At 49.3% G+C, this 57,671-nt stretch carries 58 protein-coding genes and 1 pseudogene (1 of these 59 running past the window's edge); 31 read left to right on the top strand and 28 right to left on the bottom strand.

Annotated elements, in window-relative coordinates:
- The 3 genes from TOI97_RS10120 to prfB form a co-directional block, all read right to left on the bottom strand.
- On the bottom strand, nt 1–28 hold the start of the coding sequence (locus TOI97_RS10120) for a hypothetical protein (RefSeq protein ID WP_321554003.1). The gene continues 278 nt to the left of window position 1, outside the view; 28 of the gene's 306 nt are visible here — the first part of the coding sequence; the start codon lies at nt 26–28; its stop codon lies off the left edge, out of view.
- Between the two features lie 84 nt (nt 29–112).
- Nucleotides 113–1,615 carry a lysine--tRNA ligase gene (gene lysS, locus TOI97_RS10115; protein WP_321554002.1) on the bottom strand — a complete coding sequence of 501 codons (1,503 nt, stop codon included), beginning with the start codon at nt 1,613–1,615 and terminating at the stop codon, nt 113–115.
- 105 nt (nt 1,616–1,720) lie between these two features.
- Nucleotides 1,721–2,816 (bottom strand): peptide chain release factor 2 gene (gene prfB / locus TOI97_RS10110; protein ID WP_321554001.1). Its coding sequence is split into 2 segments (ribosomal slippage): nt 1,721–2,743 and nt 2,745–2,816, totalling 1,095 coding nucleotides; the frame shifts between segments, so codons are not numbered across the junction.
- A gap of 294 nt (nt 2,817–3,110) precedes the next feature.
- On the opposite strand from prfB, the gene TOI97_RS10105 reads away from it, so the two are divergent.
- On the top strand, nt 3,111–3,623 hold the full coding sequence (locus TOI97_RS10105; RefSeq protein ID WP_321554000.1) for a hypothetical protein: 513 nt from the start codon (nt 3,111–3,113) through the stop codon (nt 3,621–3,623).
- A complete protein-coding gene (locus tag TOI97_RS10100) occupies nt 3,563–3,976 on the top strand; it encodes an RNA-guided endonuclease InsQ/TnpB family protein (RefSeq protein ID WP_321554014.1) in 414 nt (137 codons plus the stop codon). Before TOI97_RS10105 ends, TOI97_RS10100 begins: the two co-directional genes overlap by 61 nt.
- A 14-nt stretch (nt 3,977–3,990) precedes the next feature.
- On the opposite strand, the gene recJ is transcribed toward TOI97_RS10100, so the two are convergent.
- Together recJ and TOI97_RS10090 are read right to left on the bottom strand one after the other, a co-directional pair.
- Nucleotides 3,991–5,706, bottom strand: coding sequence for a single-stranded-DNA-specific exonuclease RecJ (gene recJ, locus TOI97_RS10095; RefSeq protein WP_321553999.1), 1,716 nt, complete (start codon nt 5,704–5,706; stop codon nt 3,991–3,993).
- Between the two features lie 45 nt (nt 5,707–5,751).
- Nucleotides 5,752–6,306 (bottom strand): YaeQ family protein, encoded by a 555-nt coding sequence (locus TOI97_RS10090; RefSeq protein ID WP_321553998.1) that lies wholly within the window; start codon nt 6,304–6,306, stop codon nt 5,752–5,754.
- A gap of 171 nt (nt 6,307–6,477) precedes the next feature.
- On the opposite strand from TOI97_RS10090, the gene TOI97_RS10085 reads away from it, so the two are divergent.
- Entirely contained in the window at nt 6,478–7,005 is a 528-nt protein-coding gene (locus TOI97_RS10085; RefSeq protein WP_321553997.1) for a tetratricopeptide repeat protein, read from the top strand.
- A gap of 7 nt (nt 7,006–7,012) precedes the next feature.
- Here TOI97_RS10085 and TOI97_RS10080 read toward each other — a convergent pair whose 3' ends face one another.
- Genes TOI97_RS10080 through TOI97_RS10070 form a run of 3 tightly spaced genes read right to left on the bottom strand, consistent with a single transcriptional unit; the run spans nt 7,013 to nt 9,504 of the window.
- On the bottom strand, nt 7,013–7,807 hold the full coding sequence (locus TOI97_RS10080) for a co-chaperone DjlA (protein ID WP_321553996.1): 795 nt from the start codon (nt 7,805–7,807) through the stop codon (nt 7,013–7,015).
- Nucleotides 7,804–8,469, bottom strand: coding sequence for an N-acetylmuramate alpha-1-phosphate uridylyltransferase MurU (murU, locus tag TOI97_RS10075; RefSeq protein ID WP_321553995.1), 666 nt, complete (start codon nt 8,467–8,469; stop codon nt 7,804–7,806). Before murU ends, TOI97_RS10080 begins: the two co-directional genes overlap by 4 nt.
- A 3-nt stretch (nt 8,470–8,472) precedes the next feature.
- Nucleotides 8,473–9,504, bottom strand: a complete 1,032-nt coding sequence (locus TOI97_RS10070; protein ID WP_321553994.1) for an aminoglycoside phosphotransferase family protein — start codon at nt 9,502–9,504, stop codon at nt 8,473–8,475.
- 123 nt (nt 9,505–9,627) lie between these two features.
- On the opposite strand from TOI97_RS10070, the gene TOI97_RS10065 reads away from it, so the two are divergent.
- From TOI97_RS10065 to pdxA, 3 genes are read left to right on the top strand one after another with little or no spacing between them, the layout of a single operon-like run.
- Nucleotides 9,628–12,453 (top strand): LPS-assembly protein LptD, encoded by a 2,826-nt coding sequence (locus TOI97_RS10065; protein WP_321553993.1) that lies wholly within the window; start codon nt 9,628–9,630, stop codon nt 12,451–12,453.
- Nucleotides 12,419–13,729, top strand: coding sequence for a peptidylprolyl isomerase (locus TOI97_RS10060; RefSeq protein ID WP_321553992.1), 1,311 nt, complete (start codon nt 12,419–12,421; stop codon nt 13,727–13,729). Before TOI97_RS10065 ends, TOI97_RS10060 begins: the two co-directional genes overlap by 35 nt.
- On the top strand, nt 13,726–14,715 hold the full coding sequence (gene pdxA, locus TOI97_RS10055) for a 4-hydroxythreonine-4-phosphate dehydrogenase PdxA (RefSeq protein WP_321553991.1): 990 nt from the start codon (nt 13,726–13,728) through the stop codon (nt 14,713–14,715). Before TOI97_RS10060 ends, pdxA begins: the two co-directional genes overlap by 4 nt.
- A gap of 61 nt (nt 14,716–14,776) precedes the next feature.
- On the opposite strand, the gene can is transcribed toward pdxA, so the two are convergent.
- The 5 genes from can to waaA form a co-directional block, all read right to left on the bottom strand.
- Nucleotides 14,777–15,418: a carbonate dehydratase gene (gene can / locus TOI97_RS10050; RefSeq protein WP_321553990.1), complete on the bottom strand. Its 642-nt coding sequence runs from the start codon at nt 15,416–15,418 to the stop codon at nt 14,777–14,779.
- A gap of 76 nt (nt 15,419–15,494) precedes the next feature.
- Complete coding sequence (gene rimI / locus TOI97_RS10045; protein WP_407651345.1) at nt 15,495–15,959, bottom strand: ribosomal protein S18-alanine N-acetyltransferase; 465 nt, start codon at nt 15,957–15,959, stop codon at nt 15,495–15,497.
- On the bottom strand, nt 15,946–16,824 hold the full coding sequence (locus TOI97_RS10040) for an energy transducer TonB (protein WP_321553988.1): 879 nt from the start codon (nt 16,822–16,824) through the stop codon (nt 15,946–15,948). The genes rimI and TOI97_RS10040 overlap by 14 nt, the downstream gene beginning before the upstream one ends.
- Nucleotides 16,825–16,832: 8 nt before the next feature.
- Nucleotides 16,833–18,383, bottom strand: coding sequence for a 2-isopropylmalate synthase (locus TOI97_RS10035; RefSeq protein WP_321553987.1), 1,551 nt, complete (start codon nt 18,381–18,383; stop codon nt 16,833–16,835).
- Nucleotides 18,384–18,574: 191 nt separating this feature from the next.
- Nucleotides 18,575–19,852 (bottom strand): lipid IV(A) 3-deoxy-D-manno-octulosonic acid transferase, encoded by a 1,278-nt coding sequence (waaA, locus tag TOI97_RS10030; protein WP_321553986.1) that lies wholly within the window; start codon nt 19,850–19,852, stop codon nt 18,575–18,577.
- A 78-nt stretch (nt 19,853–19,930) separates the two neighbouring features.
- Between waaA and TOI97_RS10025 the strand changes: the two genes are divergently transcribed.
- Both TOI97_RS10025 and TOI97_RS10020 read left to right on the top strand, forming a co-directional pair.
- A complete protein-coding gene (locus TOI97_RS10025) occupies nt 19,931–21,115 on the top strand; it encodes an FAD-dependent oxidoreductase (RefSeq protein WP_321553985.1) in 1,185 nt (394 codons plus the stop codon).
- Nucleotides 21,102–21,908, top strand: a complete 807-nt coding sequence (locus tag TOI97_RS10020; RefSeq protein ID WP_321553984.1) for an aldo/keto reductase — start codon at nt 21,102–21,104, stop codon at nt 21,906–21,908. The genes TOI97_RS10025 and TOI97_RS10020 overlap by 14 nt, the downstream gene beginning before the upstream one ends.
- Before the next feature lie 45 nt (nt 21,909–21,953).
- Here TOI97_RS10020 and hldE read toward each other — a convergent pair whose 3' ends face one another.
- From hldE to radC (TOI97_RS09990), 6 genes are all read right to left on the bottom strand, one after another.
- Nucleotides 21,954–23,375, bottom strand: a complete 1,422-nt coding sequence (gene hldE, locus TOI97_RS10015; RefSeq protein WP_321553983.1) for a bifunctional D-glycero-beta-D-manno-heptose-7-phosphate kinase/D-glycero-beta-D-manno-heptose 1-phosphate adenylyltransferase HldE — start codon at nt 23,373–23,375, stop codon at nt 21,954–21,956.
- Between the two features lie 330 nt (nt 23,376–23,705).
- A complete protein-coding gene (locus TOI97_RS10010) occupies nt 23,706–24,422 on the bottom strand; it encodes an LrgB family protein (RefSeq protein WP_321553982.1) in 717 nt (238 codons plus the stop codon).
- Nucleotides 24,419–24,781, bottom strand: coding sequence for a CidA/LrgA family protein (locus TOI97_RS10005; protein WP_321553981.1), 363 nt, complete (start codon nt 24,779–24,781; stop codon nt 24,419–24,421). Before TOI97_RS10005 ends, TOI97_RS10010 begins: the two co-directional genes overlap by 4 nt.
- A gap of 184 nt (nt 24,782–24,965) precedes the next feature.
- On the bottom strand, nt 24,966–25,121 hold the full coding sequence (rpmG, locus tag TOI97_RS10000) for a 50S ribosomal protein L33 (RefSeq protein WP_321553980.1): 156 nt from the start codon (nt 25,119–25,121) through the stop codon (nt 24,966–24,968).
- A 10-nt stretch (nt 25,122–25,131) separates the two neighbouring features.
- Nucleotides 25,132–25,368, bottom strand: coding sequence for a 50S ribosomal protein L28 (gene rpmB / locus TOI97_RS09995; protein WP_321553979.1), 237 nt, complete (start codon nt 25,366–25,368; stop codon nt 25,132–25,134).
- A 262-nt stretch (nt 25,369–25,630) separates the two neighbouring features.
- Nucleotides 25,631–26,305, bottom strand: coding sequence for a RadC family protein (gene radC, locus TOI97_RS09990; protein WP_321553978.1), 675 nt, complete (start codon nt 26,303–26,305; stop codon nt 25,631–25,633).
- Nucleotides 26,306–26,474: 169 nt separating this feature from the next.
- Between radC (TOI97_RS09990) and coaBC the strand changes: the two genes are divergently transcribed.
- The 4 genes and pseudogenes from coaBC to argB all read left to right on the top strand — a co-directional run bounded on the left by coaBC (nt 26,475) and on the right by argB (nt 30,520).
- Nucleotides 26,475–27,683 carry a bifunctional phosphopantothenoylcysteine decarboxylase/phosphopantothenate--cysteine ligase CoaBC gene (gene coaBC, locus TOI97_RS09985; RefSeq protein ID WP_321553977.1) on the top strand — a complete coding sequence of 403 codons (1,209 nt, stop codon included), beginning with the start codon at nt 26,475–26,477 and terminating at the stop codon, nt 27,681–27,683.
- A 2-nt stretch (nt 27,684–27,685) separates the two neighbouring features.
- Nucleotides 27,686–28,141, top strand: coding sequence for a dUTP diphosphatase (gene dut, locus TOI97_RS09980; RefSeq protein WP_321553976.1), 456 nt, complete (start codon nt 27,686–27,688; stop codon nt 28,139–28,141).
- 65 nt (nt 28,142–28,206) lie between these two features.
- Nucleotides 28,207–29,604 (top strand): annotated as a pseudogene (locus TOI97_RS09975) (phosphomannomutase/phosphoglucomutase); the annotation flags it as partial.
- Nucleotides 29,605–29,623: 19 nt separating this feature from the next.
- The gene (gene argB, locus TOI97_RS09970) at nt 29,624–30,520 is read left to right on the top strand and encodes an acetylglutamate kinase (protein WP_321553974.1); all 897 of its coding nucleotides are present in this window, start codon (nt 29,624–29,626) and stop codon (nt 30,518–30,520) included.
- 63 nt (nt 30,521–30,583) lie between these two features.
- Here argB and TOI97_RS09965 read toward each other — a convergent pair whose 3' ends face one another.
- Together TOI97_RS09965 and pyrE are read right to left on the bottom strand one after the other, a co-directional pair.
- Nucleotides 30,584–31,948: a KamA family radical SAM protein gene (locus tag TOI97_RS09965; protein ID WP_321553973.1), complete on the bottom strand. Its 1,365-nt coding sequence runs from the start codon at nt 31,946–31,948 to the stop codon at nt 30,584–30,586.
- Nucleotides 31,949–32,488: 540 nt separating this feature from the next.
- On the bottom strand, nt 32,489–33,130 hold the full coding sequence (gene pyrE, locus TOI97_RS09960) for an orotate phosphoribosyltransferase (protein ID WP_321553972.1): 642 nt from the start codon (nt 33,128–33,130) through the stop codon (nt 32,489–32,491).
- Between the two features lie 83 nt (nt 33,131–33,213).
- Here pyrE and TOI97_RS09955 point away from each other — a divergent pair, with 83 nt between their 5' ends.
- On the top strand, nt 33,214–33,993 hold the full coding sequence (locus TOI97_RS09955) for an exodeoxyribonuclease III (protein ID WP_321553971.1): 780 nt from the start codon (nt 33,214–33,216) through the stop codon (nt 33,991–33,993).
- A gap of 67 nt (nt 33,994–34,060) precedes the next feature.
- Here TOI97_RS09955 and TOI97_RS09950 read toward each other — a convergent pair whose 3' ends face one another.
- Both TOI97_RS09950 and rph read right to left on the bottom strand, forming a co-directional pair.
- Nucleotides 34,061–34,444, bottom strand: coding sequence for a DUF4870 domain-containing protein (locus tag TOI97_RS09950; RefSeq protein WP_321553970.1), 384 nt, complete (start codon nt 34,442–34,444; stop codon nt 34,061–34,063).
- A gap of 29 nt (nt 34,445–34,473) precedes the next feature.
- Nucleotides 34,474–35,199, bottom strand: coding sequence for a ribonuclease PH (rph, locus tag TOI97_RS09945; RefSeq protein WP_321553969.1), 726 nt, complete (start codon nt 35,197–35,199; stop codon nt 34,474–34,476).
- A gap of 136 nt (nt 35,200–35,335) precedes the next feature.
- Here rph and TOI97_RS09940 point away from each other — a divergent pair, with 136 nt between their 5' ends.
- The 8 genes from TOI97_RS09940 (at nt 35,336) to TOI97_RS09905 (ending at nt 42,668) form a co-directional block, all read left to right on the top strand.
- On the top strand, nt 35,336–36,199 hold the full coding sequence (locus tag TOI97_RS09940) for a YicC/YloC family endoribonuclease (RefSeq protein WP_321553968.1): 864 nt from the start codon (nt 35,336–35,338) through the stop codon (nt 36,197–36,199).
- Between the two features lie 175 nt (nt 36,200–36,374).
- Nucleotides 36,375–37,592: a tyrosine-type recombinase/integrase gene (locus TOI97_RS09935; protein WP_321553967.1), complete on the top strand. Its 1,218-nt coding sequence runs from the start codon at nt 36,375–36,377 to the stop codon at nt 37,590–37,592.
- 635 nt (nt 37,593–38,227) lie between these two features.
- On the top strand, nt 38,228–39,196 hold the full coding sequence (locus TOI97_RS09930; RefSeq protein ID WP_321553966.1) for a DUF932 domain-containing protein: 969 nt from the start codon (nt 38,228–38,230) through the stop codon (nt 39,194–39,196).
- A 45-nt stretch (nt 39,197–39,241) separates the two neighbouring features.
- Entirely contained in the window at nt 39,242–40,252 is a 1,011-nt protein-coding gene (locus TOI97_RS09925) for a YqaJ viral recombinase family nuclease (protein WP_321553965.1), read from the top strand.
- 78 nt (nt 40,253–40,330) lie between these two features.
- On the top strand, nt 40,331–41,230 hold the full coding sequence (locus TOI97_RS09920; protein WP_321553964.1) for a recombination directionality factor: 900 nt from the start codon (nt 40,331–40,333) through the stop codon (nt 41,228–41,230).
- A gap of 73 nt (nt 41,231–41,303) precedes the next feature.
- Nucleotides 41,304–41,804, top strand: coding sequence for a RadC family protein (gene radC / locus TOI97_RS09915; RefSeq protein ID WP_321553963.1), 501 nt, complete (start codon nt 41,304–41,306; stop codon nt 41,802–41,804).
- A gap of 107 nt (nt 41,805–41,911) precedes the next feature.
- Entirely contained in the window at nt 41,912–42,376 is a 465-nt protein-coding gene (locus TOI97_RS09910) for a hypothetical protein (protein ID WP_321553962.1), read from the top strand.
- Nucleotides 42,377–42,491: 115 nt separating this feature from the next.
- On the top strand, nt 42,492–42,668 hold the full coding sequence (locus TOI97_RS09905) for a hypothetical protein (RefSeq protein WP_178087309.1): 177 nt from the start codon (nt 42,492–42,494) through the stop codon (nt 42,666–42,668).
- A gap of 76 nt (nt 42,669–42,744) precedes the next feature.
- Here TOI97_RS09905 and TOI97_RS09900 read toward each other — a convergent pair whose 3' ends face one another.
- Nucleotides 42,745–43,107: a hypothetical protein gene (locus tag TOI97_RS09900; protein WP_321553961.1), complete on the bottom strand. Its 363-nt coding sequence runs from the start codon at nt 43,105–43,107 to the stop codon at nt 42,745–42,747.
- Between the two features lie 96 nt (nt 43,108–43,203).
- On the opposite strand from TOI97_RS09900, the gene TOI97_RS09895 reads away from it, so the two are divergent.
- The 9 genes from TOI97_RS09895 to TOI97_RS09855 all read left to right on the top strand — a co-directional run bounded on the left by TOI97_RS09895 (nt 43,204) and on the right by TOI97_RS09855 (nt 51,847).
- The gene (locus TOI97_RS09895) at nt 43,204–43,857 is read left to right on the top strand and encodes a peroxiredoxin (protein ID WP_321553960.1); all 654 of its coding nucleotides are present in this window, start codon (nt 43,204–43,206) and stop codon (nt 43,855–43,857) included.
- A 446-nt stretch (nt 43,858–44,303) separates the two neighbouring features.
- The gene (locus TOI97_RS09890; RefSeq protein ID WP_321553959.1) at nt 44,304–44,726 is read left to right on the top strand and encodes a TIGR01244 family sulfur transferase; all 423 of its coding nucleotides are present in this window, start codon (nt 44,304–44,306) and stop codon (nt 44,724–44,726) included.
- 26 nt (nt 44,727–44,752) lie between these two features.
- Complete coding sequence (locus TOI97_RS09885) at nt 44,753–46,480, top strand: SulP family inorganic anion transporter (RefSeq protein ID WP_407651344.1); 1,728 nt, start codon at nt 44,753–44,755, stop codon at nt 46,478–46,480.
- A gap of 130 nt (nt 46,481–46,610) precedes the next feature.
- Nucleotides 46,611–48,224, top strand: a complete 1,614-nt coding sequence (locus TOI97_RS09880; RefSeq protein WP_321553958.1) for a tetrathionate reductase family octaheme c-type cytochrome — start codon at nt 46,611–46,613, stop codon at nt 48,222–48,224.
- Nucleotides 48,221–48,862, top strand: a complete 642-nt coding sequence (locus TOI97_RS09875; protein WP_321553957.1) for a cytochrome b/b6 domain-containing protein — start codon at nt 48,221–48,223, stop codon at nt 48,860–48,862. The genes TOI97_RS09880 and TOI97_RS09875 overlap by 4 nt, the downstream gene beginning before the upstream one ends.
- Nucleotides 48,859–49,176, top strand: a complete 318-nt coding sequence (locus TOI97_RS09870) for a NifB/NifX family molybdenum-iron cluster-binding protein (protein WP_321553956.1) — start codon at nt 48,859–48,861, stop codon at nt 49,174–49,176. The genes TOI97_RS09875 and TOI97_RS09870 overlap by 4 nt, the downstream gene beginning before the upstream one ends.
- A gap of 11 nt (nt 49,177–49,187) precedes the next feature.
- On the top strand, nt 49,188–50,399 hold the full coding sequence (locus TOI97_RS09865; RefSeq protein ID WP_321553955.1) for a TsoY family (seleno)protein: 1,212 nt from the start codon (nt 49,188–49,190) through the stop codon (nt 50,397–50,399).
- Nucleotides 50,400–50,514: 115 nt separating this feature from the next.
- Nucleotides 50,515–51,402 carry an MBL fold metallo-hydrolase gene (locus tag TOI97_RS09860; RefSeq protein WP_321553954.1) on the top strand — a complete coding sequence of 296 codons (888 nt, stop codon included), beginning with the start codon at nt 50,515–50,517 and terminating at the stop codon, nt 51,400–51,402.
- Nucleotides 51,403–51,445: 43 nt separating this feature from the next.
- Nucleotides 51,446–51,847, top strand: coding sequence for an FAD-dependent oxidoreductase (locus tag TOI97_RS09855; protein WP_321553953.1), 402 nt, complete (start codon nt 51,446–51,448; stop codon nt 51,845–51,847).
- Nucleotides 51,848–51,935: 88 nt separating this feature from the next.
- Here TOI97_RS09855 and TOI97_RS09850 read toward each other — a convergent pair whose 3' ends face one another.
- Genes TOI97_RS09850 through TOI97_RS09835 form a run of 4 tightly spaced genes read right to left on the bottom strand, consistent with a single transcriptional unit; the run spans nt 51,936 to nt 57,440 of the window.
- A complete protein-coding gene (locus TOI97_RS09850) occupies nt 51,936–52,655 on the bottom strand; it encodes a M48 family metallopeptidase (protein WP_321553952.1) in 720 nt (239 codons plus the stop codon).
- A 3-nt stretch (nt 52,656–52,658) separates the two neighbouring features.
- A complete protein-coding gene (locus TOI97_RS09845) occupies nt 52,659–55,790 on the bottom strand; it encodes a type I restriction endonuclease subunit R (protein WP_321553951.1) in 3,132 nt (1,043 codons plus the stop codon).
- Nucleotides 55,791–55,812: 22 nt separating this feature from the next.
- Nucleotides 55,813–57,090 (bottom strand): restriction endonuclease subunit S, encoded by a 1,278-nt coding sequence (locus tag TOI97_RS09840; protein ID WP_321553950.1) that lies wholly within the window; start codon nt 57,088–57,090, stop codon nt 55,813–55,815.
- Nucleotides 57,090–57,440, bottom strand: a complete 351-nt coding sequence (locus TOI97_RS09835) for a hypothetical protein (RefSeq protein WP_321553949.1) — start codon at nt 57,438–57,440, stop codon at nt 57,090–57,092. Before TOI97_RS09835 ends, TOI97_RS09840 begins: the two co-directional genes overlap by 1 nt.
- 65 nt (nt 57,441–57,505) lie before the next feature.
- Between TOI97_RS09835 and TOI97_RS09830 the strand changes: the two genes are divergently transcribed.
- Nucleotides 57,506–57,671: transposase (locus tag TOI97_RS09830; RefSeq protein WP_321554012.1), on the top strand; the 166-nt coding region annotated here is incomplete at its 3' end.

The raw sequence follows: 57,671 nt of genomic DNA, 5'->3' as shown, positions 1-57,671 counted from the left end.
TCAGTGGTCGATAATCACGTTCGCTCATAAACAGCTCCGTCAGACTCGCGGTAGGAAAATTTAAAAGATGGGCCGCAACCCTAGAGCAGGATCGCGGCCTCAATAGAGAAAGTTAATGCTCTGGACGCATATGCGGGAATAAAATCACATCACGAATGGATGGTGAATCTGTAAGTAACATGACTAAACGATCGATACCAATCCCTTCACCAACAGTGGGCGGCATACCGTATTCCAAGGCACGAACAAAATCAGCATCGTAATGCATAGCTTCATCATCACCCGCGTCTTTATCTGCCACTTGCGCCAAGAAGCGATCTGCTTGATCTTCCGCATCGTTTAATTCTGAATATGCGTTAGCAATTTCACGTCCCCCAATGAACAGTTCAAAACGGTCTGTGACATTTGGATCATCGTTACTGCGGCGTGCTAACGGTGACACTTCAAATGGATAACGAGTGATGAACGTTGGCTGTTCCAACTTATGTTCAACAGTTTCCTCAAAGATCATAGTTTGTAACTTACCTAGACCTTCAAACCCCATCACTTTAGCACCGCTTTTTTTCGCCAACTCACGAGCAGTATCTAGATCTTCTAAATCTGCGGCAGTGATTTCCGGATTATATTTCAAGATTGAATCAAACAAAGAAATGCGCTGGAACGGCTCACCAAAATGGAACACCTTACCCTGATAAGGTACATCCGTACTGCCCAAGACCTTCTGCGCTAGCTCTCGGAACAACTCTTCGGTTAAATCCATATTGTCTTCATAGTCCGCATAGGCTTGATAGAACTCAAGCATAGTGAACTCAGGGTTATGCCGCGTTGAAACACCTTCGTTACGGAAGTTACGGTTGATTTCAAACACACGCTCAAACCCCCCGACCACCAATCTTTTCAAATACAACTCAGGTGCAATACGTAAGTACATTGGCAAGTCGAGTGCATTATGGTGAGTTTCAAAAGGTTTAGCTGCAGCACCACCTGGAATGGTTTGCAGCATTGGTGTTTCCACTTCCAAGAAGTCACGCTCGGTTAAAAAGCTACGGATATGAGCAATCACTTTTGAGCGAATTTTAAAGGTATCACGCACATCCTCGTTAACAATCAAGTCAACATAACGCTGACGGTAACGCTGCTCAGTATCCGTTAAACCATGGTGTTTATCTGGTAAAGGACGCAATGCTTTAGTCAACAGTTGAACCTGTGTCATATGCACATAAAGATCACCTTTACCGGAACGCGATAAAGTACCCTCAACACCAATGATGTCGCCTAAATCCCAAGTTTTAATCTCGGCAAGCTTTTCTGCAGGCAAGCCTTTGCGGTCAACATAGACCTGCAAGCGCCCCGTCATATCCTGCACCACCATAAAAGCACCACGATTGAGCATGATGCGCCCAGCAATTTTCACCGGGATCGCAGCACTGACTAACTCTTCTTTAGTGTCATCCACATAGGTCTTTTGGATATCAGCGCAGTAATGCTCGCGACGAAAATCATTCGGGAAGGCATTGCCTTTGGCCCGCTCAATCGCCAGTTTTTCTTTACGCAAGGCAATTAAACGGTTTTCTTCCTCTTGCAACTCATGCTGAGTTAGCGGTTGTTCGCTCATGATGGGTATCCACTTAAATGTTATTCAGGTCGCTCGTACAGCGACTGTAAGCACGCTCAAGCATGCTGATTTCAATATTGACTAGGTCGACGACGAACAGGAGCATTACAGCCCCTGTTTTAAACTTGCCTCGAGAAACTGATTGATCTCACCATCGAGTACCGAATCGCAGTCACTTTCTTCCACGTTGGTGCGTAAATCTTTAATACGCGACTGGTCTAAAACATAAGAACGAATCTGATGTCCCCAACCAATATCAGACTTACTGTCTTCTAACTCTTGTGAAGCAGCACTGCGTTTTTGCAACTCCAACTCATACAATTTAGCACGCAACATTTTCATTGCAGTGTCACGGTTAGCATGTTGAGAACGCTCGTTCTGACAGCTCACCACCGTATTAGTAGGCTCATGGGTAATACGTACAGCAGAATCAGTGGTGTTAACGTGCTGACCGCCGGCACCGGATGAGCGATAAGTATCAATACGCAAGTCTGCAGGATTGATATCAATTTCAATATTGTCATCAATCTCTGGCGAGACAAACACAGCAGTAAAGGAGGTATGACGACGGTTGCCCGAATCAAAGGGGCTTTTACGCACTAAACGGTGTACTCCCGTTTCGGTACGCAACCAACCAAAAGCATACTCACCTTCAATATGTAAAGTAGCGCCTTTAATACCTGCTACATCACCAGGCGATAGTTCCATAATGGTTGCTTTAAAACCATTATGATCAGCCCAACGCAAGTACATACGCAGTAAAATATTGGCCCAATCTTGCGCCTCAGTACCACCGGAGCCGGCTTGAATATCAAGGTATGCATTATTGGCGTCCATATCGCCGCTAAACATACGGCGAAACTCTAGGCCACTCAGTTCCTGCTCCAATGCTGCAACTTCACTGCGTACTTCTTCAACAGCATCATGGTCATCTTCTTCGACAGCCATTTCCAGCAGGTCTTTAGCGTCACTGACGCCACTTTCTAAATTATCTAGAGTTTCCACAACCTGAGCTAGTGCCGAACGTTCACGTCCTAGGTTTTGTGCATATTCAGGGTTGCTCCAGATATCTGGATCTTCCAGCTCTCGTTCAACTTCAGTTAGACGTTCACGCTTAGTAGCGTAGTCAAAGATACCCCCGAATGACTTGCGTGCGCTCAGCTAAGTCATTGATGGCTAAATGGATTGGATTGACTTCCATAACAGACGATTCTCGCTTGATTGAACTGTGTAAAAAGGCTAATTGTACCTGAATAAGCACCAACTGTGCGCAGATCAAGCCTCCTGCATTACGCTTTTATCAAAATCGCGTAAGACCTCGTACTTTTAGTGCGGGAATGGATAGCGAGGACCGTGTACGCAGCCCCTTAACCCCTTAACAGGCTGCTAAAGTCTTTGCAGTATAGGTTGTGCTGGTATTATATACAGCATGATAAGGCACACCAAAACATTAAAAGTCCGAGTCCGAGACAGGCATGTGCCCCTGCTAAATCGCATGGCTCGAAGCGTCAATTTCGTCTGGAACTTTGTTCATGAATTAAGTCAACGCTCGATTAAAGAGCGTGGTGTGTTTTTGTCTACTTTTGATATGCATCCCTACACTAGGGGCGCAGATAAAGAGCTTGCGCTGCACAGCCAAACCTTACAGTGCATTGCAGGTGAGTATGTCACGCGCCGTAAGCAGTTTAAGAAGGTGCGGCTGAACTGGCGCAAATCAGGCGGTGTACGCCGCTCACTGGGCTGGATACCCGTCAATACAGGTGCAGCGCAGTGGAAAAACGGGCAGGTCTACCACAACGGCCACTATTTTAAGGTCTGGGACAGCTACGGCTTGAACCAATACAAGTTTCGCTCGGCCAGTTTCAATGAAGATGCCCGTGGCCGCTGGTACTTCAATGTTGTGGTTAATATGGAGGTCGAGCCAGAAATAAAACCCAAGTCAAAACCATTCATGCGAAAATCGCTAACCGTAGAAAAGACGCATTGCACAAGTTCAGCCGTAAGCTAGTCAATCGCTGCGGTGAAATCTATGTGGGCAATGTCAGTAGTTTAAAGCTCGTTAAAACCACGATGGCCAAGTCAGTGTTGGACGCTGGCTGGGGTCAATTAAAAACAATGCTGGACTATAAATGCGCTCACGCAGGCATTGTTTTTAAGGAAATTGACGAGGCATACACCACCCAAACCTGTTCGAGTTGCGGCAGTTTGCCCGAGTCGAGGCCGAAAGGTATCACAGGACTTGGAATAAGAGAATGGACGTGCAGTGGGTGCGGTGTCACCCACGATCGCGATATCAACGCGGCACGTAACATTCTCGCGGCCGGGCATGGCCGTCTAGCAGTAGAAATCCCCGTCCTTTAAGTCGGGGAAGGATGTCAAAGAGGGGTCAAGCTAGAAACAATCAACTGCAAAGTCTCATTGCCACGAAATTCATTCACATCTAGAGTGTAGGCAACTCTCGCCTCTAAAATATTAGGGTTAGGCCACACATCCACATCAATATTAAAAGCAATAGCATCCACTGGCGGCGCACTTCTACTGCTTTGCAATACCATTTTCAAATGCCTCTCCCCCACCAGTCTTTGGCTGAGGATTTTAAAATCACCATGGAACAATGGCTCAGGAAAGCGCTGCCCCCATGGCCCAGCATGACGTAACTGTTGCGCCAACTGCATATCAAACTCATGGTCAGCTAAACAGCCGTCGGAATAAATACAACCGGTCAGGTCATCCGCTGTTAATTGACTGCGCACTTGGGCATCAAAAGCCTCAGCAAAGGCCTCGTAATGCTGTTTATTAATGGTGAGGCCTGCCGCCATCGCATGACCACCAAATTTACTAATCAATTCAGGAAAGCTTGCTGCTATCGCGTCTAAAGTATCGCGGATATGTAAACCTGGAATCGAACGCGCCGAACCTTTTAACTCACCGTTATCTGCATCGGCGAAGGCAATCACTGGACGGTGATAACGTTCCTTCATGCGCGATGCCAAAATACCAATCACACCCTGATGCCATTCAGGCTCAAATAAACACAGACCAAAAGGCAAGCCCTCTACAGGCAAATCTTTAAGCTGCACCAATGCCTCTTGCTGCATACCCTGCTCGATCTGTTTACGATCTTGATTCAACTGCTCCAACTGCTGCGCGCGTTGCAAAGCATCATCAGCATCCTCACAGAGTAAGCACTCAATCCCTAAACTGATATCATCTAAGCGCCCAGCAGCATTAAGACGCGGGCCAACAATAAAACCTAAATCAGTGGATACAATACGGCGATGATCACGACGCGCCACTTCCAAAATGGCGCGTAATCCTGGGCGTGCTCGGCCCGCACGAATCCGAGCTAAGCCTTGATGCACTAAAATGCGATTATTAGCATCTAACGGCACGACATCCGCCACACTACCAAGCGCAACCAAATCTAACAGTTCAGCCAAATTCGGCTCTGCTATATTCTGCTGAGCAAACCACCCACTGCTACGTAAATGAGCCCGCAAGCCTAACAAGACATAAAACATTACACCGACACCGGCTAACGCCTTACTTGGAAATTCACAGCCGGGTTGATTTGGATTCACAATGGCATCGGCACTTGGCAAGGTATGCCCAGGTAGGTGGTGATCTGTCACCAAAACTTTTAAACCCGCAGCTTGTGCTGCTGCTACACCTTCAACACTGGAAATACCATTATCCACAGTCACCAATAAATCTGGCTGACGCTCTAAAGCCACAGCAACGATTTCCGGTGTCAAACCATAACCATAATCAAAGCGATTCGGTACCAGGTAATCCACGTGTGCAGCCCCGAGCATCTGCAACCCCAGCATACCGACACAGCTGGCGGTGGCACCATCAGCATCAAAGTCACCAACAATAAGTATCCGCTGACGCTGTTCCAAAGCCTGAGCCAGCAACTGCACCGCAGCATCCATCCCCTTCAGCAAGTGCACCGGTAATAAATGCGCCAAACCTTTTTCTAATTCAGCAGCACTACGCACCCCCCGCGCCGCATAAATGCGCGTTAACAAAGGCGGTAGATCTCCTAAATCAGGTAAATTTTCAGGTAACGGTCGTTGTTCTATACGCATAGCAAGTACTTAACTCTTGAATATTCTCAATGTTTAACCGGACAATTACACACCGACAGCGCCACGCTCACCCTGCAACCACTCCAGTTCAATACTGTGCTGTCCACGCTCATCCGTAATAAATACATCACCATCACTGATCATCACACTCCAATTGATGGTGCGCGGCAAATCTTCAGCCAAATGATTAAGTGATGCTTGGCTGATGGCTAAAACATGCAAATTCTTTAGAGAGCGCACCGCTCCAAGCTCTTTACTGATCCAGGTGCGTAAACTGCCATACGCCAAAACACTTAAACGCTCGCCACGACGCGAACACCAGGTCATACGCTCAGCGGTCGGCTGCCCTACTTCAATCCAGTGCAAAATGCGGCCATCTAAACTTTTTTCCCATACGGCAGGCTCATCGACATTGGATAAACCACGGCCAAACTCTATATGTTCAGCATGCCACACAGCCCGTGCTAAAAGACGGGCCAGTAAACGTTCAGCCGTTTCAGAAGGATGACGAGCCATACTGAAACGCAGGCTGTCATACACATTACGGTCCATATCGGTCAGACTGAGTTCAACTTTATAAGGCGTGGCTTGCAGAGCCATAAATATATTCTCTATAAGGTAACAAAGTCACTCAGTCTAACCTGTTCTAACAGGCTATGCTGTAGGCTGTTCACAGCGGTGGTCTTTAGCCAAGGATATACCGCATAATATAGACCGCGCCGGCAACTGCCACAGTCACTTTCCTTATATACAAGGAGCTCGATAAATATAATGTTTCGTTTTAGCCGCTTTATGCTGCTCATCAGCTTATGCATATCGTCTATTGCGTCTTATGCTGACGATCATCCATTGCTTATTCCAGTGGCACCACAGTGCACCTTAGAGCGCATCGCTAGCGAACCTAAAATTGCTCTTGAAGAATGTTTGATGCGAGCTCAGCTAGGTTATGCTGATGCTCAATTTGTTTTAGGTGAATATTGGTATCAAGGTCAATATACTCCCCGTGACTATCAGCAAGCACTGAAATGGTTTGAACAAGCCTCCGTTCAAGGACATGCTGACGCGCAACTGCGTTTAGGTACAATCTTTTATCGCGGTGAAGGTGTGCCTTCTAACAGTATACAAGCCTATATTGTCTTTAAAATGTCCGCCATTAATGGCTCCGATGAAGCCCTTGATCAAGCAGACCGTGTTGCTGCACAAATGCAACGCAATGAACTCGAATTGGCCAACCAAGTCTTAGCACAGATTTTCCGCAACTATCTACTTGAACTGAGCAGCGAAACTACATTGCCTTAATACTGCTCTAGATATGATTGCTCACGCTGGACTTTGCCCAATGCTTACGCGCAACCTCATACGCTTGGTGCAGCGCTCGAGTTTTCTCTGTGGCCGCATCTAACTGCGCTAAAGTAGCTCCTGCACCCATTAACTTGTCTGGGTGAAACGCACTGATCTGTCGTCGATAGGCTTTTTTAACTTGCGGCCAAGTATCCGCCCGACTCACCCCAAGCAACTCCAAGGCTGCTTGCAGCTCATCGCGCTGCCTGAGCGGGCGTAAACGCCCACGTAACGCCTGCGCTTCAATTCGGCAAAATCTATCCTCTGGACAAGCTAGCCATTGCGCACACTGATGTAAAATGCGTCTTTGCTTCGCTGTTGGCATTCCCTCGGCTAAGGCCATACGCCAGCCGGCCATTAACAGCTTTTCCGTCTGCTCTGCAGTGCTATAGTGCAACTTTAAGCTGCCACGCAATTCATGTAAGCGGCATGCCTTACCGCGCGCAAAGGCCGCAATAGCAACCTTTTGCGCAGCATCGGTCAACAATAATCGCTGCATTTCAAAACGTGCAGCTTGAATGTGTTCAGCAGTGACCCGTCCCGTGCTTTTCGCTAAGTGCCCAAGCAGCATAAATAACACCTGTTGAGCGCTAATGTGAGGTTGGGCAAAGACTGGTAAACGATCACGCAGGTCCTGCCAACTCTTCAAAGACAATCGGTGATCAATGATACTACCAACTAACAAACCTAATAGCGCACCGGGAATATGTGCTACCAAAAAACCAAACAAACTCGCTAACAGCGTTACAAAAATCCTCATAAACGCGCGAGTAATGCCTCAACCTCAGCTAAGCGTTCAGGAGTGCCCACATCCACCCACCGCCCTGTAAATTTTTCACCCGTGACCGCATGCTGCTGAACTGCCGTACGTAATAAAGGTGCCAAGCGAAACGTACCGCCAGCACAATCTTCAAACAGTTTCGGATGCAACACAGCAATGCCGGTATAGGTTAAAGAAGAATCCTCACAGGGTAGCAACACGCGCTCACCGGCTAAGGCAAAATCCCCCTCAAGGTTATGCTCAGGGTTATCCCTTAAGACTAAGTGAGCTAAGCCCGATAAGGGTTTGCGCAAATCTGCAAAATCATAATCCGTCCAAATATCACCATTAATCACTGCAAAGGGTGCATCACCCAAAAGATTTAACGCTCGAAAAATACCACCACCTGTCTCTAAAGGCTGCGCTTCACGAGAGTACTGAATATGCAAGCCAAATTGCGCCCCATCACCTAAGTGTGCTTCAATTTTTTCACCTAACCAAGCGTGATTAATCACCACTTCACTAAAACCTGCCTGAGCTAAAGCAGACAAGTGATATTCAATCAAAGGCACGCCGGCAATTGGAATTAATGGTTTAGGCGTATGTGCGGTTAAAGGACGCATACGCTCACCTTTACCAGCCGCTAAAATTATGGCTCGCATTCTTTATTCCTCTCCTGAAAAGCTGGCAAGTAGCTGTGCTAAAGGCGCCAGTGCAGATTGACGCTCAATGACCTGTTGTAAATAGTTAAAAAAACGTGGGGTATCAGCCAAGTAACGGGGTTTACCATCGCGATAATTAATACGCGCAAAAATCCCAATGACCTTTAAGTGACGCTGCGCCCCCATCAGGTCACAATCATATAAAAACTCATCTAAGGTGTCAGGCACAGCAAGTCCGTGAGCACGGGCTTTATCCCAGTACTGCTTGAGCCAACGCTGCACACGCTCTTCCGGCCAGCTCATAAATGCATCTTTAAATAAGCTGATCACGTCATAACTGATCGGACCATGCACCGCATCCTGAAAATCTAAAATACCCGGATTCGGTTCGCTGAGCATTAAATTACGCGGCATGTAATCACGGTGTACAAAAACCTGCGATTGTCGCAACGCATTCTCAACCAACACATCACATGCTTGCGCCCATAAGTATTGCTGTTGCTCAGTCATCTCCAACTGCAACTCATGCTTAACATACCACTCAGGAAACAACGCCAACTCTCGGCGTAATAAGGCCTCGTCATATGCCGGCAACTGGGCTGTCTCAGCAGGTATTTTTTGCAAACTGATTAAAGCATCAATGGCTAGACTAAAGAGCTCATCAGCATTTTCCTCACTGAGGATCTCTAACCATGTGTATTGCCCCAAATCCGACAATGCTAAAAAACCACGCTCTAGATCTTGCGCCCAAACTTTAGGCACGTTTAAACCCGCCTGTTCAAGCAGCTTAGCGACCTTTACAAAGGGGCGACAATCTTCATTAGGGGGCGGTGCATCCATCAAGACTAAGCCCTTCTTCTGGTCACTCCAACGAAAGTAACGGCGAAAACTTGCATCACTACTAGAAGGCTGCAGGTGATTTACGGTAGTCTCTACTAGCCCTGCTTGCTGAGCAATTTTTGGTAACTGCTCACTAAACCAGTGCGTTAACTCTTGTAAACGGCTATCGTCTACATTTATATTTTGGATCGGCATAGTAATTCTCCAACGGTGCTGGCCGTTCTGTAGGGCATGCTTTATTATCGCTGATCTTTTCCAGCCCTTCGAGAGGCATGCTGGTTATTTCCACCAAGCGCATGCGGGAAGCACGGACACACTATGGCAGTTAAATATATTTATCGTAAAAATTTCCCCGTACTAGCAACTGGGGCCTTTATTATCTTACAGCCTTTGCTCAGTGGTAGTGCGGCTGCACAGCAATTTGACTGTAAAGCAGGCCCTGCCGGCGGTTGGTCTTGTGTCCCTAAAGAGACTCAAACCCAACGGCCACCACGCCCAGAAACGCCAAGTTCAAAAGTGGCGACTCACAGCTCGGCAGCTGAACAAACTCAGCGCACTGTCAAAGCGCCTATAAAGAAGTCAACAGCACAACAAACAGCTACCGCTTCAGTGGCCCAAAACAAAGGTAAAGCTTTAGCACAGCGCAGCTCAGACTACAGTCACTTAGACTGGGTTCCACGCGAGCAATTAAGCGAACAGCAGTTAGCGGAGATTGGCCCCTACTGCAGTGGCCGCTATGTTGAGCCATTACGTCCTGGTATGGACGACGATACAGCATTTAAAGATGCGCCTTTATACATTAACGCTGGAGCTTCGCGCTACGAACAACTGACAGAAACGGCCACCATTGCCGGCGATGTCATTATGCGCCAAGCCAGTTTACAAATCGAAGCCGACGAAGCCAGCCTGCACCAACAAGATAATGTTGGTGAGCTGAAAGGAAACGTCCGCATCCGTGATCGTAATGCTCTGATGGTCGGGGATCGGGCTGAGCTAGTACTCGACAGTGGTGAAGCGCAAGTCGAAAACGCTGAGTACATCATGCACAGCGGTCAAGTCCGCGGTAGTGCGCTCTATGTAAAGCGTAATGAAGATGCCATTATCCGTCTCAAAGACGGCACTTATACCAGCTGTGAACCCGGCAGCAATGCATGGCACCTTAAAGGCAATAACGTCACGCTCAATCCGAACACTGGTTTTGGTAGTGCAACCAATGTCACTCTGCGTGTCAAAGACATTCCAGTATTCTACACCCCTTATATCCACTTCCCGATTGATGACCGTCGCGTGTCCGGTTTTTTACCGCCAAGCGTAAGTTACAGTCGCAAGAAAGGGGTGAATTTAACAACACCCTACTACTTCAACTTAGCACCTAACTTTGATGCCACCTTGTACCCCAACTACATGAGCAAGCGTGGTTTGCTTACCGAAGGTGAATTCCGCTATTTAGGCAAGAAAAGCGAAACCTTTGTCGGTGGTGCTTGGCTAAGCGACAGTGAAGACGAACGTAAGCTGCAGTCGGAATATGAAAAAGACCGCTGGATGTATACTTTGCAGCATGAGTATGGCTTTAACTCTCGCCTGCTTGGTCAAATTGATTACACCGACATCAGTGACCCCTACTACTTCCAAGACCTCGATAGCAATATCGCGCAAGGCTCCAATGAAACCTTAGATCAAAAAGCTAGCCTCACTTGGCGTGGTAATAGCTACAGCGCTCGGCTTGGAGTGCACGCTTATGAAATGGCCAATATCACCGACATCACTCCTTACGACCGCTTGCCCGAATTCAGTCTGATTGGTGCTTTACCTTACCAACCCGCTGGTTTGCGCATGTCGTATAAAACTGAGTGGACACGCTTTGACCGCTCATTGAGGAAAAAAGGCGAAACAACAATAAATAATCTGCCACTTAAACAAGGTAACTACAGTGATAAAGATGGTGTTTATTCGTTTTGGAACGATGCTCGCCTGCAAGGCTTAGACCGTGCTAACGGTGACCGTTTGCACATTGAGCCAGAGCTCAGTTTGCCGATGAATTGGAGTTGGGGTTTCCTCAAACCTAGCATTAAGTACGCTTATACCCGTTATGACCTCAGTTTGGATAGTCAAGGCAAACAAGATTTTGCAAATAAAAAATTCAGCTCAAATCCTGACCGCAGTTTAGGCATCTATAGCATTGATAGTGGTCTGTATTTTGATCGCAATACCCAGCTGTTTGGTAAAAACTATCGTCAAACCTTAGAGCCGCGTTTGTATTACCTCTATGTACCGTACGAAGATCAGTCTGACCTACCGCTGTTTGATACGAGTGAAATCCAATTCAGTTATGCCAGCTTATTCCGCGATAACCGCTTCAGTGGCCATGACCGCATTGGTGACACTAATCAGATCTCTTTAGGTCTCACCAACCGCTGGATTGAAGACAACGGTATGGAACGCCAGCGTATCAGTGTGGGGCAAGCCTACTACTTGGCAGACCGAAAAGTACTATTGTCAGGCAAAGACTACAAAAACGTTGCGGCCAATACGGCCAACCGTTCACCCTACGCATTGGACTACATGTATCGCTTTAACCGTGACTGGAGCATTAATGCAGATCTGATGTGGGATCCAGACACACACCGTACACGTTCTGGTAGTGCCATATTCCACTACCAACCAGTGGACAATTTGAACAAAATTGTTAACTTCGGATACCGCTACCGTAACGACAGTACGCATTACAACTATGACACTGGACGTTGGGAAACCGGTAGTGCCGACTACATTGACACAGTCACTAAGAAAGTCTACAAAGATTTCTATAAAATCGAGCAAACCGACGCCTCATTCATGTGGCCAGTTGTTAACCACTGGAACCTCATTGGTCGCTGGCAGTATGACTACAACCGCAACAGCACACTTGAAGCTTTTGGTGGTTTTGAGTACGACAGCTGCTGCTGGAAACTACGCCTCATCAACCGTTACTGGGTTGACTATGATGAGCGCAACATGAGACCACAAGACAACCGCAAAGGTGATCACGGCGTATTCTTGCAGATCGTCCTGAAAGGTTTAGGTGGTGTAACCGGTAACAAAGTAGAGACATTCCTTGATGAAGGCATCCATGGCTACCGTAAACGTGAAGACAATGCTTATTAAACCTCTCTCAGCCTTACTCCTCGCCAGCAGTTTGCTGGCGGGCAGCTTAAGTGCAGCCGAGCAACCGCTCGACCGTGTGGCAGCTATCGTAGATAACGATATTGTCATGTACAGCCAATATCAAACACGCCTCAATGAAGTGCAAAACAGCATTCGCCAGCGCGATATTGAACCTCCACCTGAAGATGTTCTACGTCAGCAGGTGATGGAACGTCTGATTCTTGATGCAATTCAGCTACAAATTGCTGAACGCTCCGGCATTCGTGTCAGCGATGAAGAACTGGCAGAAGCGATGACTGAAATCGCTAAAAGCAACGGCCTGACCCAGCGAGAATTTGAACAGGCACTCGCTGCTGATGGTTTAACGTTAGCCGCAGCTAAAGAACAAATCCGCCAAGAAATGATTATCAATCGAGTACGTCAGTACCGTGTTGGTGAGCGTATTCAAATCAGTGAGCAAGAAATCCAAAACTTCTTAGCATCTGACTTAGGAAAAATGCACCTCGCAGAAGAGTTCAAGTTGGCAAACATCTTGATCCCATTATCCGACGGTGCAACACGTGCTGAGTTGGCTGCAGCAGAGCAGACCGTTGCTTCTATTGTTGAACAATTGGAACGTGGTGCTGACTTCTCACAAATGGCAGTCACTTATTCTGCCAGTGAAAATGCCTTAGACGGTGGCGAAATGGGTTGGCGTCAAGCGGCGCAACTGCCTCCTCCTTTTGATCGCATGCTCACCGACATGAGCGTGGGCCAAGTCACACCCCCCACACGTACACCGGGCGGTATCATTATGTTGAAACTGTTGGATCGCCGCGGTGATAGTGTCGTGTATCGAGATGAAGTCAATGTGCGCCACATCTTACTGCAGCCAAGCGAAATCCGCAGTCCTGAGGCAACTCGCCAACTGGCTACACGCATCTATGAGCGCCTACGTAATGGTGAAAACTTTGCCCAATTGGCAAAACAGTTTTCCGATGATCCCGGCTCAGCCCTCAATGGTGGCGCTCTAAACTGGGTTGACCCTAACGCTCTTGCTCCTGCGTTCCGTGCAGAAATGGAACGTACTGATATTGGTCAATTATCCAAACCCTTTGAAAGTCAATTTGGTTGGCATGTTCTAGAAGTCTTAGACCGCCGCAGCACCGATACCAGCCAACAGGTGCGCAAGCAACAAGCAGCCAACCTGCTGCGCAACCGTAAATACGATGAAGAACTACAAACATGGTTACGCCAAATTCGTGACGAAGCCTATGTGGAGATTAAAACTTTATGACTTTGCGCTTTGCTTTAACACCCGGTGAGCCTGCTGGTATTGGTCCTGACTTGTGTCTTATGTTGGCGCAGGAAGTACAACCCTACCCTGTCATCACCATTGGCAACCGCCAGTTACTCAGCGAGCGTGCAGCGCAACTTGAGTTACCGATTCAGCTGATCGAAGTGCAACCCGATGCCTTACCCGATACCCCAGCGCCAGCTAACAGCTTATATGTGTGGGACACCCCCCTGTACGAGCCCGCTGTTGCCGGTCAACTGAACCAGGCAAATGCCCAGTATGTCTTAGAAACACTCACTCGCGCCGGTCAAGGCTGCCTAGACGGTCTATTCAGTGCGATGATCACTGCACCTGTGCACAAAGGTGTGATCAATGATGCGGGCGTGCCTTTCTCTGGCCATACTGAGTTTTTGCAAGAGCTAACTCAGTCTCCTGAAGTTGTAATGATGCTTGCTACTCACGGCTTGCGTGTTGCCCTGGTAACTACGCACTTACCGCTACGTGATGTTGCCGATGCTATCACCAGTGAGCGCGTAGAAACCATTACACGCATTTTAAATACTGAATTGCAACACAAGTTCTCCATTAAAAAACCAAGAATCTTAGTCTGCGGGCTGAACCCGCATGCTGGGGAAGACGGTCACTTAGGCCGTGAAGAACTGGATATTATCTTGCCGGTTCTGGACCGCTTGCGTGGTGAGGGTATGGATTTAGTGGGTCCGCTCCCTGCTGATACGCTGTTTACCCCACATAACCTTAAACAGTGTGATGCGGTCTTAGCCATGTATCATGACCAAGGGTTGCCAGTACTAAAACACCGCGGTTTTGGTGCGGCGGTGAATATCACCTTAGGTATGCAAATCATCCGCACTTCAGTGGATCACGGTACTGCACTCGACCTTGCCGGAACGGGTGAAATTGATACGGGTAGTTTGCATATTGCCTTAGAAACAGCCTATCAAATGGCGGCAAGCAAATTTGCTTAAGTTATAAAACCTTAGCTCATAAAAAACGCCATCAAATGATGGCGTTTTTTATTGAACCGCATTACTGCCCTAAAGGGCGCAAGCGATACTGTTCTGGCACTTGATCAATACCTTTGATCGTCACATCTAGATTTTTCCATAAACCATCTTTAATGCCATACACACAACCGTAAATCGATAGCTTTTGACCCCGATGCCAAGCATTCTGCACAATCGAGGTATGACTAACGTTAGCCACCTGAGCAATGGCATTGAGCTCACATAAGCGATCAACACGCTCCTCCTCTGTGGGTAACTCCATCAGCTCTTCACGGTGGGTGTAGTACAAATCACGAATAGTGCGAATCCAACCGTCAGTCAATCCCACTTGCTTGTCTTGCATAGCCGCACGGACACCTCCACAACCATAGTGGCCGGTAACTAAGATATGCTTAACCTTGAGTATATCCACTGCATATTGAATGACTGACAAGCAGTTCAAATCAGTGTGTAAAACCACATTACCTACATTACGGTGTACAAATAAATCACCAGGTAACATACCTACAATTTCATTAGCAGGAACCCGTGCATCTGAACAACCAATCCATAGATATTCTGGTTCTTGCTGTTTAGCCAATTTTTCAAAAAAGGTTGGATCATCCTTTTTAATTGACTCTGACCAACGCACATTGTTATCAAACAGCTCTTGTAATTCAGGCATAGTTTCCTCTGTTTATCGTCTTACAGACCAACTTAATCTAGGCTGAGACAGGTATAGCTCCTGCGCAGTCACACTTTTACTGTAACCGCTCATCAGCAAATAAAGTACAAGCCATCACCAAGGCATCTTCATGTCCATCGGCAGTAGGGTAATAATCACGCCGGCGTCCAATTTCATTGAAACCAAAACGCTCATATAGGCGATAAGCCGAGCGATTCGAAGCGCGCACTTCTAAAAAGCATTCAACACAACCACGTGCCGTTGCACACTCCATTAAATATTCTAACAACTGCAAACCTAAGCCTTGCCCCTGCCGTTCAACGGCAACAGCAATGTTGAGCAAATGGGCCTCATCCAAAACTTGACTGATGACGCCATGCCCTACGTGCTGACCATCTACATACATCATCCAACAGTCATAACTGGTTAAAGCATCAGCATAGAGTTTAGCTGTCCACGGATGAGAAAAAGCTTTGCTCTCAAGAGCCAATACAGCATCTAAATCTTGTGCCTGCATCGGCCGGTACTCAACTTTCAACATCACTTTGCCCCTGCCATACAGCACGCACTTCACACATGCTTCGCCAAATATCTCGCTTCAATAAAGGCTGATCTAAGACCTGCTCTAAACTGGGTAAGCTCCAGGCTTGAGCTCCCTCTAGAAAAGGTTGTAAGACATACAGCGGTGTGTCTTCCTCAGCACTTGCAAAACGAACAGATTGTGCACCAACCAACCACACACAAGCAGCCGGTTCGGCTTGCAATTCCACACTCAGTAAATCACGGACACACACCCGAGCAGCTGCAGCATTTTGCTCATACTTTAAGCTCCCTGATTGCAACATCGGCCAAACAATCGGTGCCCCTTGACGCATCAACTGAGGTTTATCTGTTAGGCCCGCTGCGCGGAACATATCTCTGAGCAATTGATAATCCGGATCACGGTTCTGAAAAGGTTGGTCGGTTGGTAAATCGACTAAAACCAAACAATTATTCACACGCAAGAGCTGCAAGGTGAAACGTGGGATAGGCTCTAACGGTTTAGCCACTGTTGGCGGCTTAAGCTCAACTGTATCTGACGTCGTTTCAGGCTTGGTTGGTATGGTTGGCTTTGCCGTTTGCCCCACCTGCAAGGAGGCTAACTTATCACGCACCGACATGTAAGCTTGGCCAGTACGACCGGCAGGCACCGTCGCTGCTGCTCCGCCTGTCAGCGGTTGTACTGACGAGGCAGCAACAGCCTCAGATACGGGTTCGGCAAGCTCAACAGCAAATTCAGCCTCAGCTTGCCACTCAAGTAAATACTCACGAGAAGCAGCGGCATGCACCAACTGTTGGCGAGGCAGCCACACATCGACCTGCATCGCCTGCAGCATCGCTTGGCGGCGTACCTCTTGCTTATTCATAATTTAAATTACACACCGTCCACTTGTGGGTGCGCCCGCTTAGTACCCAAATACATTAAATTCAAAGCATTAAGATAAGCTTTTGCCGAAGCAATCACGATATCTGTATCGGCGCCATTACCATTCACAATGCGTCCGCCCAGTTCCAAACGCACTGTCACTTCACCCTGTGAGTCCGTACCTTGAGTAATCGCATTCACAGAATACAGCTGCAAAGTTGCACCAGATTGTGCCACTTTTTCAATGGCTTTAAAGGCTGCATCCACAGGCCCCGAGCCTTGGTCATCGCTCGCTACTTCTTCGCCATCAATGCTCAATACTAAATGTGCGTGCGGCACGGCACCTGTTTTACTGCTCACATCTAAGCTGATCAGTTTGTAATGTTCAGCAGCCTCTTCCGTTAAGGTTTCAGTCACCAGCGACTGTAAGTCCTCATCAAAGATTTCATGCTTCTTATCCGCCAAATCTTTAAAGCGCGCAAATGCAGCTTTAAACTCTTCATCGGTACCTAAGTCAATACCTAAGTCCACTAAGCGACTGCGGAAAGCATTACGGCCTGAGTGCTTCCCTAAAACCATTTTATTGGTATTCCAGCCCACATCTTCAGCGGCCATAATTTCATAGGTTTCACGGTGTTTGAGTACACCATCTTGGTGAATACCTGATTCATGAGCAAAGGCGTTAGCACCCACAATGGCCTTGTTCGGCTGAACAGGGAAACCTGTGATACCAGACACCATACGTGAAGTACTTAAAATATGCGGTGTCTCAATATTAGTATGCACCCCAAGCAGGTCGTGACGGGTTTTGATTGCCATCACAATCTCTTCCAAAGCAGCATTACCGGCACGCTCACCTAAACCATTAATGGTGCACTCAACCTGACGGGCGCCAGCGACGACAGCCGCTAAAGAGTTAGCCACAGCCAAACCTAAATCATTGTGACAGTGCACTGAGAAAATTGCTTTATCTGCGTTCGGCACACGGTTAATCAACTGGCTGATTAAATGAGCGTACTCATGAGGAATGGCGTACCCGACAGTGTCTGGAATATTAATGGTACGCGCGCCAGCATCAATGGCTGCTTCAACAATGCGGCATAAAAAATCAATCTCTGAACGACCGGCGTCTTCACAAGAAAACTCAACATCACCGCATAAACTGCGCGCTTTCTTCACTGCACGCACCGCTTGCTCAATCACTTGCTCTGGCTCCATACGCAGTTTGTGCTGCATATGAATGGGACTGGTCGCAATAAATGTGTGAATACGTCCTGAATTAGCACCGGCTAAAGCTTCACCTGCACGCTCAATATCGCCGTCTAAAGCACGGGCTAAGCTACAGATTGTACTGTCTTGGATGGTGTCAGCAATGGTTTTAACAGCATCAAAGTCCCCAGGGCTAGCAATGGCAAAACCCGCTTCAATCACATCTACACGCATCCGCTCAAGGGCTTTAGCAATGCGAAGTTTTTCTTCTTTGGTCATTGAAGCGCCAGGGCTTTGCTCACCGTCGCGCAAGGTGGTATCAAAAATAATAACGCGGTCACTGCTGCTCATTGTTTTCTCCTGAAGCTGCCGCAAGGTTAAGGGCAGTCAAACTCTGGTTTTTGCTGCCGCTCACACAGCTGCGCAAAAACATTATTATAAATCTAGATGGAGTACAGATTAATACTGAGCACAACTCCGGTCTAGCAGCCATTCGTAGCACAGTACTCAATCTTGCACTACAGCTCGCATACACAATCCATCTAAAACTTGATTTCGAGTTGTTTCTCAATCATATCCAGCAAGCGCTGTAAAGCACCTTGATTACGGGACAAGACCTGCTGTCCCGCTTGGCACATCCGTTCTGCCTGCGCAGGATGGCTCCATAATTGGGCAACGGCATCGGTTAATTCTGACGCATCCGCCACTTCCTGCAAGCCACCCGCTTCACTGAGCTGACGCGCAATGTCTAAAAAATTAAAATAATGCGGCCCAGTTAAAGTCGGTTTAGCTAACGCTACAGGCTCCAACATATTATGCCCGCCATGCTCAATTAAACTGCCACCGACCAACGCCACATCAGCCAAAGCATATAAAAACATCAACTCACCCATAGTATCGCCTAAGAGGACTTGATGTTCAGTATGCACAGGAGCATGCGTAGAGCGGCGCTGCACTGACATGCCTTGCTCCATACACAAAGCATACACTGAACTAAAACGTTCTGGATGACGAGGCACCAAAATCAATAAAGCATTGGGAAACTGCTGCAATAATTGTTGATGAGCGGCTAATACCACAGCATCCTCACCTTCATGAGTGCTGGCTGCAATCCATACTGGACGCGCACTGGCATGCCATTGTTCACGTAACGTCCGCGCCTGCGCTGGAAGCTCGGCACTGACCTGCAAATCATATTTAATCGAGCCTGTCACACTCACAGCTGTTGGACGTGCCCCTAACTCAATAAAACGTTGAGCTTCTACTTCGGTTTGCACTGCTAACCCACTGAGCTGCGCCAACATAGGCGCCACTAATTTAGGAAAACGTCCATACCCCCGCGCGGAGCGTTCAGACAAGCGTCCATTGGCCAATAGCACTGGAATGTTGAATTGCGCGCACTGATGAATATGATTGGGCCACAGCTCTGTTTCCATAACGATACCTAAACGCGGCCGTAAGCGCTGAAAAAATCGTTTTGAAGCACAAGGTAAATCGTAAGGTAAATAACAATGCTGTACGCTATCACCAAACAGACTTTGAATACGCTCAGAACCTGTTGGGGTCATGCACGTTACAGTGATAGGCAAATCTGGATACTGCTGCTGTAAAGCTTTGATCACAGGCGCAGCAGCAATGCTTTCGCCCACAGATACCGCATGCAGCCAAATACCGCCTTGTTGAAGTTCAGGCAAGTTCAAAGCAAAGCGTTCATTTATCCGTTGCCCATAAGCCGATGCCTTACGCGAACGCAACCATAAACGGATAAAAATGAGCGGCACACCTAAGTACAGCAACACAGTGTATAAAGTTCTATTCATAGGGCAAAGTTTAGCAAAGGCGCGGCGATAATACTGCGCTCAGTTATACTGCTTACTTATTTTTTGCGAGAGGCTGCTATGTCACTCACCTTAAACACAGATATTGCCATTATTGGCGGAGGTATTGCTGGGCTGTGGCTCAATGCTCAATTGCGCCAGCGCGGCTTTAATACACTCTTAATTGAACACAACACCCTAGGCGGCGGTCAGTCAGTAAAATCTCAAGGAATTATTCATGGCGGTGCCAAATATGCGCTACATGGTGCACTTACAGGCTCTTCAGAAGCCATTGCTGACATGCCCAAACGTTGGCGTCAAGCGTTGGCCGGCGCAGGCGAAGTTGATTTAACTGGCGTTCGAGTCTTGTCTGACGCTCACTATTTGTGGTCACCAGGCTCCATTGCTGGCAACTTAACCAGTTTCTTTGCCAGCAAAGCCATGCGCGGTCGCGTGGACCAAGTGAAAGGTCAAGACCTACCACCAGCGCTGCAACATAAAGACTTTAAAGGCCGCGTCTACCGTTTAGCTGAACTGGTACTGGACGTACCCAACCTCATTGAACGCCTCGCCAAACTGGCTGATGACAGCTTACTGCATGCCCAAAAAATCACACCACGCTATCAAGACGGACAATTGCTTGGGGTGCAAGCGGATGCTTACAGTATTAATGCACAACGCGTTGTGTGCTGTGCTGGGCGTGGTAATCAGGACCTACTAAAGGCCTTTGACTTAACGCAGCCCGAACAACAGTTGCGCCCACTGCACATGGTCGTCGCCAAAGGTCCTGCATTGCTACCTTTATATGCTCACTGTCTAGGCGGAGGCAGTAAACCCCGTGTTACCGTCACGACCCACCCCACGGCGGATGGCCAATGGGCTTGGTACTTAGGTGGTAATCTAGCTGAAGCCGATGGCGTCGCACGCTCAGAAACCGAACAAATCAAAGCTGCCCAGGCCGAAATGGCTCAATTGCTGCCTTGGGTTGAACACCGCAATACGCAATGGGCTACATTGCGCGTTGACCGTGCTGAGCCTGTACAATCCGGACTGGCACGTCCCGACAACGCCTTTGTAACTGAGCAAGGCAAACTCTTAATCGGTTGGCCCACTAAGTTGGCTTTAGCGCCTGACTTTACAGATCGCGTTCTTAAATTATTGGCTCGTGACCATATACAGCCAAGCGCAACACAAAACTATCCAGACTTACCCCGTCCTAGGATCGCATCACCTGTTTGGGAGACTCTCTTTAATGACCCTTCATGACTTTCATCGACCACTTGGCAGTACGGGCCTGACCGTTTCCCCCTTAGGTTTAGGGACCGTTAAACTGGGCCGTGATCAAGGTGTCAAATACCCTAATGGGTTTACTATTCCCGATGATCAACAAGCCCTCAGTTTACTTAACCAAGCGCGCGACTTAGGTATTAACCTATTGGATACAGCCCCAGCTTACGGTTTAAGTGAAGAGCGCTTAGGCTACCTACTGCAAGGACAGCGGCAAGACTGGATCATCGTCAGCAAGGTCGGCGAAGAATTTAATGCGGGTCAATCACACTTTAATTTTTCTGCTGCTCATACCCGCTTCTCAGTCGAGCGCAGTTTACAACGGTTACGCACAGACCATATTGAGCTGGTACTGGTGCACTCCAATGGCGACGATGTTGCTATTCTGCAACAAGAGGAGGTTTACGCCACCTTGGCTGCACTTAAACAAGAAGGGAAAATTGGTGGTTATGGGTTCTCGGGTAAAACAACCGAAGGTGGGATTTTAGCCTTAGAAAAAGGCGATTGCGCTATGGTGACCTACAACCTTAATGAGCGTGACGAACAACCGGTTCTAGATTATGCAGCCCAACACAACAAGGGCATTTTGATTAAAAAAGCCCTCGCCAGCGGTCACATTTGTTTAGCCCAAGGAGTTGACCCTGTTCAAGCCAGCTTTGCCATGATTTTTGAGCACCCTGCTACTGGCAGCGCCATTGTAGGCACCATCAACCCTAAACATCTGCAAAGTAACGCAGAGTGTGTGGCACACATTCTAGCCAAACACAACTAAAGCACACTGGACCTACTCTGTTTTCGAGTCAGGTCCAGTAGGTTATTACTCGTTACGAATTTTCTCTACAATTGCGGTGGTTGAGCTGTTATCCACTAAACCCAGTACCCGCACTTCGCCACCATAGGCGTAAACCAACTCAGCGCCAACCACCTCATCGACACCATAGTCGCCACCTTTGACCAAAATATCAGGCTTGAGCAAACTGATTAGGTTCTCAGGTGTATCTTCAGAAAAACTCACCACCCAGTCCACTGCACCCAAACCGGCCAACACAGCCATGCGGCGATCCACCGAATTAATCGGACGGCCTGAGCCTTTCAAACGAGTGACTGAGGCATCACCGTTAACCGCTACAATCAAACGATCCCCTTGATCACGAGCCTGCTCTAAATAACTGACATGTCCTGCGTGCAAAATATCAAAGCAACCATTAGTAAAGACAACCCGCTCACCTTGCGCACGCGCATCTTCTACCGCTGCTTGCAACTGCTGTAAACTGAGCACACCGCGCTCAGCACCTTCCTCACGCTGTAAAGCTCGACGCAACTCAGGCGCACTAATGGTTGCAGTGCCCAACTTGCCGACCACAATACCTGCAGCCAAGTTTGCCAAAGTCATTGCCTGCGGCAAACTTTCACCTGCAGCAAGGGACGCTGCCATAGTAGAAATAACAGTGTCACCAGCACCAGTGACATCAAACACCTCGCGCGCGCGTGCAGGCAAGTGTAAAGCAGCCATATCATTACGTAGCAAAGTCATACCCTGTTCACCACGAGTAATCAATAAAGCCCCCAACTCCAACTCTTTAAGCATAGCTGAGCCACGCTGCATCAACTCTGCCTCATCAGCACAAGGCCCAGCCACTGCTTCAAACTCAGCCATATTCGGCGTCAACAAAGTTGCTCCACGGTAAATAGAAAAGTCCGTACCCTTAGGGTCCGCTAAAACGGCAATACCACGCTGCTGCGCTGCTTTTAATAAAGCTTGATGATTGCCAATGGTGCCCTTGCCATAGTCAGACAAGACCATCACTTTAACTCCATCAAGTGCAGCTTCAACCTCAGCTAACAAAGCCTCTGCATTGATGTTAAAAGACTCTTCAAAATCCATCCGTAATAACTGCTGCTGACGACTCATGGCCCGCAGTTTAACAATGGTAGGCTGACCGACGCTGCGCAAAAAGTTCGTACGCACACCTACCGAGTGCAAACTTTCAATGAGCGCATTTGCAGCTTCATCGGCACCCGTTACACCAATCAACTGCACAGGGGCACCTAAAGCAGCAATATTCAACGCTACGTTAGCTGCGCCACCAGGGCGATCTTCTGTACGTGTAACTTTCACCACAGGTACTGGCGCTTCTGGCGATACACGTGTGGTGCTGCCATACCAGTAACGATCCAGCATCACATCACCCACCACCAGAACAGGGGCTTGAGCGAAAAGTGGCAATGGTGACTTCATAAATACGTCCAACCTTAATCAAAATTTCGCCGATTATAACATGCTGCGGGGCTAGCTTTCCCGCGCTACAGTCGATTCACAACACCATCGATGTTGCACAGCCTAGTTAACGAAGGTCTATAGCAGATGACTCTTACTGCCAGCCTAAGCATTGTTTTGCACTGCGGGTATATTTCTAGATCGTACAGACTGAGCAAAATACATCTGACCCTTTGATTGAGCGCAACTGCCGCCCGCACTGCAAATTTCTTAAGAACAAAACTGTGCAATGAGGCATCAACAATGTATTTGGCCAAACGTCTTTTTTCACCACATTGACTGAATTGCCGTTTAAGTGATCAAGGCCACCGCTAAGGGCATCAAAATCGCAGTTAAGACACCCATCATACTCATACCTAAAGCTGAGAAAGCACCCGTTTCCTCGTTCTCCTGCAAGGCCCGTGCAGTACCAATCCCATGAGCAATCATTCCCAACGCCATACCTTGCGCTTCAGGACTGTTAATACGGAAGAAACGCAGCAATTCAACCCCAAACATGGCACCTAAAATACCGGTGATCATGACAAAAACAGCAGCTAAGGAAGCCGACCCTCCAATTTCCTCTGCAACAAGCATTGCAATCGGCGAAGTGACCGACTTAGGTGCCATGGTTTGTAAAATCATTTCTTCAGCACCAAACAGCCAAGCCAAAGCCACCCCTAATACAGTGGCAAAAAAACCACCGATAAACAGTGTAATCAGAATTGGCCATAAAATTTGCCGCACTCGGCGCACATTTAAGTACAACGGCACCGCTAAAGCTACAGTGGCAGGACCTAAAATAAGTGACAGTAAATAAGTGCCTTCTTTATAGGTCGCATACTCGATATCTAGCAGGACCAAAACAGAAATCAAAATCGCCGATGACACCAGCAAGGGCTGCAAAATAATCCAACGCGTTTTATCGTGCGCTGCTACTGCCACCTGATACACAGCCAGAGTCAAACCAATTAAAAATAACGGATGCTGTACAACAGCATCCAAAGCAGCTTTCCATTCAAGATTCATTGCTCACCCTTCTTACGTGCCTGACGGTTAATCAACAGCTGCATCAACCAACCAATAACTACCATGGAAATCACCAACGACAGTACTAAAGAACCGGCAATGGCCCAAAAGTCAGCTTGAATATCGTCCACATGGGCCATCACACCAATGGCTGGAGGCACCAATAACAGCGGTAAGTAACGCAGTAAACTGGCAGCCGCTTCATCAATAGGCGCACTGACATTGCCACGTACTAATAAATAGATAAATAACAACACCAGCCCGATAATAGGCCCTGGAATCACTGGAAAAAATAACACGTTCAATGCAGTTCCCAACAGCTGGAACCCAATCAACCAACTCAACCCACGTAATAACATCTCAATCTCCAAAGCTTATTTTTTATTGGGCAACCGCAGTATACGAAGAACTAGAGAAAAAGAAATGCACTAAGAGTCTAAGGCTCATCCCTCCTTGGAACAGCCTTACTAAGCTCATGATATAAACATTAGGCAATAAAAAACCCGCATATAGCGGGTTTTTTATACTCAGAAGCGCAATCAATTACTTGATTTTGCCTTCCTTGTAAATCACATGCTTACGCACAACTGGATCAAATTTTTTGATTTCCAGCTTATCAGGCGTATTACGCTTGTTTTTATCTGTAGTGTAAAAGTGACCTGTACCAGCACTTGACACTAAACGGATTAATTCACGCATGGTGTTCTCCTTAAACCTTAACGCCACGAGCACGAAGCTCGCTTAGCACTGTGTCAATTCCGCGCTTATCGATCACGCGCATACCTTTTGCAGATAAACGTAAACGTACAAAACGGTTTTCGGATTCAACCCAAAAACGGTGATGCTGCAAGTTTGGTAAGAAACGGCGACGGGTTTTGTTGTTAGCGTGGGAAACATTGTTCCCTGTAACCGGACCCTTACCGGTTACTTGACAAACTCTTGACATATCTCAGCCCTCATAAACCACATGCTCAACCCAGCATGGGTTGGCTGCTTTAGAACGTAATAGGATTTCGTAGGTCGTTAAAAACATGATGGTTTTCATAACCCGTATATTATTACCCAGTCTGGGCTAAGGAACAACAGCAACACTCAATAATTCAAGTGATTGACCGGTTCTCTTAGATTCGAGCCGAGCTTTATACCAGAATCTTATCCATGAAGCAAGGAAACCGCAGTTTTTCTAAGTTTTTACTCTTAGCATTGAATCACATCCAGCCATTTTCCACCATGGATAACGGCTCACCGTCACCCACTATAAAATGATCCAAGACTCGAACATCAACTAACGCTAGCGCTTCTTTCAAACACTCAGTGAGAATTTTATCGGCTTGACTCGGCTCTGCGACTCCACTGGGGTGATTATGCGTCAAAATCACCGCCGCTGCATTATTTGCCAACGCACGCTTGACCACTTGACGCGGATAAACACTTGCACCGTCTATTGTACCGTAAAAAAGTGTTTCAAAGGTTAAAACCCGATGCTTGGTATCTAAAAATAGGCATGCAAAAACCTCATGCGGCTCATGACGCAACTTCGCCTTAAGGAAGTCACGCACCGCCTGCGGGCTTTCTAAGGCCGATTCACGTTGAATACTGGCCGCCAAATGTCGCCGTCCCATTTCTAAGACTGCTTGTAATTGTGAATATTTTGCCGGACCTAAACCTAAATGCTTGGTAAAACTGTCTTTATCCGCCTCAAGCAATTGGCGCAAGCCACCAAATTCCGTAAGCAAATCCCTCGCCAATTCCACCGCATTGCGTCCACGCACACCTGTGCGTAAAAAAATGGCTAATAACTCAGCGTCGGACAGCACTTCTGCACCATATTCCAACAAGCGCTCACGGGGTCTTTCGTTGACAGGCCAATTTTGCATACTCATCGACAAGCTCCTTCTTATCCAGCCAGCACCCTTGCTCTAGCGTCGTACACTCCAATAATCCATATGGATCAACCACTGCCTCTACCATAGTTGCTATGTTATCTTAGACAAGATTAGTAATTTAGCTATTTCCCTTAATTAAATATAACTACAGATAACAGGCAGACCCATGCAAAGGCTGTTTCAAAAACGCATTATTCTTGGCATTGGTGGTGGTATCGCTGCATATAAAAGCGCAGAACTGGTACGCCGCCTCCGCGACTTAGGCGCCGATGTGCATGTGGTAATGACCCGTGGCGCATGTGAATTTATCACCCCTTTAACCCTGCAGGCCTTATCCGGCAACCCTGTGCATACTGACTTGTTGGACCCGAAAGCAGAGGCCGCCATGGGGCATATTGAGTTGGCCCGTTGGGCTGATTTAGTTTTGATCGCACCCTGTACGGCCGACCTCATGGCGCGCTTAGTCCAGGGTTCAGCTAATGACTTGCTAACCACTTTAATTTTAGCTACTGACGCTCCGGTTGCCCTAGCTCCAGCAATGAATCAAGCCATGTGGGCTGATCCAGCCACCCAAACCAACGCTGGCACACTGCAACAGCGCGGCTTTAAATTATTAGGCCCAGGTTCTGGTGTACAAGCTTGTGGTGATGTGGGTTTAGGTCGCATGTTAGAACCTGAAGTTCTAGCACAAAACGCCGCAGATCTTTTTGCCCACCAAGCACTGACTGGCAAACATATTTTAATCACAGCCGGCCCCACCCAAGAGGCCATTGATCCAGTCCGCTACATCACCAATCACAGTTCTGGAAAAATGGGCTTTAGCTTAGCTGAGGCTGCCGCGGAAGCCGGTGCCAAAGTGACGCTAGTGTGCGGCCCTGTGCATTTACCTACACCGGACCGTGTCGAACGCATTAATGTCATCAGCGCCCGCGATATGCTTGCTGCCTGCGAAGCAGCCATGCCTTGCGATGTATTGATTGCTGCCGCAGCTGTAGCTGACTACCGCCCTGAGGTCAGCGCTGAACAAAAAATGAAAAAAGACCCCAATAGCGTAGATGGGATGACTTTAAAGCTGATTCGCAACCCAGATATTCTCGCCACCATTGCCAGCCGCACTGATCGCCCTTTCTGTGTGGGTTTTGCTGCAGAAACTCAAAACTTGTTGGAATACGCAACCACCAAGTTGCGCGATAAAAATCTGGATTTAATTGTAGCCAATGACGTGTCCAATACGGCGATTGGCTTTAACAGCGATGACAATGCCATCACCATTGTTGACCGTCAGCAGCAACAAACCAACTTCTCGCAAACCAGTAAAAGCAAAATTGCTCGTCAATTGATTGATTTTATTGCCACTCATATCAACAAGGTTTAATTATGCGCCGTCTGCAAGCTCAAATCCTCGATCCACGTCTTGGCACCCAATTCCCACTCCCTGAATACGCCACCGCTGGCTCTGCAGGGCTCGATTTACGCGCCATGGTGGAACAACCGATTCAACTTGAGCCAGGGCAAACCCTACTGATCCCAACAGGTTTAGCCATTTACATTGAAGATCCAGCGCTAGCTGCAATGATCCTGCCGCGCTCGGGTTTGGGCCATAAACATGGGATAGTTTTGGGCAACTTAGTCGGCTTAATCGACTCTGACTATCAGGGCCAGCTACAAATTTCCTGCTGGAACCGAGGTGAGAGCGTCTTCACCATTGAACCCGGTGACCGCATTGCACAATTGGTGTTAGTGCCGATTATTCAAGCACGCCTAGAAATCACTGACAGTTTCACTCAAAGCGAGCGCGCCGATGGCGGCTTTGGCCACACTGGGCAACAGTAACACTGCACAGCTCCACGCTCATCACATATGGATATTGCATTTTGACTAGACTAACTACCGAGTACACAGCTCCCGCCACTGCCACAGCACAAAATGTGCCAGCGGGTATTTTCCGTGCATATGATATTCGCGGCATCATTGATCAAACCCTCACTAGCGACACAGCCTACTGGATTGGTCGCGCAGTGGGCTCTGAAAGCATCGCACAAGGCGAACACAGGGTTGTGGTCGGACGTGATGGACGCCTCTCCGGCCCCAACATGGTGCAAGCATTGACCCAAGGCCTACTCGATAGCGGCTGCCATGTGACAGATTTGGGTATGGTGCCCACACCTGTGTTGTACTTTGCAACCAACGTTCTGTCCGCCAGCTCTGGCGTAATGGTCACCGGTAGTCACAACCCACCCGACTATAATGGTTTTAAAATCGTTGTGGCTGGCGACACCTTATCCAATGAACGTATCACCGCTCTTTACACCCGCATCATCGAACAAAACATTGAAAGCGGCAGCGGTAGTCACAGCACTGTAGACATGCTGCAGCGTTATTTGGAGCACATCAAAGGCGACATTAAACTGAACAAGCCGATGCGCGTAGTGGTTGACTGCGGCAATGGCGTTGGTGGTGTAATTGGACCACAGCTATTAGAAGCACTGGGTTGCACCATTATTCCACTGTACTGCGATGTCGATGGCACCTTCCCCAATCACCATCCAGACCCAGGTAAGCCCGAAAACCTGCAGGAGCTGATTGCCAAAGTTAAAGAAGAAAATGCCGATGTCGGTCTTGCCTTTGACGGTGATGCAGATCGCGTAGGTGTAGTCACCAATCAAGGGCGTATCATCTACTCCGATCACCTGATGATGCTTTTCGCAAAAGATGTCCTCTCTCGCAACCCTGGTGCTGATATTATTTACGACGTGAAGTGCACCGGCCGTCTCGCACAAGTCATCAGTGACAACGGCGGTAAGCCATTGATGTGGAAAACCGGACACTCATTAATTAAAGCAAAAATGAAGGAAACCGGCGCGCTCCTAGCAGGAGAAATGAGCGGTCACGTTTTCTTCAAGGAACGCTGGTTTGGTTTTGATGATGGTATTTACGCTGCTGCACGCTTGCTAGAAATTCTCAGCCAAGATGCGCGTGATTCTGATACTGTTTTTGCCTCTTTCCCGGTCAACCTTTCTACCCCCGAAATCAACGTTGAAGTCACCGAAGAAAGCAAGTTTAAAATTATTGAGCGCCTACAAAACGAAGGCCAATGGGGCAGCGCCGCACTCACTACTCTTGATGGTGTACGCGCAGACTTTGATACCAGTTGGGGCCTGATTCGCGCATCCAACACGACCCCTATGCTGGTCTTACGCTTTGAAGGTGAAACCGCCGAGGCGCTTGAGCAGGTCACCACCCTGTTCCGCCAACAGTTACTGACTATCGCCCCTGACCTCGACGTACCTTTTTAATCCATAGGAGTTGTTACAGATGAACCTAAATCGTGCTGATGCTGTGCATGTTGCCGAGGTACTGTCCGAGGCCCTACCTTATATCCGCCGTTTTGTTGGTAAAACCTTGGTGATCAAATATGGCGGTAATGCCATGGAAAGCGAAGAGCTTAAAACGGGTTTTGCACGCGATATCGTTTTAATGAAAGCAGTCGGCATTAACCCTGTAGTGGTCCACGGTGGCGGTCCACAAATTGCCGATTTGCTGAAACGTTTAAATATTGAAAGCCAGTTTATCGAAGGCATGCGTGTCACCGACGACGAAACCATGGATGTCGTAGAAATGGTGCTCGGCGGACAAGTGAACAAAGATATCGTTAACCTGATCAACAGCCATGGTGGTAATGCCATTGGCCTTACAGGTAAAGATGCTCGCTTAATCCGTGCGCGTAAGCTAAAGGTTACTCGCCAAGATCCAGATATGCAGAAGCCCGAGATCATTGATATCGGCCAAGTGGGTGAAGTTGCTAGCGTCAACACAGACCTGCTGCACATGCTAGTCCAAGGCGACTTTATTCCAGTCATTGCCCCAATTGGAGTGGGCCCAAACGGCGAGTCTTACAACATCAATGCTGACTTAGTTGCAGGAAAAGTTGCTGAAGCCTTGCATGCAGAGAAACTGATACTCCTTACTAACATCGCTGGTCTGATGGATAAGCAAGGCAAAGTGCTAACAGGCTTAACCACAACACAAGTGGATGAGCTTATTGCTGACGGCACCATTTATGGCGGTATGCTACCTAAAATTCGTTGTGCGTTAGACGCGGTACAAGGTGGAGTTCATAGCGCGCACATCATCGATGGTCGTGTGCCGAACGCTGTCTTACTTGAGATCTTTACCGATCACGGGGTAGGTACTTTGATTACAGATAACTGATGCCCTGAACAGCACCAGTCAGCCATAAAAAACGCCCGCATATTGATGCGGGCGTTTTCATGTTTAGCCTTCAGCGGCACACATAGCATTATACTCATCGGTAAAGAAGAACTTCTCTTCACCAAATGCTGGCACAAGGTCATCAAACCAAGTGGCATTCTCGTCATACTTCGCAAAGAAAGTCTTCTGCACCCAATCAGGGTTACGCCCTTGAATAAAGCGTAAAACAAACACTTTCTCGCCATTGAGCTCAATAATACTCTGAATCTCAACCTTACCTGGCCCTGCACTCATGGATGGTCCACGGGCAGTACGCGCCAAGCCTGACACTTGCTGAATAGCTTCACGGTAGATCTCGTAGGCACGCACTAGCGGCACTTCAAAGTAACGCTTAGCACCGGTATCACGCTCAACGAACATGTAATAAGGAATGATGCCCAAACGCACCTGTGTACGCCATAAGCGTGCCCACACTTCAGGATCATCGTTAATGTGCTGCACTAACGGCGCTTGACCACGGATCACCGCACCTGTTGCACGCAGACGACGAATCGCTTCACGAACAATTGGGGTCTCCATCTCACGCCAATGGTTAAAGTGAGCCATAATTGCCACATGCTTACCCGCATCAACTAGCTTCTTAAATAGCTTGAGTAAATCTTCTGCATCATCGTCAGTAACAAAGCGCTGCGGCCAGAAGGTCAACGCCTTAGTACCAATACGGATGGTTTGTAAATGCTCTAGCTCAGGCTGCAACAAGGGCTCAAGGTAGCTTTCAACATGGCGAGTTTTCATCACCATCGGGTCACCACCGGTGATTAATAGGTCAGTAACGCTTTTGTTCTGCGTCAAATAACGGTGCAAAGACTCCGCTTCGTTACTAGCAAAACGCAATTCTTTATCGCCAATAAACTGTGCCCAACGGAAGCAGAAAGTGCAGTATGAGTGACACACTTGTCCTTGACTCGGGAAGAACAATACCGTCTCACGGTATTTGTGCTGCATACCATCCAATGGCTCACCATCGAGCATTGGCACGTTCATTTCTTGCTGACCCGCTGGATGGGGGTTCAAGCGCGCTTGAATTTCACGGGCTAACTTAGTGATTTCTGCACGCGGCAGCTCATCACGTAAAGCTTGGGCCATCAGGTCATAGTCTGCTGGCTCTAACATGCCGCGCTGCGGAAAGGTCAATTGGAAAATTGGATCATTGGGCACATCATCCCAGTTGATCAGTTCATCAATGACATATTGATTCACGCGAAATGGCAAAACACTGGCCACTACACGCATTTCAAAACGCTGTTCTTCAGATAGTTTTTGCAGCGGTTCAATTTTATCTAACTGACGGTCGGTATAGACCTGAAAGTTGGTGTTCTCAGTAAATCCCTCGTTACTTAGAGGCATAATATTTATTGTTTGAGTCATGGCTACTCTCCACTCTCTAACAGGCTCAGCGCAAGTCAAAGCCGCAAGGCCTTACCTTTACCAGCACCTGTGTATTGGGGCATCCCCTAGGGGAAGAAGATAGCTACAAATAAGTAGCAAATGCTACGATTAAGCACATCAAGACGTTACCTAATCGTTATTATTGAAGGGAAGAAAAGCTTCCCTGAAGTCGGAAATTTCCGTAAAGAGGTAACTGTCTTACTTTAAAGACGGGTAAGACTACGGCATTTTACCCTGCGTCTCAATTCTAAAGTAGCAAAAACTGCCTTTATCCATTCCTGACTGGCTATTTTGTCAGACAAAAATAACACTGTAATCCTTCATTCGGACTGTTTAAAGTCGCTCTTATTACTACACAATAGTCAATTTTCAGCTGTTTGCCTAAATTTCAGCACATACCAATGATAGCCTCCAACCCACTCACGCCGACGACTGGAGTCACTTTCATTCATATGCACAGCACGCAAGGCGCGCGTCCAATCATCGCGCCTGCGCCCTGCCTTTCAGATCACAAACCTGCTAGATACCGTAGTCTTCGCGGTAACGTTCAACCGCAGGTAAATATTGCTTCAACTCTGGGCTTTCAGCCAAAAACTGCAATACCTGTTCTAAAGAAACAATGCTTAAGACTGGCATTTTAAAGTCACGCTCCACTTCTTGAATCGCCGATAGCTCACCGGCACCACGCTCCTGACGGTCCAGTGCAATCAACACTCCCGCTGCTTGCGCACCTTGGGCGCTAATGATCTGCATCACCTCACGAATCGCCGTGCCAGCAGTGATCACATCATCAACGATCAATACTTTCCCAGCTAAAGGTGCACCCACTAAAGTACCGCCTTCACCATGATCCTTAGCTTCTTTCCGATTAAAACACCATGGTCTATCCTGCCCGTGATGCTCAGCTAAAGCCACTGCTGTGGTCGCGGCCAAAGGAATCCCTTTATAAGCTGGACCAAACACCACGTCGTACTCTAAACCACTATCCATCAAGGCCTGCGCATAAAAACGACCTAACTTAGCCAAAGCTAAACCGGAGTCAAACAGCCCCGCATTAAAAAAATAAGGACTCACACGTCCTGACTTCAAGGTAAACTCACCGAAGCGCAACACTCCGCGCTCAAGGGCGAACTGAATAAACTCTCGTTGATATGCTTGCATAAATGGGTCCTTAAACACCTAGGGTTTAGCCAATTTTAAATACGTTCGGTATCATACACATACTTTTTTTCTAGGGGCTATCCATGCGGGTTATTAGTATCAATGTGAACGGGGTTCACAATGCTATCGAACAAGGGTTATTTGATTGGTTACAAACGCAACATGCGGATGTCATCTGTCTACAGGACACCCGTGCCAGCGCATATGAAATGGAAGCCCCCGAAGTGCAACTGCATGGCTACTATTGCTATGCCTGCGATGCTGAATCGCCCGAACAAGGTGGCGTGGCAATTTACACGCGCTTACAACCGAAAGCCATCATCTTCAGTTTGGGTTTTGAATCATCTGACCGTTATGGCCGTTATATTCAGGCGGATTTCGACAAGGTCAGCATTGCAAGCGTGCTAATGCCTTCGGGGCGTGGAAGCGATGCTGAGCTCAATCAAAAATTTAAATTCATGGATGACTTCGGCCGTTACTTAGACAAGCAACGCCGTAAACGCCGCGACTATATTTATTGCATGTCAACCTACATTGCACACAATAAGTTAGACGTTAAACATTGGCGTGATTGCCAACAAGAAATTGGTTTCTCCTCACCAGAGCGTGCCTGGATGGAGAGCATTTTCGGTGAAATGGCTTATATCGATGCTTTACGTGAAGTGAGTCGCGAAGGCGATTTATTCAGTTGGTGGGCTGACAGTGAGCAAGCCGAACTACTGAATTTGGGTTGGCGCTTTGACTATCAGGTCTTATCACAGGGCCTACGTCGCACCGTACGCAGTGCCAAACTGTCAAGGCAGCCACGCTTCTCTCAGCATGCGCCTTTAAGCGTTGATTATGATTGGGTACTAAGCGTTTAAAACCACGCAGTGTTGAACAACCTCAATGATCTCTCAGCGAGGTTATTCAACACTGGCTTAACCCGTTTTACTTCAGAAAACGAATGGTTAATGGATAACGGTAAGCCTGGCCATTATTGGCTTTAACACCGGCCACCACTGTTAAAATCAACCAGTACAGACCTAATACTGGCAACAGTACAGCCCCAACAACCACAAACAGCAACATCATGCACACTAAAGCGACTATCGCGATAGTGATTTGAAAGTTGACTGCTTCCTTACCATTTTTATCCATATAAGGACCGAGATCCTTCTTCAGCTGCCAAACCAGCAGCGGGCCAATTATATTGCCGAAAGGAATCAAAAAGGCTGCGAAAGCGGCAAGGTGAGTAAACATCGCCCACTGTTTAATTTCGCTGCTCAATTCTGCTTCTTCTGGGGTAACTGGTACTTGCGTTGGCTCGTCCATTACCACCCTCCTTTAATAGTTATAAGTTGCTATTCACTCTGTAATGCAGCCTGCTGCACAGCGAATAACTCTTGCACACCTTTTTCCGCCAAGGCTAACATTTCAGTCAGTTGTTCAGAACCAAAAGGCGCACCTTCAGCAGTACCCTGCACCTCAATAAAACCACCTGCATCCGTCATCACCACGTTCAAGTCAGTTTCAGCGGTTGAATCTTCTGGGTAATCTAAATCTAACACAGCCTTATCTTGGTAAATACCCACAGATACCGCGGCAATCATTTGCTTCAATGGCGAGCCATTTTTCAACAGCTTACGCTCTTCCATCACCGCCAAAGCATCAACCAAGGCCACCATTGATCCGGTAATCGCTGCCGTACGCGTACCACCATCGGCTTGGATGACATCACAGTCAACATATAAAGTGTTTTCGCCCATTTTGGTCATATCCAACGCAGCACGTAAAGAACGACCTATTAAACGTTGAATCTCTAAAGTCCGACCACCTTGCTTACCACTGCTGGCTTCACGGCGGGTACGACTACCAGTAGCGCGCGGCAGCATCCCGTATTCAGCAGTTAACCAACCTTGGCCTTGGCCTTTCAAAAAACGTGGCACGCCGTTTTCAACACTCACTGTGCAAATCACTTTAGTATTACCAAACTCGACTAAAACAGAGCCTTCAGCATGGCAAGTGTAGTTACGGGTAATACGCACTTGGCGCAGCTGATCGAGTTCGCGACCACTAGGACGAATCATTGAATATTCCTGTTCATTAAAAATGGATGAGACATTATAGGGAGAGATCCCCCTGATATCCTTATTGTAAACACAACCAGACGAAATATTCGCTACAATTAGCGCATTATTCTTACCCTTAATTTGGAGTTTCCTCATGGTGCACAGCATGACCGCGTTCGCTCGCGTTGAGCAAAACGGTGCTTACGGCACACTGAGCTGGGAATTACGCTCAGTCAACCACCGTTACCTCGAACCTCACCTGCGCCTGCCTGATAACCTACGCGAAGTTGAAGGTACAGTCCGCGAAGCACTGCGTAACGGTTTATCACGAGGTAAGGTTGAGTGCACCTTGCGCCTGACCGAGTCTTCCAGCGAGGCCGCACTGCAAATTGACCAAGAGCGTGCACAACAACTGATCAAAGCTGCTGAACACATTGCTCAACAGATTCAGCAACCTGCCCCACTGAACCCGTTAGACGTTTTAGCTTGGCCCGGAGTACTGAGCGCTCAATCAGTGGACAGCCAAGCTATCAATCAGGCCGCAACCGAGCTTTTTCATGCAGCCTTACAAGACCTGAAAGACAGCCGCGCACGAGAAGGTGCTGATCTGGCGCGTTTAATCAATGAGCGTTTAGACGCCATCCAAACTGAAACCCAAGTATTGCGTAAACTGGTACCAGAGATGCTCGCCATACAGCGAGAAAAAATCCTCGTCCGCTGCCAAGAACTCAAAGTTGAAATTGAGCCACAACGCTTAGAACAAGAACTTGTATTGATTGCACAAAAAAGTGACGTTGCAGAAGAGTTGGACCGCCTTGCAACACATGTCAACGAAGTACGCCGCGTGTTAAAAACCGGCGGAGCCATTGGCCGTCGTTTAGACTTTTTAATGCAAGAGCTTAATCGCGAAGCCAATACTCTTGGCTCCAAAGCCATCGACCCTCGCTCCACCCAAGCTGCAGTCAATATTAAGGTTTTAATTGAGCAAATGCGGGAGCAGGTGCAGAACATCGAATGATATCCACTCAAGTCCATACCCGTCCTTTCAACCAGCAAATACAAGGCTTTCAACTTCAAAACAGTCCATGGCAGTCCATACATACCCACCACTATCTACAATCAAGTGGTGGGTATAATGGTGGGTATGGTAGTATCCTTTCTCTTACAAGTGGTGGGTACTTTTGGAGTGAGCAATGGCCAGTCTTACAAGTAAATCAGTTAACGCAAAAGTTAAGGGGGAGCCTGGCCGCTTTTCCGATGGTGGTGGTCTTTATCTGGTAGTGCCCAAAGTTGGCAGTGCGTATTGGATGTTACGTTTCACATCTAATAAAAAACGCAGAGAGATGACACTTGGTCGAGTTGCAGACTTATCTCTTGCCGACGCAAGAATAGAAGCTGCACTTAAGATGAAACATCATCGCGATGGCCTTGACCCCCTTATTGCAAAGAAAAGAGCTCAATACGATTCAATTTACAGCGTCGATGATCTTTTCGCCGACTGGCATGAAGGCAATATAAAACGACTGAAGCACCACCACGTGCCTTTCCGTGTTTACACCAAAGATATAGCGCCTGTAATAGGTCAAATGCAGCCAGCTGCTGTTACTGGACGCGATATCAAACAGATTTTAAGAAACATCACAGAAAGCAACCGCCCAACAATTGCCAACGATGCCTTGCTGTACTGCAAGCAGCTGTTTAACCACGCACTCAAACTAGACCTAATCCCCGGCAATCCAGCAAGTGCTTTTGTAGTGGACGATGCCGGCGGCATAGAAAAAAGTAGAGACAGAGCCTTAACAATAGAAGAGCTGAAGTTCACTTTTAATAAATTTAGGGAAGAGGCTGACAGCTTCACACGCGATAACTACTTAGCCTGTGCACTTTTAGTGTTGCTAGGCGCGAGAAAAGGCGAGTTAACCGAAGCAACCTGGAGTGAGTTCGATCTAGATAAGCAGATATGGTATTTACCTAGCGAACGCAGTAAATCTGGTGTAGCTATTGATATCCCACTACCCGACTTATCTATTGAATGGCTAAACGAGCTCAGAGTTCGTGCCTTTGATTCCGCTTACGTTTTCCCAAATAGAAGATCAAGCAAAATGCCTCACATGGGCAAGGATACATTGAATCGAGCTATATCAAAACTATTCGGCAGAGAGCCAGGTCGAGCTGTGCAGCCTGAGAACAAAATGGGGGATTTTGAGCATTTTACTGTGCATGATTTACGCCGCACCTGTCGCAGCCTGCTAGCCTCGCTGGGCGTACCTGGCCATATAGCAGAGCGCTGCCTGAATCATAAAATCAGAGGGGTAGAGGGTATTTATAACCGCCACGACTACTTTGACGAGAGAAGAGACGCCCTGAATCAGCTTGCTCAAAAGCTCACACCAATTATACAAGCCGACTAATGGGGCGCTGATCTCAGCATCTTCAAATGTACCTGACAAGGCCATCCACTCTACATCTGAGGATCGGCCTACTCAGTGATTATTCCTGCAGTTTAAGCTTCGTTATTTAAAACACCTCCGCATTACATTAGTGTTACCTGCCCCTGCAATGCCGCAACCCTGCCGATTAAAGCCTGCCCTATCAGAATCATCAATCCCACGTAAAAATCCCGCATACAACACCACACGAAGTCGATTCAAAAAAATCTCACTCATACATTACTGAACTGACAACACATCCAGTAGGAGTTTTCTATGTCAGTAAAGTGTCCTTATTGCTCATCAGCAAGTGTCAGCCGCCCCCAAACAAGCACATCTATTGCCTCATGCATTGGCGCAATTAGTGGCGCTGCCAGCGCGGTATACACAGCAATGAACAACTCACCCAAACACTCCCCCTATGTTTTTACTGCCAGCACAGTGGCTAGCTTAATATTAGTTGGCCTTACAGGCGGCCTAAACGGCTCGACACTAGGAGCACATTTCGGTCAAGAATTTGATAGCAAGCTGTTACCCCACTATCAATGCCATAGCTGCTTCCAAAAATTCTCACCTGTAATCGCATTGAACTAACAATCCACAAAGGAGTTTTCATCATGGCTCATTTAGTTGAACAAATGGCTTACGTTGGTGATACGCCCTGGCATGGCTTGGGCAATCAACTGTCACCTAAACAACCGTTAGAGGTCTGGCGTCGTGAAGCCGGTATGGACTGGGATATTTTAGAAAGCCCAGTCCATTTCAAATCAAACATAGCTGGCCATCTAGGTAGCATCCACACCTTCCCTGAACAAAAGGTCCTGTATCGCTCCGATACTAAAATGCCACTATCTGTTGTGTCGCAGCGCTATCAAACCGTACAACCTAACGACGTGATCGAGTTTTATCGCGACCTGACTGAAGTATCTGGATTTGAACTGGAAACCGCTGGCGTGCTTAAAGGTGGGCGTAAGTTCTGGGCGCTGGCTCGTACCGGTCAAGACTTCACGCTCAAGGGTAAGGACTTGGTGAACAGTTATATCCTGCTGGCCACCTCATGTGATGGCACTTTAGCCACTACAGCCACGCCTACAACAGTACGCGTCGTATGCAACAACACCTTAACGGTATCGCTCAACGGTGCACCTATGGCCATCAAGGTGCCGCACAGCACCAAGTTTAATCCTGATGTAGTAAAGCGCGATCTCGGTATTGCCGTCTCGCAATGGGATGACTTCAAGTACCAGATGAACTTGTTATCTCAGCGTAAGGTGCGCTGGAAAGAAGCGATGGGCTACTTCATGGGCGTTATGTGCCAGCTGGATGGTGAAGTGCTTGTACCTGAGAAACTGCCTAACGAGAGAGCCTTACGCGTGGTGCAAGACCTGTATGACGGACGTGGACGCGGTAGTGAGCTTGAGTCTGCAAGCGGTACAGCCTGGGGCTTACTTAGTGCAGTCACCGAGTTTGTTGATCACCACAAGCAAGCACGCAGTAATGACAACCGCCTGGACTCAGCTTGGTTTGGTCAAGGTGCTCAGATCAAACAACGCGCTCTAGATACAGCCTTACAACTCGTTGCTTAAATTTCAATACATAGAGTTACGTTATAGCGTAATGGAGTATTTATCATGCAAACCAATCAAGTCAATACAGAAGTAAAAGCCATCATTAACCGCCCTGCTTTGCGCTTAGTCAGCACTAAGAACCTGGAGCGTGAAGAATGGCTGAACATCCGTAAGAAAGGTATCGGCAGCTCTGACGCTGCAGCTGCTGTTGGATTAAACCCTTACAAGTCACAGCTTGAGTTATGGATGGAGAAAACAGGCCGTGATGCAGAGTTACCGCAACTTGATCCAAGTGACGACACCAGCCCTGCATTTTGGGGCACGATCTTGGAGCCGATTGTGGCCTCGCACTACACCAACAAAACGGGAAACCGTGTCCGTCGCATCAATGCGGTATTGCAGCACCCTGATCCAGAGCTTTCGTGGATGCTAGCTAATATCGACCGTGAGGTGATTGGCGTTGAAGATGTGCAAATTCTGGAGTGCAAAACAGCCGGTATCAATGGCTCTCGTCTTTGGAAAGAAGGCGTGCCTGAGTACGTGCAACTGCAAGTTATGCATCAGTTAGCCGTCACTGGCAAACAAGCTGCAGACGTTGCTGTGCTGCTCGGTGGGCAGCACTTGGAGATCTATCGTATTGAGCGTGACGAAACCATGATTGCACAACTCATTGAGCTAGAACGGCAATTCTGGAACTACGTGGAAACCGATACACCGCCACCGGCAGATGGCTCAGCGTCTGCAGATACAGCGCTGCGCTGCTTGTTCCCGCAAGACCAAGGTGAAACCGTTGATTTCTCGGTGGATGAAGAACTCACCCTGGCGTATGAAACGCTCAAACAGGTGCGTGACACTATCAGTGAACAAGAGAAACACGAGTCTGCCCTCAAGCAAAAGATCCAACAAGCGATGGGCGATGCTTCACGTGCGATGTTTGCTTCAGGCGCGGTGACTTGGAAGAAAGCTAAAGACAGCATTACTTTTGATACAGCATCTTTGCTGCGTGACATGCCCCACCTTAAAGAGCAATACCAAGCCTTGCGCAAAGGCAGTCGTCGTTTCTTAATCTCATAGTTTCACTCAACCAACACAACATAAAGCCCCCTGGCCGCGTTATGCAGTCAGGGGGCTTTATGCTTTAAGGAGAACATCATGCTGAAAGGCTTAGCTATTACCCCACCAGTGCTGGGGCGTATTTCAATTGGGCGCGTTGTGGAAAAGAACGGTAAACGTCTGCCTGAAAAAGATGATCAGTTCACTATCACCTCACAGGTACAAACCCGTGACGGTTGGTTATTGCACCCGCTGAATGATGACCTACGCCAGGAGCAAGAAGGCAAGCTGCGTAGCATCCCGATTCGGTTACTGTTTAACGAACCTGAACTAAACTTTCGTGCTGACTACAGCTTGTTTGATCGCAACACCGGTCGTCCGTTATGCGTAGGTAATGGCGAGACGTGCAAGCGTCAAACGGAAAGCGGCATTCAGTCGTTACCTTGTCCATCACCCGATAGCTGCCCACTGGCACAAGGCAATGCCTGTAAGCCATACGCTCGCTTGAACGTCCTGATTGGTGACGACGACAGCATGGGCAGCTTCGTGTTTCGCACCACAGGTTTTAACAGCATCCGCACCCTCACTGCTCGCTTGAATTACTTTAAGGCCATCTCAAACAATCTCTTGTCTTGTCTGCCACTGGAGCTGCGCTTGCGTGGTAAGTCCACACGCCAAAGCCGTGGTACGCCCATCTTTTACGCTGACATTACGTTACGTGAAGGACTGAGCATGCCTGACACTTTACTCGCTGCTAAGCAGCTGCACGAACAACGACAACAGACTGGATTCAATCAAGATGCGCTGGACCACATTGCCAGCGCTGGCTTAGGTAATGGAGCTTTTGAAGAGGATGAAGATGACATCAGCGCAATCGTTGAAGAGTTTTACCCTACCGAAAGTAGAGCCAACAATGACCTGAAAGCCCATGTTCTAGCTGAACGGTCACTGGCAGACAAACTTCACCGTAAAGCGAGCGCTAACGCCAGCAACGCTTAATCACACACTGGACTTCCCACTATTTCAAGCCACCCATCGAGGTGGCTTTTTTATGCCTATAAGGAAAAACATCATGCGCTATCACATGCTTAAAGCCGGTACTGAACCTGGCACCTATGTCATGGAGTCACCGATCGTTACTGAACACGATATCTTGACCATGGCCAAACAACTCTCACAGAAGCGTCTCAGCAAAGGCCGTGCATTAGAAAGCCCACAGGCAGTTAAGGAACACCTGCGCACGCTGCTGCATGATTATGAACATGAGGTCTTTGCCGTGCTGCTACTGGACACTAAGCACAAGATCATTGGCTTCCACGAACTGTTCAGAGGCACCATCGACTCAGCATCTGTATACCCGCGTGAAGTGGTAAAGACTGCACTGGAGCATAACGCTGCAGCCATGATCATTACCCACAATCACCCTTCAGGTAATCCAGAACCAAGCCAGGCCGACATTCACCTCACCACCCGCTTAAAGGAGGCGCTGGCACTGGTAGACGTGCGGGTGCTGGATCACATCATCGTTGGGACGGATGGATGCTATTCGCTTGTGGAAAACGGGAACATGTAGCCATGTGAAAACCAGCCAGGCTGCATACTGCTTGGCTCTCACGCCAAGAGCTTACGCCTTGCGAGATCAAGCATAGATGAAAATTTATTTAGTTAAAAAGGCCAAACATGCGAATTGTAAAACTGAATATAAAAAACAAATTCAAAATACCTTATGAATGCCTAGAACGATTAAGTAATAAAACCAGCCAGACAGAGGGCTGGCTTTTCAAAACGCACACCTACACAAAAGAGCAGCTCATTAGCAGCCCAGAGCATCACAAGATCTATTCTGTCACAGAGAAAATAGGTAGCGATTTACAGCTCTGGTACAAACTAGGCCAAATCACAGAAGACCAGCATCAGGAATATATTGAGGAGCGCAATGAAGTCGAATACCGTCTTAAAAGACTCAATGAAAGTATTCAATATCGAAAGCCAACGCTGTGGGAGCACATCAAGCTGCCATTCAGTCAGTTTGTCATCATGGTCATGAAAAACTTACCTGAAACACTAAAGGAGAGATTTTTAAAAATAGCAGCGGCAAAAGCCATCCCGCTTTTAAAAAGAATATCCAACTCAATCAGCCTGTAAATAAAGCTCCCTTCTGGGCCAAATGACCACTGGCCATAGGAGGATGCTGTTCTCTGCCTTAGTAACGAGGCATGAAAGCAACACAGTGAACCTATGTTTTAAAGGAACACATGCAATGGACACCTTCACTTACACCGTTGAGTTTTCCGACCCTTTATGTCCGTTTTGTAGTGCCCGAGTTCCCTGCGATAAAGATGATCCAACAGAGCCTTGGGTCGGCACATGCTTAAGCGGACATACTGCTACTTACCAGCTGGACAGCGATTACGAAGACGAAGACAGCAACGATTGACTCTAAACTTTCAGCTCAGCGAGATAAAAGCAACCAAGTCAGGCAGCGTAAGCTGCTTGGCTTGGTTCATTGGCGTTTATTTTTTTACCCGCTCAAGCTTTTTATTCAAATAATAAATAGCAGCCCCACAAAATGACTTGTGTTTACCCTGGCGATCTAAAGATGACCAATCCTGAAGCAATCTCTGCAATCCACCAGTGGTCGCACTGCCTTTAGTCCTCGCTAACACATGCTGCACCGCATCAATTACCGCTTTACGGTTCTCATTCAAGCGGTAGTAGTTAAGGTTGAGCACTTGGTTGATTTGATCGTTTAAAATAGGATCATCCAGCTTCAATTTACCACTACCCAAGTACCTGATCTTCTCTTGAATAGAATGCGCTGGCTCTGCAGGATTGATAATGGGGACAATGCAATAAACTTCTACTATTGCCCCCATTGCCATGTTAAATTTGATTTTGTTATAAGCTTATAATACTGTGTTTTCAGTAGCGGCGCAGCAGCGCCAAATGGATGACAACTGGAGAAATAAACGATGGCACTTCGTATTAATGACACCGTACCCAACCTTGATCTGAAAACCGATCTGGGCGACTTCAAACTGCACGACTTCATCGGTGACAGCTGGGCGATCCTGTTCAGCCACCCGAAAGACTTCACCCCGGTCTGCACCACCGAATTCGGTGCAGTCGCTCAGTTGGCAGCCGAGTGGGAAAAGCGCGGCACCAAGGTGATCGGTCTGTCCGTTGACGGCGTGGACGAGCACGTTGAATGGAAAGCCGATATCGAGAAATACGCCGGTGCACCGGCCAAGTTCCCGATCATCGCTGACGAAGACATGGCCGTTGCCAAGGCACTGGACATGCTGCCGGCTGATGCCTACCTGCCAGATGGCCGTACCGCGGCCGACTCTGCCAGCGTGCGTGTCGTGTTCATCTTCAGCCCGGACAAGAAGCTGCAGCTGTCCATGACCTACCCGATGTCCATCGGCCGTAACTTCGCTGAAGTCGTACGTGCTCTGGATGCGCTGCAGGCCACCTACAAGGTGCCGATCGCAACCGGCGCCAACTGGGAAGTGGGTGATGACGTGATCGTGGCTCTGTCGCTGAACGATGAAGAAGCCAAGGCCAAGTTCGGCGAAATCGACGTCAAACTGCCGTACCTGCGTACTACCAAACAGCCGTCTTAATTCAGGCTGTCACTATTGCTCGAACACTATGCTCGAAACAATAGTACCCAACAGCTCTGATACCCATCGGTGCTGACTCCGGCCTGCTTCGGCAGGCCGGATGGCACACCGCCCTGATGGCTCGACTGACAGCAATTTCATGGGATAAGGAGGTTGCAATTGTTACGACGAGATTCCAAACAGCCACGACTTCGCGGACTCTGTTTTTTTTGCTGCAGGCGGGCATTCAGTTTCCCTCTCCATATAGCGGGCTTGTGCGCAAAAACCCGGTTTGGTTCCCGCTCACACTTTAGCATGGGGCGAATAACCATCGACCCAATAGCCAACCTCAACTCTTTAAATTTACCTTGTGTCGTTGAACCCAGAAGGTACTGAGCCTGCCGAAGACAACGCTCTGGTGTCTCTGAAAGTACTGATCAACCTGTTCTAATAAAGAGGGCTCATACATGGATATCAAGGAACTTGAACCTGGCTTTTCGATCTGCCATGCCATCTACCCTGGCGACATGGCAGAACTAAAATCACGAGGCTTTCGATCGATCATCTGTAATCGTATGCCCGGCGAAGCTGAAGACCACATTGACGCCACCGAATTGCGTCAGGCGGCAAAAGCGGCCGGTATCGAGTGGGTCGAGATTCCTGTCACTCCCGGAGAGTACACGCCTGAAGTCGTTGAAGCCTTTGGCGAAGCAATCGAAACGCTACCGTCACCTATATTGGGGTTCTGTCGCAGCGGACGTCGGGCTGTTTCTCTTTGGATTCATAACCAGATGCAGCAGGCGATCTGTGACTTGGGGCCCTTGCTGCAGGCAGCCCACGCCGCAGGGCACGACCTGCACGAGCAGAAAGACACATTCAAAAAGCGATGACCTGACCCAGGTCTCAAGGAATTTGAGTGAACATCCGAAAGTATTTTCCATTTCTTGAATGGTTACCGAGCTACCGCCTGACAACTCTCAATCAGGATATTCTGGCCGCGGTGATCGTGACCGTCATGCTGATCCCGCAGTCGCTGGCCTACGCGATGCTGGCCGGGTTGCCACCCGAGGTGGGACTCTACGCCAGTATCGCACCATTGGTGCTCTATGCGGTCTTTGGCACCAGCCGTACCCTCTCGGTAGGGCCGGTGGCCGTCATTGCCCTGATGACGGCGGCAGCTGCCGGTGCCATTGCCGCGCCGGGCAGTGCCGAATATCTTTCGACCGTGATTTTGCTGACCTTTATCTCCGGTTTGATGTTGACGCTGATGGGGCTGTTCCGGCTGGGATTTCTGGCCAACTTCCTCAGTCACCCGGTGATTTCCGGGTTCATTACAGCGTCTGCGGTGATTATTGCCTTCAGCCAGCTCAAACACCTGCTGGGTATCGCCGCCAGTGGCCACAGTCTGCCCGAGTTGCTGGCCGATCTGGCGCGCAACCTGCCGAATCTGAACCTGACCACCCTGATGATCGGTGCCGGTACTTTACTGTTTCTGTACGGCGCTCGCCGCTGGCTGGTGCCACTGCTGCAACGCCTGGGGCTGAGCAAGGGTCTGGCTGGCGGGTTGGGGCGTCTGGCGCCCATTCTTGCCGTTGTCGTCACCACCTGGATTGCGGCAGCCTTTGACCTGGCTGCAACCGGTCTGGCCGTCGTGGGCGATATTCCGGCGGGTTTGCCACCCCTGACTCTGCCTTCCGGCGATGCGAGCCTTTGGCAGCAGCTTTGGGTGGGTGCGCTGCTGATCAGTATTGTCGGTTTTGTCGAATCGGTCTCGGTAGGGCAGACGCTTGCCGCCAAACGACGTGAGCGCATCGACCCGGATCAGGAGCTGGTCGGGCTGGGCTGCGCCAATCTTGGCTCGGCGTTAAGTGCCGGGATGCCGGTGACGGGTGGCTTCTCGCGCTCGGTGGTGAATTTTGATGCCGGGGCACGCACCCCTGCCGCCGGTGCCTTTACGGCTGTCGGCATTCTGGTGGTGATCCTTTGGTTCACCCCGCTGCTGGCAACACTGCCGATCGCCACTCTGGCGGCAACGATCATTATCGCCGTACTGTCGCTGGTGGATCTGCATGCGATCAACCATACCTGGCGTTACTCAAAAGCCGATTTTTCCGCCATGCTGGCCACCATTGTCATTACTCTGCTGCAGGGCGTGGAAGCCGGTATTCTGGCCGGAGTCGGGCTGTCGCTGGCGCTGCACCTGTATCGCACCAGCCGCCCGCACAGTGCCGTGGTCGGGCGGTTGAGCGGGACTGAACATTTTCGCAATGTGGAACGTCATCAGGTAGAAACCGATCCGCATCTGCTGCTGTTGCGGGTGGATGAGAGTCTCTACTTCCCCAATGCCCGTTACCTTGAGGATCGCGTACTGGAGCTGGTCAGCCAGCATCCGCAGATGCAGCATCTGGTGCTGAGCTGTCAGGCGATCAACCATATTGATGCCTCGGCGCTGGACAGTCTGGAGTCGATCAATCAACGGCTCAAGGACGCGGGTATCCAGCTGCATCTGGCGGAAGTGAAAGGTCCGGTGATGGATCGACTGCAGCTGGTTGAATTCCCGGCGCAGCTCAACGGCCGCGTATTCATGAGTACCTATGAGGCCTGGCAGGCGCTTGCTCGGACAACGGAACCCGCAACCGCATGAGCCAAGACAACAGAGATGTCAACTGGCAGCCGTGTCACGGTGGCAGTATCAGGATTCACCCGCTAGGCTCAAGGGTGTGCGTGTTTCGGCAGAGGCCGGTTGCGGCTGATCCTGATCTCGGGAGGAGAATATGGATAGTCTGTTAAGAATGTGCCTTGTATTGGCACTATCAGTAATGTTGGTGCCGGCTGCGGTGGACAAGGCCGAAGCGAGTCTGCCTTTGAGTGACAAGACTTCAACGGCGGACCACACTCAATTCAAGGCGCTGCAGGGGCCGTTCAGCAGTGGTCCCGAGGTGACTCAGGCCTGCCTGCGCTGTCATACCGAAGCGGCCAAACAGCTGCAGCAGAGTCTGCACTGGACCTGGGAGTATGACCATCCGGTCACTGGTCAGACGCTGGGCAAGCGCCATGTGATCAACAGCTTTTGCGGTTCGGTAACCTCCAATGAGCCGCGCTGTACCAGTTGTCACACCGGCTATGGCTGGGAAGACATGAGCCAGCCGCCACCTCAGGCCGAAACCGCCGTAGACTGTCTGGCCTGCCACGACACCACGGGTGGCTATATCAAGTTGCCCGATCAGGCCGGTCATCCGGCCTATACCGCCCGTGAGGTGCCGCCGGGCAGCGGTCAGTGGCAGTCGCCGCCGGACCTGGCCGCCATCGCGCAGCAGGTGGGCAGCAGCGGTCGCCACAACTGTGGCGCTTGTCACTTCAATGGCGGCGGTGCCGATGGTGTCAAACATGGTGATCTGGACTCCTCGCTGCTCAATCCCGCCCACAGTCTTGACGTGCATATGTCGGCTGACGGAGCCGATTTCAGCTGTGCCGACTGCCATACCACCAGCGCGCACAGCGTCACCGGCAGCCGCTACCTGACCAATGCCCGCGATACCCTGGGTGTGGATGTGCCGGGTCATACCGACATGAGCCGCGCCTCCTGCGAGTCCTGCCACGGCATGTCGCCGCACAAGGAAGAAAAGATCAACGAGCATGTGGACCGTGTGGCGTGCCAGACCTGCCACATCCCCGAGTTTGCCCGCGGTGGCATCGCCACCAAAACCTGGTGGGACTGGTCTACTGCCGGACAGCTGGATGAAAACGGCAAGCCGATCACCCGTTATGACGACAAGGGGCACGTGTCCTACCTGAGTACCAAAGGTAATTTCGAGCATGCCGAGAACACCATGCCTGAATACCGCTGGTTCAACGGTGTGGTGGAGTACACCCTGCAGGATGAAAAGCTGGATATCGCCAACCCGCCGATTCAGATCAACCGCATCAGTGGCAGCGCCGATCAGGCGGACAGCCGCATCTGGCCGTTCAAGATCATGCACGGCAAGCAGCCCTACGACCAGGTCCATCAGACCCTGCTGGTCACCCATGTATTCAGCCCGGACGATGACTCGGCGCTGTGGACCAACTTTGACTGGGCCAAGGCGCTCAAGGCCGGTACCGAGCGTGCCGGTCAGCCCTACAGTGGTGAATTTGATTTCATTGAAACCCAAATGTACTGGCCCATCGCTCACATGGTCGCACCGGCTGAAGATGCTCTGCACTGCAGCGACTGTCACGCCCGCAGTGGTCGTATGGACGGCATTGAAGGCGTCTATATTCCGGCCCGAGACCGTCATCAGTGGCTGGATACCGCCAGCTGGAGTGCGGCTGCACTGGTACTGGCCGGCAGCCTCTTGCATGCCGGCGGCCGTGTGATTGCGACTGTGCGCAGAAGGAGAAAACAATGAAACGGGTAATGGTTTTCAAACGTTTTGAACGCTTCTGGCACTGGTCACAGGCGGCACTGATTTTCTTCCTGCTGACCACCGGTTTTGAGATCCACGGCAGCTATAGCCTGTTCGGTTTCGGTCGTGCCGTGTCGCTGCACACCACCGCAGCCTGGTTGTTGATAGGCCTTTGGGTACTGGCGATCTTCTGGCACTTCACCACCGGCGAATGGCGTCAGTACCTGCCGACCACCGATAAGCTGGGGGCTGTGATCCATTACTATGCCATCGGCACCTTTACCGGGGCTTCGCATCCGTTCAAGAAAACCACACTGGCCAAACACAACCCGTTGCAGAAGCTGGCCTATCTCTGGTTCAAGCTGATGATTTCGCCGCTGATCTGGATCTCGGGTCTACTGTACCTGTTCTACAACCAGTGGGATCAGCTGGGACTGTCCGGCCTGCCACTGGAATGGGTGGCACTGATCCACACCGGCGCCGCGTTCATGATGCTGATTTTCGTCATTGCCCACGTCTACATGGCCACCATGGGCAAAACCGTGTTCAGCCTGATCAGACCGATGATCACCGGCTATGAAACCGAGGACGAAGAGCATTCCACAACTGACAATCGCAAACAGGCAGGTTCCCTGAAATGAAAATTGCTGTCACAAGCCAAAACCGTAAAACCGTTACTGGACATGCCGGCCGATGCCGGCGGTTCTGGATCTACACAGTCGATGGCGGTGAAGTCACCGACAAAACCCTGCTGGAGCTGAGCAAGGAAGAGTCCTTTCATGACAGCGACAGCAATTCACCTCATCCCTTGGATGCTATAGATGTTCTGCTGACCGGCGGTATGGGACCGGGCCTGGCACAACGTATGGCTCGCAAGGGGACAGAAGCACAGGTCACATCGGAGACCGATCCTGATGCAGCCATCAAGCACTACCTTGATAGCTGGGCCGGGTAAGGAGATTACTGATGCTAAGACGTGATCCCGAACAGCCCTGGCACCCAAGTTACTGGCTGGCGTCACTGGGCGCGGGCGGTCTTTCAGTCTCTTTCTTTATGTACCTGATGTGGCTGGTGCCCCATCCGGGCTTTCCCATGCCGACCTGGCAGCATCTTGAAACTGTTCTGAACGGACAGGCTTCATTTCCGACCGGCGTGCGTGCCATCGCACTGTTGGCTACCCTGTTGATGTTGCTGCTGGCGGCTCTGCACTTTGTATTGCTGATCTGGAATTTCCGTGAACATCGTGCGGCACGAAGCACAGAGAGCTACAGCAAACTTCTGGACTCACCGGCAGAGGTACAGTTGATGACCCAGCCGCTGACGCTGGCGATGACAGTGAATGTCTGCTTTGCGCTCGGCGCTTTGCTGGTGCCCGGCCTCTGGTCAATCGTTGAGTACCTGTTTCCACTGGCGCTGTTGGCCTTCGCTGCCATCGGCATCTGGGCGTTGAAACTGTACGGACGCTACATCACCCGCATGCTGGTCAGTGGTGGCTACCGCAGTGAAGAACATAACCACCTGTCCCCTTTGATTGCCGTTTTTACTTTTTCCATGCTGTCGGTCGGTTTTGCAGCACCCGCCGCCATGTCGCATTCACAAGCCTTGGCGGCCCTCGCCGGTACTCTGTCGATTCTGTTTCTGGTGGTTGCGGTCGTCACCGGCATTCTGGTCCTGATCTCCGGCCTGCAGGCGATGCTGCAGCACGGTCTGCAGGCTCAGGCCACCCCCAGCATCTGGATGCTGGTTCCCATCCTGACCCTGCTGGGGATTGAGTGGGTACGGATGCAGCACGGGCTGAGTCATCACTTCTCGGCACCGGTAGAACAGGGCCGCCTGTTTGTTGTGCTGTCAGCCATTTTCATGCTGCAGCTGGGCGTTATGCTGCTGGGTTTTCGCGTAATGCAGCTCAACGGCTACCTCAAAGCCCACCTTAAAGGTGCTGAACGCAACCCGGTCAGCTTTGGTCTGATCTGCCCTGGAGTCGCCCTGTTCGTGATGGGGATGTTCTGGTGGCATCTGGTCTGGGTTGAAAGCGGCATCGTCACGGCCTTTGGTCCCGTTTATTGGCTCGGCATCGCCCTGCTCGCCATCATTCAACTGTTGACACTGGCTGCCCTGCTGCGTCTGAGCAACCGACTGTTACGCCACAAAGCCGTGCTGATCGCCTCAATGCAGTAAACATAAAATTTTGGCTATTACGGGCGTAGACAGATTCAAACAGAGAAAGGCAGACACGGGGCGTTTTTTCTCTTAGCATTAGAACAATCTAATATTTTACAGCGAGGAAAATGCCATGAGTACAACACAGGCACCGCATTCAAATCCGCAGGTAAAGACCTTCTTTGACGAGCCAACCAACACCTTCAGTTATGTGGTGAAGGATCCGGCCTCAAAGGCCTGCGCCATTATCGACTCCGTACTCGACTTCGACTACGCCAGCGGCCGTACCGATGTGCGCTCGGCCGATGACATTATCGCCTACGTTAAAGACAACGGCCTGCAGGTCGAGTGGATACTGGAAACCCACGTTCACGCCGATCACCTCTCGGCGGCTCCCTATCTGCATAAGGCATTGGGTGGCAAAACAGGTATCGGTGCCATGATCACCGTAGTGCAGGACACCTTCGGCAAGGCGTTCAATGCCGGCACTGAGTTTGCCCGTGACGGCAGCCAGTTTGACCGTCTGTTTGAAGAGGGTGACCAGTTCAAGATCGGCACTCTGGAAGGCCGAGTATTGCACACGCCTGGGCATACACCCGCCTGCCTGACCTATGTGATCGGTGATGCGGCCTTTGTCGGCGACACCCTGTTCATGCCGGATTACGGTACCGCCCGCTGTGACTTCCCGGGTGGCGATGCACGTACCCTGTATCGCTCAATCCAGAAGGTGCTGAGCCTGCCGGGTGCAACGCGGATCTTCCTCTGCCATGACTACAAGGCACCGGACCGTGAAGAGTACTGCCATGAAACCACGGTGGCGGAGCAGTGCCAGTACAATGTCCATGTTCATGAGGGCATCAGCGAAGACGAGTTCGTGCGCATGCGTACCGAACGTGATGCCACCCTGGCGATGCCTGCCTTGATCCTACCATCGGTGCAGGTCAACATGCGCGCCGGACAGATGCCACCTGCCGAAGACAACGGTCAGGTGTATCTGAAAGTACCGATCAACCTGTTTTAATCTCCCCTGACCCCGGCCGGTTAGCTATCGACAAGGAGTGAATATGCGCAAGGTTAAAGTCGCTGTAATTGGTGCCGGCACCGCCGGCTTGAGTGCCTATCGTTCAGCTCGCAAGCACACCGATTCCGTGTTGCTGATGGACCCCGGCCCGCTGGGCACAACCTGCGCCCGTGTCGGCTGCATGCCCAGCAAGCTGCTGATCGCCGCAGCCGATGCTGCCTGGCACATGCAGCACGCCTCGATGTTCGGTGTCAGCGCCGGTCAGATCGAGATTGACGGTGCCAACGTCATGCAGCGCGTACGCCAGATGCGTGACCGTTTTGTGGGCAAGGTGCTCAAGGGAATGGAGTCCATTCCCGAGCAGGACCGGCTAAACGAAGGGGTGCGCTTCAAGTCCGACCACCTGCTGGTGTTCTGGACTAAAGGAACTGGACACTTTAGCTAGCGACAATAACTGTCAGTGATTGGAGTGCCAAAATGAGTAAAACTAAACGTACTTACGGGCAATACCCACCTGAGTTTAAACAGGAAGCTCACACCACCAACCCCTCAGAATTCTCCCTCAACCACTCCCGACACTGCTGATAATCCGGCATTACGCGCATTACCTCACGCCAAAACTCCGGTGAGTGGTCGTGATGTATCAAGTGACAAAGTTCATGGATAACAACGTAATCCACCATGCGATTGGGTGCGAGCATAATTAGCCAGTTAAACTCCAACTCGCCTTTGGCAGTACAGCTACCCCAGCGGGATTTGAAGGTTTTGATATTCACACCAGCAGGCTCAACACCAACGATAGGCGCGTAGCGTTTTACCTTCTCACGGATTTTTAAGCTGGCCTGACGTTTGTACCAACGCACCAATGCATTACGGATCATGTGTGGTTGCTGGCTGCCTTCAGGCGTTTGCACAACCAAACGTCCTTGCAGGAGTTTCGCCGGCGAAAACGGTCCACACTCAACTTTAAGCCGATAGTTACGCCCTAGATACGGGAAGGCTTCGCCTGAGACAAATTGCTTGCTGCTTGCTGTTGCCATGTCGCGTTGCAAGGCCATTTTCTCTTTGATCCACATGCGTTTGGATAACAGTAGCTGATCAATCTTTTCGATACTGGTGCTCACTGGCACGATCACCGACACAGCGCCTTCCTCGACCCGTATGTCAGCGGTCTTACGGCGGCTGGTACGGATGACTTCAGCAATAAAGCCATTGCCGTCACGGTACTCTGGAGCGCCTAGTACAGTTCGCATTGGTTACTTACCACCAAAGCGGGTTTGGGCTAACTCAAGAAAGCGGTCTTGCACGACTTTCACCAGCGCAGCATCACTGTACGAACACTCTAAAATGGCGCGTTTGATTTCTTTTTTCATGCGTTTGATCTCATCGCCCTTGGCAAAGAAATCGACGATCTGCGTGGCTTCATCAAACATGCTGACTAAACCTTGACTGGTGGCTTTGATTTCATCGTGTACGGCTTCGCTGACAGTTTCTTCACCGCTATGGCGGGTGACTTCAACCATCAAGATATTGTAGAAAGCCAATTCCGTATCGGTTAAGCCTAGATCAGTGGCCGTCTGCGCACGCTCGGATTCGATGGTGTTACAAAACGCTAGCAGCAGCTCAACTTGCTGATCCCACTTGCCGTTGTACTTCTCGATAATGTCCTGCAAACGCAAGCTGAGCGACCTGTAGTATTCAGGATCATCATCAAGATTGACGGTAATGTGATGCTTAATCGCGCTCTCAATCTCGGACGCGCGTGATTCAGGCGACTTATGCTTGGCCAGAGACTGCTTAAAGTTGGCAGCCATTAGATCCACTGGTGGAATCTTCGGATCAACGCCAGTACTGATAATGTGTTCTTCAACCAATTGGCGCACCTTGGCACCGACATCCTTGATATTTAAGCCGGGATCACGGTACAGATTACGCGCCGCATTTTGTACCTTACCCCAAAGCCTTAAATCGCCCACAAAAGGCTTGGCTGCGACATCGGGTAAGACCACATCCATTTGTTTGGCAAAACGCTTAAAGGCAAGATCAAACTGCTGACGGACATCTTCGTCTTTCAGAAACAAAACATAGTCGTCAATGTCATCGCCCTTGAGCGCACTAAACACATTAGCCACGCGAGTATGCGCGGCTTTAAGCCTTGGGATTTCATCTTTGAGCGTGTGATAAGTGCCTTGCACGTCTTCGCTGCTGAACATCTCCAGTGCTTCGGTTAGGTAATCCGACAGGCCATGATAATCCACCACATAGCCCACATCTTTACCGGGGTAGGTACGGTTCACCCGTGCGATGGCTTGCATCAGCGTGTGTTCTTTTAAGCTGCGGTCGATGTACATCACTTGCGCGATGGGCGCATCAAAGCCGGTCAGTAGCATGTCTTTGACGATTAAGAAGGCGGTTGGGTCTTGTTTTTCTTTATCGGTGCCAAAGGGCTTGGTGAAGCTCTTGATCACCTGCTTTTGATGGGCCGCATTGGTGTAGGGCGTGTAGATGGCTTCATCATTGTGATTGCCAGAAATAATCACTGCCGATGGCGGCGCGCCCAGCTCGTCGAGGGTTTTCTTAAACAGCGTGGCGGCATAGCGGCTGCCCACCACGATCATGCCTTTGAAACCATCGGGCTGAATTTTCTCGCGATAGTGGTTTAACAGATCAATACACACCCAACGAATCCGTGCCGGAGCTTCACGTACGGCGCGCTCAACACCGTACTTTTTCTTAATTTCAGCCTGATCTTCTTTGCTGTAATCCTTGAAATACTCATCAAACAACGCATCGAGAGATTTACCGACCACTTCGCTCTGCACTTGGCGGCCTTCGTAGATGATGCGCACTGTGGCACCGTCTTCGACTGCTTCATTGATCTTGTACTGGTCAATGTAGCCACCAAACGCTTGATCCATCTTTTGTGATTTCAGCAGGGGAGTGCCAGTGAAACCGATCTTCGGTGCATTGGGTAAGGCGGCGTTAATGGTCGCAGCAAGATTACCAAACTGGGTACGGTGCGCTTCATCCGCTAACACGATGATATTGTCGCTGACGTTGAGGTCTTGGAAATCGCCTTCGGCTTCGGCCTCCTGAAACTTCTGCACCATCGCCGTGACAATATCCGATGAGTCACGGCTCAGCAGCTCTTTTAATTCAGCCACAGAGTTGGCGTTATAGACGGTTTCGTTCTGTGCCGCGCGGAAGGTGCTGGAGAGCTGTGAGTCAAGCTGAGTGCGGTCAGTGACAAACACCAGCTTGTACTGCTGTAACTCTAGATCACGGCGCATCTTCACCGCCAACATCACCATGGTCAGCGATTTACCTGAACCTTGGGTGTGCCAAACAATCCCTGACTTCTCGCGGCGGTCTGCACCCGTTTTAAGGCGCTCGATCACTTTATTTACTGCACGGTACTGCTGATAACGAGCGACCTTTTTAATTAAGCGACCATCAATCGGTTCGTAAATAATAAAGTTACGGATTAAGTCTAAAAAGCTCGACGGGTTAAACATGCCAGCTAATAAACGCTGCTGTGCGTTGATGTCCGCGTGCTCAGCACCACCATTAGCAATTTGCTGCGCTTGTGCAAAATAAGCAGGTGACGGCACATCAGACGCGCCTAGCTGCACACTTTGTTCATTGCTGACAGATTTACTCAATAGCGCACGAATATCTGCATCACTGTACGGGTGGGCATCTTTCCAGTCGCTGTAATACTGGCTGCTGGAGCTAATCGTGCCGACTTTGGCCAAGTCGCGGCAGGTGCTGACCATCAGTTGGTTGTACCAAAACAGCTTTTGCGCACCTTCCTCGCTGGCGGGTTCACGCAGATTGGCATAGCGGCGCAATTGGTTGATGCCCTCGCTAATGGCATCGGCCACATAGGGTGACTTGCACTCAATCACCGCCAGCGGCAGGCCATTCACAAAGCAAACGATATCGGGAATGACGTTTTGGTTTGCGCCTTCAATCTTAAACTGATTGGTACACAGGTAGTCGTTATTGGCGGGGTTATCAAAGTCGATGATCTTAACCGTCTGCCCTTTGCGGCCCTTGCCTAAGTCCTGCTCGACCGAGAGGTAATTAACCAGCATCTCGTAAATGCAGTGGTTGTACTCCATCAGCGCAGCATGGTTGGGGTGCGTCAGTTCACGCATGACTTTGCCAAGGTTTTCATTGCTGATCCACGGATTGAGCTTACGCAGCGCCGACTCAAGACGATTCACCAACACCACATCGCGGTAATACGCACGCTCGGCGCTGGACTGCGCATCCTTGCCAGCGGCAACCGGTGCAAGATGTGTGCCTGGCACATAGGTCCAACCCAGCCTGATCAACTGGGCGATGGCGGGTTGCTCTACTTTGAAATCTTCGTCATTGAACATAGTGATAATCGGCGTCTGATCATCAGACTACCGCTGACTCCTTGTCGGTGAGATTGACGCGCACCTTACCGGTGAGCAGGTCTTGCATAAGGGCTTTTTTTAAATCGAGCTGATGAGCCAACTTATCATTGACTCTAGATATTCGATTATCTACAGAAGCTAACACTTCAGTTATTAACTCGACCTCTTCACACTGCTTAGGGTACGGAACAAGAAAATCTCGTACTTTCTTAATACCGAGTGCTGGCTGGCTCGTTGTGTTGGTTTGTAGGAGCACCTGTTGATCAATAATCTCACTACCAAACACTTGGAATAAGTACTTCATATTGATGCTTTTCTTGGTTGTAACCAAGACTACGTTGGCGGATAAACAGTAAAAACGCTCAGTAGGTAGTACATAAGGTTTACCGATTGTGCCGATCTTCCCGAAAATGAAAGCTCCAGGATGTATTTCAAAACCTTCTTTCTGCTTCTCAAATGCTTCTTGAGAAACCTTCCGCGCTGCAGAAAAATCGATTAAACCTGATTTGCCAATATCACCCAATCCAACATACGGAACGCCGTCTATAACCTCGGCCGGTGTCCGATGATCTGGCTGAGGGTCTATTACATCTGTAAGTGACCCTACGCTGACGACATCCCAGCTCCGTGGTATCTGCCCCACTGGCGAATCTTTAAACTCAGTATGCCCAATCCCTTTGGTCAGCAATTCCTGCATCATGCCGGTTTTTAGGTCTTTCAGCTTGTCGATCTGTGCGCGTGTTTTTTCGATCACATCATCGACGGATGACAGGATGGTGGCGATTTTTTGTTGCTCGGGGAGCTTTGGAAACGGAATTATCAAGTTGCGTAAGAGAGCAATACCTAAAGAGGAACGAGTAGATCCAGTCAAAAGAAGGTTGATCTGCAACTGAGTATCTTGCGATTTTAGCGCTTGGATAAGGAAGTTTTTTTCAATTCTATTCGGCTCAATTAACGCAAGAGTCGGTGAAATCGTTATCTTTTTAGGCAAACCCTTAAAGTCAATTATTTTTCCAATAGAGGCTACGCGACCAAAACCAATAGTATTAGCTGTTATTTGATACCGCTTACTGTGTTCTTCATAAATCTCAGGTGATACTCGGCGCACCTTATTTCCACGAATCTTCCCTGATTCATCTAAGTCTCCAATCCCAGCAAAAGGGATTCCTAAGGGATCCTCATCCGGCGCTCGGTGACTTGGATGAGGATCAATAACGTCTGCCACAGAACTAACATTAATCTTTTGCCAGTCACAAGGAAGGTGGCTTAATTCATCCATTACTCAGCCACTCCTTCGCTTCCATTCCTGTGTAGTACTTGTGATTCACGCTCAACGTACCCCAGCTCCTGCAGATAGCCTTTCATCACCTGCTCAGCCTCAGCCACTTCTGCATCCAGCTCTTTCAGCGATACACGATACTTATCCCACCAGCGTTCCAGTTGCTCAATCACAGCAGCGCTGGCATCACCTGCCACTTCGCGTATTTTTTCTTTACTGTCGATCTCAGCTTTAAACTCATAATATTTTTCACCCGCTGAAGGCTCCGCATCACGCAGTACAAACACCGCAGACACGTCAAAATCTTGCAGTATTTCCTCACGGATATACTCACTTTCCACTTCACGCACCGGAATGGACTTCCCCTAAAACACTAGACACTCCTTAAGTTAGAATAAACCTTTAGGAGAGCATCATGGCAAAACCACGTTTTACACCTGAATTCAAAGCTGAGGCCATCAAACAAATAACCGAACGCGGTTATTCTGTAAAAGACGTCTCTGAGCGACTGGGCGTTTCAGACCACAGTCTTTACAACTGGCTCAAGCAACACAAGCAAGCGGCCAATCCTGATCCTCTGA

This window comes from Denitrificimonas halotolerans (genome assembly GCF_034259425.1).
Taxonomy (GTDB): Bacteria; Pseudomonadota; Gammaproteobacteria; order Pseudomonadales; family Pseudomonadaceae; genus Denitrificimonas; species Denitrificimonas halotolerans.
This window is presented reverse-complemented; position numbering and strand designations above follow the sequence as displayed.

Coding starts and splice junctions, on each gene's coding strand:
- TOI97_RS10040 (WP_321553988.1), bottom strand. CDS start 16,824: ATGAATAAGCAAGAGGTACGCCGCCAAGCGATGCTGCAGGCGATGCAG.
- TOI97_RS09845 (WP_321553951.1), bottom strand. CDS start 55,790: ATGTTCAATGACGAAGATTTCAAAGTAGAGCAACCCGCCATCGCCCAG.
- TOI97_RS09965 (WP_321553973.1), bottom strand. CDS start 31,948: ATGACTCAAACAATAAATATTATGCCTCTAAGTAACGAGGGATTTACT.
- TOI97_RS09905 (WP_178087309.1), top strand. CDS start 42,492: ATGGACACCTTCACTTACACCGTTGAGTTTTCCGACCCTTTATGTCCG.
- TOI97_RS10005 (WP_321553981.1), bottom strand. CDS start 24,781: ATGTTATTACGTGGGTTGAGTTGGTTGATTGGGTTCCAGCTGTTGGGA.
- TOI97_RS09840 (WP_321553950.1), bottom strand. CDS start 57,090: ATGGATGAATTAAGCCACCTTCCTTGTGACTGGCAAAAGATTAATGTT.
- radC (WP_321553963.1), top strand. CDS start 41,304: ATGCGCTATCACATGCTTAAAGCCGGTACTGAACCTGGCACCTATGTC.
- TOI97_RS09920 (WP_321553964.1), top strand. CDS start 40,331: ATGCTGAAAGGCTTAGCTATTACCCCACCAGTGCTGGGGCGTATTTCA.
- TOI97_RS10090 (WP_321553998.1), bottom strand. CDS start 6,306: ATGGCTCTGCAAGCCACGCCTTATAAAGTTGAACTCAGTCTGACCGAT.
- rph (WP_321553969.1), bottom strand. CDS start 35,199: ATGATTCGTCCTAGTGGTCGCGAACTCGATCAGCTGCGCCAAGTGCGT.
- lysS (WP_321554002.1), bottom strand. CDS start 1,615: ATGAGCGAACAACCGCTAACTCAGCATGAGTTGCAAGAGGAAGAAAAC.
- TOI97_RS09870 (WP_321553956.1), top strand. CDS start 48,859: ATGAAAATTGCTGTCACAAGCCAAAACCGTAAAACCGTTACTGGACAT.
- recJ (WP_321553999.1), bottom strand. CDS start 5,706: ATGCGTATAGAACAACGACCGTTACCTGAAAATTTACCTGATTTAGGA.
- TOI97_RS09865 (WP_321553955.1), top strand. CDS start 49,188: ATGCTAAGACGTGATCCCGAACAGCCCTGGCACCCAAGTTACTGGCTG.
- TOI97_RS09895 (WP_321553960.1), top strand. CDS start 43,204: ATGGCACTTCGTATTAATGACACCGTACCCAACCTTGATCTGAAAACC.
- rimI (WP_407651345.1), bottom strand. CDS start 15,959: ATGTTGAAAGTTGAGTACCGGCCGATGCAGGCACAAGATTTAGATGCT.
- TOI97_RS09880 (WP_321553958.1), top strand. CDS start 46,611: ATGGATAGTCTGTTAAGAATGTGCCTTGTATTGGCACTATCAGTAATG.
- TOI97_RS09925 (WP_321553965.1), top strand. CDS start 39,242: ATGCAAACCAATCAAGTCAATACAGAAGTAAAAGCCATCATTAACCGC.
- TOI97_RS09900 (WP_321553961.1), bottom strand. CDS start 43,107: ATGGGGGCAATAGTAGAAGTTTATTGCATTGTCCCCATTATCAATCCT.
- TOI97_RS09935 (WP_321553967.1), top strand. CDS start 36,375: ATGGCCAGTCTTACAAGTAAATCAGTTAACGCAAAAGTTAAGGGGGAG.
- TOI97_RS10105 (WP_321554000.1), top strand. CDS start 3,111: ATGGCTCGAAGCGTCAATTTCGTCTGGAACTTTGTTCATGAATTAAGT.
- TOI97_RS09930 (WP_321553966.1), top strand. CDS start 38,228: ATGGCTCATTTAGTTGAACAAATGGCTTACGTTGGTGATACGCCCTGG.
- TOI97_RS10085 (WP_321553997.1), top strand. CDS start 6,478: ATGTTTCGTTTTAGCCGCTTTATGCTGCTCATCAGCTTATGCATATCG.
- murU (WP_321553995.1), bottom strand. CDS start 8,469: ATGCGAGCCATAATTTTAGCGGCTGGTAAAGGTGAGCGTATGCGTCCT.
- TOI97_RS10010 (WP_321553982.1), bottom strand. CDS start 24,422: ATGAATCTTGAATGGAAAGCTGCTTTGGATGCTGTTGTACAGCATCCG.
- TOI97_RS10065 (WP_321553993.1), top strand. CDS start 9,628: ATGGCAGTTAAATATATTTATCGTAAAAATTTCCCCGTACTAGCAACT.
- TOI97_RS09875 (WP_321553957.1), top strand. CDS start 48,221: ATGAAACGGGTAATGGTTTTCAAACGTTTTGAACGCTTCTGGCACTGG.
- TOI97_RS09940 (WP_321553968.1), top strand. CDS start 35,336: ATGGTGCACAGCATGACCGCGTTCGCTCGCGTTGAGCAAAACGGTGCT.
- TOI97_RS09950 (WP_321553970.1), bottom strand. CDS start 34,444: ATGGACGAGCCAACGCAAGTACCAGTTACCCCAGAAGAAGCAGAATTG.
- TOI97_RS10080 (WP_321553996.1), bottom strand. CDS start 7,807: ATGAGGATTTTTGTAACGCTGTTAGCGAGTTTGTTTGGTTTTTTGGTA.
- rpmB (WP_321553979.1), bottom strand. CDS start 25,368: ATGTCAAGAGTTTGTCAAGTAACCGGTAAGGGTCCGGTTACAGGGAAC.
- TOI97_RS10025 (WP_321553985.1), top strand. CDS start 19,931: ATGTCACTCACCTTAAACACAGATATTGCCATTATTGGCGGAGGTATT.
- TOI97_RS10035 (WP_321553987.1), bottom strand. CDS start 18,383: ATGAGCAGCAGTGACCGCGTTATTATTTTTGATACCACCTTGCGCGAC.
- TOI97_RS09955 (WP_321553971.1), top strand. CDS start 33,214: ATGCGGGTTATTAGTATCAATGTGAACGGGGTTCACAATGCTATCGAA.
- TOI97_RS10070 (WP_321553994.1), bottom strand. CDS start 9,504: ATGCCGATCCAAAATATAAATGTAGACGATAGCCGTTTACAAGAGTTA.
- coaBC (WP_321553977.1), top strand. CDS start 26,475: ATGCAAAGGCTGTTTCAAAAACGCATTATTCTTGGCATTGGTGGTGGT.
- waaA (WP_321553986.1), bottom strand. CDS start 19,852: ATGAATAGAACTTTATACACTGTGTTGCTGTACTTAGGTGTGCCGCTC.
- radC (WP_321553978.1), bottom strand. CDS start 26,305: ATGAGTATGCAAAATTGGCCTGTCAACGAAAGACCCCGTGAGCGCTTG.
- TOI97_RS09890 (WP_321553959.1), top strand. CDS start 44,304: ATGGATATCAAGGAACTTGAACCTGGCTTTTCGATCTGCCATGCCATC.
- rpmG (WP_321553980.1), bottom strand. CDS start 25,121: ATGCGTGAATTAATCCGTTTAGTGTCAAGTGCTGGTACAGGTCACTTT.
- hldE (WP_321553983.1), bottom strand. CDS start 23,375: ATGAAGTCACCATTGCCACTTTTCGCTCAAGCCCCTGTTCTGGTGGTG.
- can (WP_321553990.1), bottom strand. CDS start 15,418: ATGCCTGAATTACAAGAGCTGTTTGATAACAATGTGCGTTGGTCAGAG.
- TOI97_RS10060 (WP_321553992.1), top strand. CDS start 12,419: ATGGCTACCGTAAACGTGAAGACAATGCTTATTAAACCTCTCTCAGCC.
- pdxA (WP_321553991.1), top strand. CDS start 13,726: ATGACTTTGCGCTTTGCTTTAACACCCGGTGAGCCTGCTGGTATTGGT.
- argB (WP_321553974.1), top strand. CDS start 29,624: ATGAACCTAAATCGTGCTGATGCTGTGCATGTTGCCGAGGTACTGTCC.
- TOI97_RS09855 (WP_321553953.1), top strand. CDS start 51,446: ATGCGCAAGGTTAAAGTCGCTGTAATTGGTGCCGGCACCGCCGGCTTG.
- dut (WP_321553976.1), top strand. CDS start 27,686: ATGCGCCGTCTGCAAGCTCAAATCCTCGATCCACGTCTTGGCACCCAA.
- TOI97_RS10020 (WP_321553984.1), top strand. CDS start 21,102: ATGACCCTTCATGACTTTCATCGACCACTTGGCAGTACGGGCCTGACC.
- pyrE (WP_321553972.1), bottom strand. CDS start 33,130: ATGCAAGCATATCAACGAGAGTTTATTCAGTTCGCCCTTGAGCGCGGA.
- TOI97_RS09910 (WP_321553962.1), top strand. CDS start 41,912: ATGCGAATTGTAAAACTGAATATAAAAAACAAATTCAAAATACCTTAT.
- TOI97_RS09860 (WP_321553954.1), top strand. CDS start 50,515: ATGAGTACAACACAGGCACCGCATTCAAATCCGCAGGTAAAGACCTTC.
- TOI97_RS09850 (WP_321553952.1), bottom strand. CDS start 52,655: ATGCGAACTGTACTAGGCGCTCCAGAGTACCGTGACGGCAATGGCTTT.